The 55984-nt window shown below is 64.7% G+C and carries 50 protein-coding genes and 2 pseudogenes; 21 read left to right on the forward strand and 31 right to left on the reverse strand.

From position 1 onward, the window contains the following. Positions 1–190: 190 nt before the first annotated feature. The 8 genes from QCE88_RS13460 to rfbB form a co-directional block, all read right to left on the reverse strand. Entirely contained in the window at positions 191–1684 is a 1494-nt protein-coding gene (locus QCE88_RS13460) for a mannose-1-phosphate guanylyltransferase/mannose-6-phosphate isomerase (protein ID WP_309902599.1), read from the reverse strand. Between the two features lie 107 nt (positions 1685–1791). Then, on the reverse strand, positions 1792–5184 hold the full coding sequence (locus QCE88_RS13465) for a methyltransferase domain-containing protein (RefSeq protein WP_309902601.1): 3393 nt from the start codon (positions 5182–5184) through the stop codon (positions 1792–1794). Further along, complete coding sequence (locus QCE88_RS13470; protein WP_309902603.1) at positions 5181–6599, reverse strand: ABC transporter ATP-binding protein; 1419 nt, start codon at positions 6597–6599, stop codon at positions 5181–5183. Before QCE88_RS13470 ends, QCE88_RS13465 begins: the two co-directional genes overlap by 4 nt. Beyond that, positions 6589–7413 (reverse strand): ABC transporter permease, encoded by an 825-nt coding sequence (locus tag QCE88_RS13475; protein ID WP_309902606.1) that lies wholly within the window; start codon positions 7411–7413, stop codon positions 6589–6591. Before QCE88_RS13475 ends, QCE88_RS13470 begins: the two co-directional genes overlap by 11 nt. 14 nt (positions 7414–7427) lie before the next feature. Then, a complete protein-coding gene (gene rfbD / locus QCE88_RS13480) occupies positions 7428–8336 on the reverse strand; it encodes a dTDP-4-dehydrorhamnose reductase (protein ID WP_309902608.1) in 909 nt (302 codons plus the stop codon). Then, complete coding sequence (gene rfbC, locus QCE88_RS13485; RefSeq protein ID WP_309902610.1) at positions 8333–8884, reverse strand: dTDP-4-dehydrorhamnose 3,5-epimerase; 552 nt, start codon at positions 8882–8884, stop codon at positions 8333–8335. The genes rfbD and rfbC overlap by 4 nt, the downstream gene beginning before the upstream one ends. Next, positions 8869–9762: a glucose-1-phosphate thymidylyltransferase RfbA gene (gene rfbA, locus QCE88_RS13490; RefSeq protein WP_309902613.1), complete on the reverse strand. Its 894-nt coding sequence runs from the start codon at positions 9760–9762 to the stop codon at positions 8869–8871. Before rfbA ends, rfbC begins: the two co-directional genes overlap by 16 nt. Positions 9763–9772: 10 nt before the next feature. Continuing rightward, a complete protein-coding gene (gene rfbB, locus QCE88_RS13495) occupies positions 9773–10834 on the reverse strand; it encodes a dTDP-glucose 4,6-dehydratase (RefSeq protein WP_309902615.1) in 1062 nt (353 codons plus the stop codon). 357 nt (positions 10835–11191) lie between these two features. On the opposite strand from rfbB, the gene QCE88_RS13500 reads away from it, so the two are divergent. Then, positions 11192–12046: a symmetrical bis(5'-nucleosyl)-tetraphosphatase gene (locus QCE88_RS13500; RefSeq protein WP_309902617.1), complete on the forward strand. Its 855-nt coding sequence runs from the start codon at positions 11192–11194 to the stop codon at positions 12044–12046. Here QCE88_RS13500 and QCE88_RS13505 read toward each other — a convergent pair. Genes QCE88_RS13505 through QCE88_RS13530 form a run of 6 tightly spaced genes read right to left on the reverse strand, consistent with a single transcriptional unit; the run spans position 12015 to position 16703 of the window. Then, on the reverse strand, positions 12015–12821 hold the full coding sequence (locus tag QCE88_RS13505) for a lysophospholipid acyltransferase family protein (protein WP_309902619.1): 807 nt from the start codon (positions 12819–12821) through the stop codon (positions 12015–12017). The two genes, QCE88_RS13500 and QCE88_RS13505, sit on opposite strands and share 32 nt — an antisense overlap. A gap of 2 nt (positions 12822–12823) precedes the next feature. Beyond that, entirely contained in the window at positions 12824–14101 is a 1278-nt protein-coding gene (locus QCE88_RS13510) for a dihydroorotase (protein ID WP_309902621.1), read from the reverse strand. 9 nt (positions 14102–14110) lie between these two features. Beyond that, positions 14111–15136 carry an aspartate carbamoyltransferase catalytic subunit gene (locus tag QCE88_RS13515; RefSeq protein WP_309902624.1) on the reverse strand — a complete coding sequence of 342 codons (1026 nt, stop codon included), beginning with the start codon at positions 15134–15136 and terminating at the stop codon, positions 14111–14113. 43 nt (positions 15137–15179) lie between these two features. Next, complete coding sequence (pyrR, locus tag QCE88_RS13520) at positions 15180–15695, reverse strand: bifunctional pyr operon transcriptional regulator/uracil phosphoribosyltransferase PyrR (protein ID WP_309902626.1); 516 nt, start codon at positions 15693–15695, stop codon at positions 15180–15182. Next, positions 15682–16128 carry a Holliday junction resolvase RuvX gene (ruvX, locus tag QCE88_RS13525; RefSeq protein WP_309902628.1) on the reverse strand — a complete coding sequence of 149 codons (447 nt, stop codon included), beginning with the start codon at positions 16126–16128 and terminating at the stop codon, positions 15682–15684. The genes pyrR and ruvX overlap by 14 nt, the downstream gene beginning before the upstream one ends. Continuing rightward, a complete protein-coding gene (locus QCE88_RS13530) occupies positions 16125–16703 on the reverse strand; it encodes a YqgE/AlgH family protein (protein ID WP_309833122.1) in 579 nt (192 codons plus the stop codon). Before QCE88_RS13530 ends, ruvX begins: the two co-directional genes overlap by 4 nt. 30 nt (positions 16704–16733) lie before the next feature. Here QCE88_RS13530 and QCE88_RS13535 point away from each other — a divergent pair, with 30 nt between their 5' ends. Then, positions 16734–18230 carry a deoxyribodipyrimidine photo-lyase gene (locus tag QCE88_RS13535; protein WP_309902630.1) on the forward strand — a complete coding sequence of 499 codons (1497 nt, stop codon included), beginning with the start codon at positions 16734–16736 and terminating at the stop codon, positions 18228–18230. Here QCE88_RS13535 and QCE88_RS13540 read toward each other — a convergent pair. Then, positions 18227–19660 (reverse strand): hypothetical protein, encoded by a 1434-nt coding sequence (locus tag QCE88_RS13540; RefSeq protein ID WP_309902632.1) that lies wholly within the window; start codon positions 19658–19660, stop codon positions 18227–18229. The genes QCE88_RS13535 and QCE88_RS13540 overlap by 4 nt on opposite strands. Before the next feature lie 304 nt (positions 19661–19964). After that, positions 19965–20156 (reverse strand): rubredoxin, encoded by a 192-nt coding sequence (locus tag QCE88_RS13545; RefSeq protein ID WP_309809560.1) that lies wholly within the window; start codon positions 20154–20156, stop codon positions 19965–19967. A gap of 313 nt (positions 20157–20469) precedes the next feature. Between QCE88_RS13545 and QCE88_RS13550 the strand changes: the two genes are divergently transcribed. The 3 genes from QCE88_RS13550 to QCE88_RS13560 are packed head-to-tail and all read left to right on the forward strand — an operon-like array spanning position 20470 to position 22639. Next, complete coding sequence (locus QCE88_RS13550; protein ID WP_309903586.1) at positions 20470–21345, forward strand: hydroxymethylpyrimidine/phosphomethylpyrimidine kinase; 876 nt, start codon at positions 20470–20472, stop codon at positions 21343–21345. A 54-nt stretch (positions 21346–21399) separates the two neighbouring features. Beyond that, positions 21400–22179, forward strand: coding sequence for a DUF72 domain-containing protein (locus tag QCE88_RS13555; protein WP_309902635.1), 780 nt, complete (start codon positions 21400–21402; stop codon positions 22177–22179). A gap of 28 nt (positions 22180–22207) precedes the next feature. Then, positions 22208–22639 carry a hypothetical protein gene (locus QCE88_RS13560; protein ID WP_309902638.1) on the forward strand — a complete coding sequence of 144 codons (432 nt, stop codon included), beginning with the start codon at positions 22208–22210 and terminating at the stop codon, positions 22637–22639. Between the two features lie 118 nt (positions 22640–22757). Here QCE88_RS13560 and groL read toward each other — a convergent pair whose 3' ends face one another. Together groL and QCE88_RS13570 are read right to left on the reverse strand one after the other, a co-directional pair. Beyond that, the gene (gene groL / locus QCE88_RS13565; protein WP_309833129.1) at positions 22758–24398 is read right to left on the reverse strand and encodes a chaperonin GroEL; all 1641 of its coding nucleotides are present in this window, start codon (positions 24396–24398) and stop codon (positions 22758–22760) included. Positions 24399–24493: 95 nt separating this feature from the next. Beyond that, a complete protein-coding gene (locus QCE88_RS13570) occupies positions 24494–24784 on the reverse strand; it encodes a co-chaperone GroES (RefSeq protein WP_061168960.1) in 291 nt (96 codons plus the stop codon). Between the two features lie 464 nt (positions 24785–25248). On the opposite strand from QCE88_RS13570, the gene QCE88_RS13575 reads away from it, so the two are divergent. Continuing rightward, the gene (locus tag QCE88_RS13575) at positions 25249–25587 is read left to right on the forward strand and encodes a DUF4148 domain-containing protein (RefSeq protein WP_309902640.1); all 339 of its coding nucleotides are present in this window, start codon (positions 25249–25251) and stop codon (positions 25585–25587) included. Between the two features lie 203 nt (positions 25588–25790). Continuing rightward, positions 25791–26537 (forward strand): DUF2242 domain-containing protein, encoded by a 747-nt coding sequence (locus QCE88_RS13580; protein WP_309902642.1) that lies wholly within the window; start codon positions 25791–25793, stop codon positions 26535–26537. Here the strand turns inward: QCE88_RS13580 and QCE88_RS13585 are convergent. Next, on the reverse strand, positions 26521–28656 hold the full coding sequence (locus QCE88_RS13585) for a 3-hydroxybutyrate oligomer hydrolase family protein (protein WP_309902644.1): 2136 nt from the start codon (positions 28654–28656) through the stop codon (positions 26521–26523). The genes QCE88_RS13580 and QCE88_RS13585 overlap by 17 nt on opposite strands. A 246-nt stretch (positions 28657–28902) precedes the next feature. Further along, positions 28903–29256 carry a BON domain-containing protein gene (locus QCE88_RS13590; protein WP_309902646.1) on the reverse strand — a complete coding sequence of 118 codons (354 nt, stop codon included), beginning with the start codon at positions 29254–29256 and terminating at the stop codon, positions 28903–28905. Positions 29257–29922: 666 nt separating this feature from the next. Between QCE88_RS13590 and QCE88_RS13595 the strand changes: the two genes are divergently transcribed. The 4 genes from QCE88_RS13595 to QCE88_RS13610 all read left to right on the forward strand — a co-directional run bounded on the left by QCE88_RS13595 (position 29923) and on the right by QCE88_RS13610 (position 34488). Beyond that, entirely contained in the window at positions 29923–31431 is a 1509-nt protein-coding gene (locus QCE88_RS13595) for a TAXI family TRAP transporter solute-binding subunit (protein ID WP_309902648.1), read from the forward strand. A gap of 135 nt (positions 31432–31566) precedes the next feature. Then, positions 31567–32226 (forward strand): 2-hydroxychromene-2-carboxylate isomerase, encoded by a 660-nt coding sequence (locus QCE88_RS13600; RefSeq protein WP_309902650.1) that lies wholly within the window; start codon positions 31567–31569, stop codon positions 32224–32226. 239 nt (positions 32227–32465) lie between these two features. After that, positions 32466–33485: a LysR family transcriptional regulator gene (locus QCE88_RS13605; RefSeq protein ID WP_309902652.1), complete on the forward strand. Its 1020-nt coding sequence runs from the start codon at positions 32466–32468 to the stop codon at positions 33483–33485. 70 nt (positions 33486–33555) lie between these two features. Next, positions 33556–34488: an AraC family transcriptional regulator gene (locus QCE88_RS13610; RefSeq protein ID WP_309902654.1), complete on the forward strand. Its 933-nt coding sequence runs from the start codon at positions 33556–33558 to the stop codon at positions 34486–34488. A 49-nt stretch (positions 34489–34537) separates the two neighbouring features. On the opposite strand, the gene xdhC is transcribed toward QCE88_RS13610, so the two are convergent. Genes xdhC through xdhA form a run of 3 tightly spaced genes read right to left on the reverse strand, consistent with a single transcriptional unit; the run spans position 34538 to position 38943 of the window. After that, positions 34538–35044, reverse strand: coding sequence for a xanthine dehydrogenase accessory protein XdhC (xdhC, locus tag QCE88_RS13615; RefSeq protein WP_309809582.1), 507 nt, complete (start codon positions 35042–35044; stop codon positions 34538–34540). Next, entirely contained in the window at positions 35041–37404 is a 2364-nt protein-coding gene (gene xdhB, locus QCE88_RS13620; protein ID WP_309902656.1) for a xanthine dehydrogenase molybdopterin binding subunit, read from the reverse strand. The genes xdhC and xdhB overlap by 4 nt, the downstream gene beginning before the upstream one ends. Before the next feature lie 15 nt (positions 37405–37419). After that, on the reverse strand, positions 37420–38943 hold the full coding sequence (gene xdhA, locus QCE88_RS13625) for a xanthine dehydrogenase small subunit (protein WP_309902658.1): 1524 nt from the start codon (positions 38941–38943) through the stop codon (positions 37420–37422). A 334-nt stretch (positions 38944–39277) separates the two neighbouring features. On the opposite strand from xdhA, the gene QCE88_RS13630 reads away from it, so the two are divergent. Beyond that, positions 39278–40498, forward strand: a complete 1221-nt coding sequence (locus QCE88_RS13630) for an MFS transporter (RefSeq protein ID WP_309902660.1) — start codon at positions 39278–39280, stop codon at positions 40496–40498. Between the two features lie 39 nt (positions 40499–40537). On the opposite strand, the pseudogene QCE88_RS13635 reads toward QCE88_RS13630, so the two are convergent. Then, positions 40538–40817, reverse strand: a pseudogene (locus QCE88_RS13635) (addiction module antidote protein). Between the two features lie 169 nt (positions 40818–40986). Here QCE88_RS13635 and QCE88_RS13640 point away from each other — a divergent pair. The 3 genes from QCE88_RS13640 to QCE88_RS13650 all read left to right on the forward strand — a co-directional run bounded on the left by QCE88_RS13640 (position 40987) and on the right by QCE88_RS13650 (position 44678). Then, positions 40987–41733, forward strand: coding sequence for a GntR family transcriptional regulator (locus QCE88_RS13640; protein ID WP_309902663.1), 747 nt, complete (start codon positions 40987–40989; stop codon positions 41731–41733). A 7-nt stretch (positions 41734–41740) separates the two neighbouring features. Further along, on the forward strand, positions 41741–43174 hold the full coding sequence (gene mdtD, locus QCE88_RS13645; RefSeq protein WP_309902665.1) for a multidrug transporter subunit MdtD: 1434 nt from the start codon (positions 41741–41743) through the stop codon (positions 43172–43174). A 229-nt stretch (positions 43175–43403) separates the two neighbouring features. Then, a complete protein-coding gene (locus QCE88_RS13650; RefSeq protein WP_309902666.1) occupies positions 43404–44678 on the forward strand; it encodes an EAL domain-containing protein in 1275 nt (424 codons plus the stop codon). Positions 44679–44735: 57 nt separating this feature from the next. Here QCE88_RS13650 and QCE88_RS13655 read toward each other — a convergent pair whose 3' ends face one another. The 4 genes from QCE88_RS13655 to xseA all read right to left on the reverse strand — a co-directional run bounded on the left by QCE88_RS13655 (position 44736) and on the right by xseA (position 47578). Then, complete coding sequence (locus tag QCE88_RS13655; protein WP_309902668.1) at positions 44736–44888, reverse strand: hypothetical protein; 153 nt, start codon at positions 44886–44888, stop codon at positions 44736–44738. Between the two features lie 187 nt (positions 44889–45075). Further along, entirely contained in the window at positions 45076–45318 is a 243-nt protein-coding gene (locus QCE88_RS13660; protein WP_309902670.1) for a hypothetical protein, read from the reverse strand. A gap of 100 nt (positions 45319–45418) precedes the next feature. Next, a complete protein-coding gene (gene sodB / locus QCE88_RS13665) occupies positions 45419–46000 on the reverse strand; it encodes a superoxide dismutase [Fe] (protein WP_309902672.1) in 582 nt (193 codons plus the stop codon). A gap of 210 nt (positions 46001–46210) precedes the next feature. Then, positions 46211–47578 (reverse strand): exodeoxyribonuclease VII large subunit, encoded by a 1368-nt coding sequence (xseA, locus tag QCE88_RS13670; RefSeq protein WP_309902674.1) that lies wholly within the window; start codon positions 47576–47578, stop codon positions 46211–46213. 505 nt (positions 47579–48083) lie between these two features. On the opposite strand from xseA, the gene lpxK reads away from it, so the two are divergent. From lpxK to QCE88_RS13695, 5 genes are all read left to right on the forward strand, one after another. Next, complete coding sequence (gene lpxK, locus QCE88_RS13675) at positions 48084–49100, forward strand: tetraacyldisaccharide 4'-kinase (protein WP_309902677.1); 1017 nt, start codon at positions 48084–48086, stop codon at positions 49098–49100. Next, positions 49081–49296 carry a Trm112 family protein gene (locus tag QCE88_RS13680; RefSeq protein ID WP_309902678.1) on the forward strand — a complete coding sequence of 72 codons (216 nt, stop codon included), beginning with the start codon at positions 49081–49083 and terminating at the stop codon, positions 49294–49296. The genes lpxK and QCE88_RS13680 overlap by 20 nt, the downstream gene beginning before the upstream one ends. A 21-nt stretch (positions 49297–49317) precedes the next feature. Next, positions 49318–50109, forward strand: coding sequence for a 3-deoxy-manno-octulosonate cytidylyltransferase (kdsB, locus tag QCE88_RS13685; RefSeq protein WP_309902680.1), 792 nt, complete (start codon positions 49318–49320; stop codon positions 50107–50109). 294 nt (positions 50110–50403) lie between these two features. Continuing rightward, complete coding sequence (gene adk, locus QCE88_RS13690) at positions 50404–51069, forward strand: adenylate kinase (RefSeq protein WP_309902682.1); 666 nt, start codon at positions 50404–50406, stop codon at positions 51067–51069. Between the two features lie 180 nt (positions 51070–51249). Next, positions 51250–52008, forward strand: a complete 759-nt coding sequence (locus QCE88_RS13695) for a 3-hydroxyacyl-CoA dehydrogenase (protein WP_309902684.1) — start codon at positions 51250–51252, stop codon at positions 52006–52008. Between the two features lie 60 nt (positions 52009–52068). On the opposite strand, the gene QCE88_RS13700 is transcribed toward QCE88_RS13695, so the two are convergent. Together QCE88_RS13700 and murJ are read right to left on the reverse strand one after the other, a co-directional pair. Then, positions 52069–52914, reverse strand: coding sequence for a SirB1 family protein (locus QCE88_RS13700; protein WP_309902686.1), 846 nt, complete (start codon positions 52912–52914; stop codon positions 52069–52071). Continuing rightward, on the reverse strand, positions 52914–54464 hold the full coding sequence (gene murJ, locus QCE88_RS13705) for a murein biosynthesis integral membrane protein MurJ (RefSeq protein ID WP_309902688.1): 1551 nt from the start codon (positions 54462–54464) through the stop codon (positions 52914–52916). Before murJ ends, QCE88_RS13700 begins: the two co-directional genes overlap by 1 nt. A 422-nt stretch (positions 54465–54886) precedes the next feature. On the opposite strand from murJ, the gene rpsT reads away from it, so the two are divergent. Beyond that, positions 54887–55165, forward strand: a complete 279-nt coding sequence (rpsT, locus tag QCE88_RS13710; protein WP_309809616.1) for a 30S ribosomal protein S20 — start codon at positions 54887–54889, stop codon at positions 55163–55165. 234 nt (positions 55166–55399) lie between these two features. On the opposite strand, the pseudogene QCE88_RS13715 reads toward rpsT, so the two are convergent. Continuing rightward, positions 55400–55717, reverse strand: a pseudogene (locus tag QCE88_RS13715) (DUF3579 domain-containing protein); the annotation flags it as partial. Positions 55718–55984: the final 267 nt, after the last annotated feature.

The following is a 55984-nucleotide window of genomic DNA, read 5'->3' on the forward strand; positions in this document are numbered from 1 at the left end:
TGTGCGGAATCGCGGCAGCTTGCCTGGTTTGACCCATTTAATACGGTTGAAGCGGCGCCCTGGAAAAGTCGAAAGAGGAAGATGGAATTCGTGCCGGGTCAAACCCGTCACCATCCGATTTCCTGGAGTCCCCGGCGCGCAATCCATGAGCACATGCCGATCAAGACAGCGGAAGACGCGCCGCAACGGCTCAACGTGCAACAGCCGGCGCCTTGAGACGTCCGTACACATCCTCAAAACGAACGATGTCGTCCTCGCCCAGATATTCGCCGCATTGAACCTCGATCAAGATGAGATCGAGCACGCCGGGATTCGTCAGCCGATGCTTGCGGCCCGCCGGGATATAGGTCGACTCGTTCGGCTGCAACTGCACCTGCTGCTCGCCGCATACGACATCGGCGCATCCCTGCACCACGATCCAGTGTTCGCTTCGATGGTGATGCATCTGCAGCGACAGCGACGCGCCAGGCTTCACGACGATGCGCTTCATCTTGAACCGCTCGCCCTCTTCCAGCACCGTATAGGTTCCCCACGGACGATGCACCGTCCGGTGCAGCGCGCAGCTTTCGTGCTTCACCCTCGACAGTTGCGCGACGATCTCCTTCACCTCTTCCGTCCTGTTGCGATCCGCGACGAGCAGCGCGTCCGGCGTATCGACGATGATCAGATCGCGCAGGCCGATCGCACCGATCACGCGATCCTCGCCGCGAATGAAGCAATCCGCGACGTCGTGCAACGCGACCGTGCCTTCCACACGGTTGCCGTTCGAGTCCGGCTGGCTCAACTCGCTGATGGCCTTCCAGGAACCGATGTCGCTCCAGCCGATCGAGCACGCGACGACCGAGACGTTGTGCGATCGCTCCATCACCGCATAATCGATCGACGTGCTGTGCACGTCCCTGAACGCCACCGCGTCCAGCTCGACGCTGAAGCTGCCGTTCGATTCGCTCACGGACGCATCCTCCACGGCGCGCGACACCTGCGAGACGATGTCAGGTGCGTGAAGATCGAGTTCCGCGAGCATCGTCGCGGGCGCGAAGCAGAACATGCCGGCGTTCCACAGGTGCCGGCCGTCCGCGAGAAAGCGCTCGGCGACGTCCGCAACCGGCTTTTCGACGAATTGCTTCACCGGTGCGATGCTCAAGGAAGACTCCGCGCGCTCGTCGATCTCGATGTAGCCAAAACCCGTTTCGGCGCGCGTCGGCTGAATACCGAACACGACGATGCCGTTGTCCTTGGCCGTGCGTGCAGCCAGGTCGACGGCCTGAGAGAACGCCGCGACATCCTCGACCAGTTGGTCGGCCGGCATCACGAGCAGCACCGTGTCGTCACCGTAGCGCTCGCGCGCGATGCGCGTCGCCGCCGCGATCGCGGCCGCCGTGTTCCGTGCAACCGGCTCCAGCACGAATCCGAGCCGAACCCCGTCGACCTTCACTTCAGCGCAGTCGTCCTTGACCAGGAAATAGGTATCGCGATTCGTCACGATCATGACGTCCGCGACGTCCGGAAGCGAAGCGGCACGCAAGTAAGCCTTCTGCAGCAGGCTCTGGCCATCCGCCAGCCGCATGAACGGCTTCGGGAACGCCTGCCGCGACACCGGCCACAACCTCGTTCCTGAACCGCCGCAAATGATGATCGGTACCAGCCTGGGCGTTTTCGCGCCGGAAATATCGAGAGACTTCATGGATTACCTCTGACCTGCGCGGTGCCCGCCACCTTCCGGTGCAGCGGTCACCCTGTCAATGTGTCGTGCGGCATCTGCATGCCGCCTGCCGTACGGAAGAGTCCCGCTCATGCCGGCGAAGCTTCGTTGCGCGGCGCCACCGGTCGGCCCACGTCGATGTCCTGCTCCAGGCCGCGGCGCATCGCTTCACGCGAATAGTGCGCCGCCACGTAACGACGGCCTGCCGCCGACGCCCGCAGCCACGCGTCGTCATCGGTCAGATAGGTGTAGAGCGCATCGACGATGTCGTGCTCGTCTTCCTTCACGGCGACGATCTCATCCAGCCCCGGCAAACCCTGTGCGCCGACGGGCGTGGTCACGAGCGGCGTGCCGAAGTGCAGCGCCTCGACCACCTTGTTCTTCACGCCGGCGCCGAAACGCAGCGGAACGACAACGACGCGCGCCGACTCGTAAAGCGCTTCGAGCCGGGCGTCGGTCACGTAACCCGTCACGGTGACGTCGGGACCGGCGAGCGCCTTCACTTCATCGGTGGGATTCGACCCGACCAGACTGACATGCACGTCGGGCATCCGGCGCTTGAGCAACGGCAGGATGTCCATGACGAGCCAATTGGCGGCGTCGACGTTCGGCGGATGGCCGAAGCCCGCCACGAACAGCACCTGGCTGCGCCCGGTCAGGCTCGCCGGCGCGCCCGGTTCGCCACGCGGCTCGAAGAAATAGCCGGGCAAGGATCGGGAGACGACTTCCGGTGCGAGCCGCCTGACCGTGTCGGCTTCGGTCGCCGAGAGATAGTAGACCGCGTCCACGGAACGCCAGATCTTCATCTCCTGGGCCAGCTCTTCTTCCGAGCGGCGCTTGAGCGCCACGTCGCCGGTCACGTTGAATTCGCGCATCGAGCGTTCGAAGTGCAGATCATGGCCGTAATAGAGCAGCTTCGCGTTCGGTGCGTACTGGCGCAGCGGCGCAATGACCGGCTCGCTCACGTGCGGACGATTCAGCAACGCATAGTCGAACGACGCCCCGTTCTGCTTGATCCACTCGTCGAAGCCTTGGCGCGCCAGTTCGTTGCCGTAATAAACCTCCACGCCGAGCGCCTGGAGCGGCTTGACGTAAGCGGCGTCGTACCAGAGGTTCTGCGGCCAGAAATGCACGCTCAGACCCATGTCGATCAAGGTCCGGATGACGCAGAAGATCGACCGCGACCCCGCGTCGCGATCCGGCTGCGGCACGTAATGATCGACGATCAGGATCGACTTTTTCTTGCCGCTCCGGTCACGCGCCTCGCGAACATGGGTGCCGTTCTCGAAGTGTTCGGCGTCCAGAATCCGCGCATAGCGTTCGCGAATCTTCGCCTGATTCGTTACCTGATAGGCCTTGATGCCCGTGCCCGTGTCCGTGCCGTGCGAGATCCCTTCGTAGTGGATGATCATCGATTCCGGCTGGTAGTACATCTTCTTGCCGGATTCGCGGACCTTGAAGGCGAGATCGACGTCTTCGCAATAGGCCGGCACGAAATGCTCGTCGAAGCCGCCCAGTTGCTCGAAGAGCGCGCGTGGCAGCAGCAGCGACGCGCCGGAACAGTAGTCGACTTCCTTCAGATAGTTGTAGTCCGGCTTCGACGGATCATCGAGACGCCCGAAGTTCCAGCCTGAGGCGTCCTTCCACAGAATCCCGCCCGCTTCCTGCAAGCGGCCGTCCGGATAGACGAGCTTCGAGCCGACCATGCCGCAGTCGGGGCGCGTGTCGAATACGGCGAGCAGCGTGTCGAGCCAGCCCGGCGTCACTTCCGTGTCGTTGTTCAGGAAATAGACGTACTCGCCCTTGGCGAAGCTGGCCGCGCGATTGCACGAACGCACGAAGCCCAGATTCTGCGGATTTTCGATGAAGCGCAGCCCGGGCAACCCGCGCATGCGCAGGATTTCCTGATCGCCCGAGGCATCTTCCGCGACGATCACCTCGATCGACGCGTTCGGCATGTTTTCAGTGATCGAACGCACGCAGCCCAGCGTATGAGCGAGGTTGCCGTAGGTCGGGATGATCACCGAGACCTTCGGTTCGGACACGTCGGGCAAGCGCAGCGTGGAGAGCAAGGCCTCGAACTTGTCCGGCTCGATGGGCCCCTGCCCCAGCGTGTTTTCCAGCGGCTCACCCTGGCGCTTCCATGCTTCGTAGAACACGACCCCTTCGAAGAGCGGGCCCGCCACCTTGAACGCCAGATGCGCAAGCTGAGTCTTGTGCCGATGACTCAGCGGCAGGGATTGATAGGCCTTGCGGCCCCACTTGCGTGCGAACGGACGCAAGGGCTTCAGAAGCGGTCCGAACTCGCCGCGCGCGGCTCGCTTGACGACACGAATCGGCCGAGTGATTTTCCACGAGGTCGATGAGTACATCTCGGTCAGTTTGGCTTGCAGTTCACCGGCCTGCGAGCGCAGCGTGTCGCGTTCTTCCGTCACGCGAGCATGCAGACGCTCCATGCGGTCGAACTCCTTGGCCGCCATATCGGCGAACTCCGCCTTGATACGGACGTTATCGGCTTGCGCCTCCAGCAGATCTGCGATCCTCGCATCGAGACGCTGTTTGATCTGCGCGCGCTCGCTGGACATGTGCTCCTCGCGCGCATGCGCCACGTGGAGATCACTGTCGAGCGCGAGTGCCCAGTTCGTCCGGTCTTCGAACTCCTTCTGCAGACGACGGATCTCGTTGTCGCGCGCGGCGATTTCCTCGCTCTGGCGATTCGCCCAATCGATGATTTCGTAGCGCCGCGCGTACAGGTCGCTGCCTTCCTCGAAGAACACCGAGGCCGAGACGACAGGCGCGTCTTTCGCGGGATCCGTGCTGCATACCGCGAGGAAGTACATGATGGAGTCGAGTTCCGCCGTGCGTGCGTCGACGGCGTCCCCGTGCAGCGTATGCGCGCTGTAGAACGTGCCCGGCTCGCGTTGCGGAACGATCACCGAACTCGTCGCGAGGCGCTGTCCGTGATACTTGACGCGAGGAAAGTGCCGCTTGAGCAGCGCGTCGAGTTCCTCGAAGTACAACTCCTTGACGTGGTATTCGTTCTGGTAGTCGCGATCGTCCGAGTACACCTTCTTGTTCGGCGACGACAGAATCAGAAAGCCACCGGGCTTCAGGACGCGGCGGATCTCCGAGATCATCTCTTCCTGCTCATGCAGATGCTCGATCGTTTCGAAGGAAACCACTGCGTCGAACTTCGCGTCGGGAAGCGGCAACTGGCTCGCGCTGCCGGTCATGAACGACAGACTGGCGACGTCCTTGTAGACGGACTGTGCATGCGCAACCGCATCCGGCGCAATATCGACGCCCGTCACCGAACGCGCGCAACGCGACAGAATCGACGAACCGTAGCCCTCGCCGCAGGCCACGTCGAGCACGTCCAGGCCCGCGATGGCCTGGCTGGCCCATGCATAACGGTGCCAGTGTTCATAACGGATATCGCCTTCCTCGGTCGGCAGATATCGTTCGCCGGTAAATTCCATCATGCGACGGACCTCTCCTTTTCAACTTTGATTCGCAGCATCGGAATGCCTACCAGGCCATGACGCATCGTGCTGTCGACGGCGCGAAACTGCAGGGCGTCATGGATCCAGTGTTGCTGCGTGTGTTCCTCCTGCGTCCCGGACGCGACAGCGGCGTCCACGGAATAGGCGCCCGCGGGCAGGATCGGCATGCGGAACTGGAATTGCGCGCGAAACTCGTCGTCGACGGCGCCTTCGATCGCGTCTTCATACGTGAGATGCGTATTGTCGCCGAACAGCCGCTGACCCAGACGGTCCTTCAGGTAGAAGCCGAAGATGAGGTTCGTCAGCGGAACGCGAAGACCCACCCGGATCTCGAGCGTGACGAGCTCGCCGCCATGAAGGAGTTGCATCGCATGACCATCCTCGTCGGTCAGCGACACCTCGAGGATCGTCGCACCGCCCGCACCGAACGCATTGTGGTTCGCGTCGGCATCGAACTCGAAGACCTGAATCGAGTTCGCGCTCTTGAGCAGATCGATCCGCGGATCCACGACATCGAGCGCCTTCATCTGCGCGCGCGCACGTTCCTTCCTTGCTGTCGTGACCGCCACGCCCTGCGCCTTGCGATCCAGCACGTGCTGCTCGGCGAGGTAGGCCTCGACGACTTCCTTCGCCGGACCATCGTCCCGGACCGAGCCGTGATCGAGCCATACGGCGCGAGAACACAGGCTCGTGACGGCGCTCACGTCGTGGCTCACGAACAGCAGGGTGCCGTTCTTCTGGAACTCTCGGAGAAAACGCATGCACTTCTGCGTGAAGCGGACATCGCCGACGGACAATGCTTCATCGACCACGAGCACGTCTGCATCGACGTGCGCCGCGATGGCAAACGCAAGCCGCACATACATGCCGCTCGAATACGTCTTGACGGGCTGCCCGACGAACTCGCCGATCTCGGCGAAGGCGATGATCGAGTCATAGCGTTCCTTCAGTTGCTGCTCCGACAGGCCGTACAGCATGCCACTGAGGAAGACGTTCTCTTCGCCGGTGAACTCGGGGTTGAAGCCCGCGCCCAATTCGAGCAGCGCCGCGATGCGGCCGTTGCGCCTGACTTCGCCTTCGGAGGGAAACAGCGTCCCGCAGACCAATTGCAGGAAGGTTGACTTGCCTGAACCGTTCTGCCCGATGATCGCCACGGTTTCGCCGCGCGACACCGTCAGGTCGATGTTTCTCAGCGCCCAGAATTCACGGAAATACTCTTTCGGCTGGCGGCCGAACAAGCGCGCCAGCCGCGGCATCACCATTTGCTTCAGGCGATCTTGCGGCGCGTTATAGATTTCATAGCGCTTGCTGAGCCCTCTGACCTCCACGGCCGGCTGCGCCTGAGGGGACGCCGACACGTCGATGGGAGGCGCAATGACGCGATCAGAGGACATCGGCGAACCCCTTGCGTGTTTTCTGGAACCACATCAGGCCGAGCGTGGCAATGACGTAGGCGACGGCACAATAGATCAGCCAGCCCTTCCAGTCGACCTGACCGCCCCAGATGGCCACGGTGCGAAACTCGTCGATGACGAAGGTGAGCGGATTGAGCATGATGACGGGCCGCAATGGCGCCGGCACGGACGTCATCGGATAGAAAACGGGCGCGAGAAACATGAGCAGCGACGACACGATGCCCATCACTTGCCCGAGGTCGCGCATGAAGACGCCGAACGATGCCAGAAACCACACGAGACCCGCGATCAGCACGAGGTAAGGCAGCAGGATCAGCGGCACGAAAACGATGGTCCAGGGCACGTGGCCCTGCCACAGAAAGATGGCGACGAGCAGGATGACGCCTGCAACCAGCATGTGGAACAGCGCCGTGCCGACGGCGATCCAGGGCAGCGTTTCCAGCGGGAAAACCACCTTCTTCACGTAGTTGGGGTTGCCGACCACCAGCAGCGGCGCGCGCGTGAGGCACTCGGAGATCAGGTTGTGCGCGAGCACGCCGACGAACATGACGACGGCAAACTCGACGGGATCGGTGGAATTCGCCCGCCATTTCGACTTGAACACATAGCCGAATACGAACGTGTAGATGCCCAGCATGAGCAACGGGGTGATGAACGACCAGAAGAGCCCGAGAAAAGACCCCTTGTACCGGCCTGCCACTTCACGCTTGACGAATTGAACGATCAAGCTCCAGTTCTCGGTCAGCGAATACAGGACCGCGAGCGGATGCCGCAGTCGGTTCGAAGTTGCCATAGGTGTTCCAGTATTCAATTCAGGCTGCTCCCGCCAACCAGCAGATCGTCCATGACGAGAGCAAGCGCTTCGCGCCAGTCCATGCGATGCAAACGGAAGCGCTCGTCGAAGCGCGAGTTGTCCAGCACCGAGAAAGCGGGACGCGCCGCCGGCGTCGGAAATTCACGCGACGTGATCGGCTCGACGCTCGTTGTCTTGATCGGCAGACGGCCCGCTTCGCGCGCCGCGGAAATGATCGCGCTCGCGAAGCCGTGCCAGTCGGTCCGGCCGCTGGCCGTCATGTGAAAGAGCCCTGCTGTGAACACGCCGTCGGACCGCTCACGCTGCGCCCGGGAGATGACCTGGGCGGTAAGATCGGCGATCATGCGCGCGGACGTCGGCACGCCAATCTGATCCGCGACGACACGCAGCGTCTCCCGCTCGCATCCGAGTCGCAGCATGGTGCGCAAGAAGTTGCGGCCGCGCGTACCGTAGACCCACGTGGTGCGCAGTGTGAGCCAGTCGCCGCCAGCCGCTTCGATGGCCTGCTCGCCGGCCAGCTTCGTGCGGCCATAGGCGTTGAGCGGCGCGACCGAGTCATGTTCGCGATAGGGCTCGGTCGAGCTTCCGTCGAAGACGTAATCCGTGGAGTAATGCACGAGCAAGGCCTTCAGCTTGCGCGCCGCGCCGGCGAGTTCGCCAGCTGCATCGGCGTTGATCCGCCGGGCAAGCGCCTCTTCCTTCTCGGCATTGTCGACCGCGGTGTAAGCCGCTGCATTCACGATGACATCGGGCTGAACCGATGCCACCAGGGGCGCAATGGTCTCGGGCCGGGACAGGTCCGCACCTGTACGGTCGAATGCCACGACATCACCCAGAGGCGCCAGCGCGCGGTGCAGTTCCCATCCCACCTGCCCGTTGCGTCCAGTCAACAGAATTCTCACTCGAACACCTCGCAGTCCACCAGCAGACGGCCCGCGGCATCTTTTGCCGCGACCTGAGGCACACCGTCGATCGGCCAGTCGATACCGAGCGCGGGATCATTCCACAGCAGGCTGCGCTCGTGCTCGGGGAACCAATAATCCGTGGTCTTGTAGAGAAACTCGGCGCTCTCGGACGTCACGTAGAAACCATGTGCGAAGCCGGGCGGCACCCAGAGTTGCCGCTTGTTGTCGGCGGACAGACGCACGCCCACCCACTTGCCGAAGTTCGGCGAGCGCTTGCGGATGTCCACGGCGACATCGAACACCTCGCCTTCGACCACGCGCACGAGCTTGCCCTGCGCATGCTGGATCTGATAGTGCAGCCCGCGCAGCACGCCCTTGGCCGAGCGCGAGTGATTGTCCTGCACGAAGTCGACGCCCGCCTCGACGTGCTCCGCAAACTCGCGCGCGTTGAAGCTCTCATAGAAGAAGCCACGTGCGTCACCGAAGACTTTCGGCTCGATGATCTTGACTTCCGGCAGTGCGGTAGCGGTTACCTGGATGGCCATGCGACTTGGTCCTCAGGAAGGTTGAGCAGGTATTGACCGTAGGCGTTCTTCGACAGCGGTTTCGCGAGCGCGAGCAGTTGCTCGTCGTCGATCCAGCGCTTGCGATACGCGATTTCCTCGGGACACGCCACCACGAGGCCCTGACGTTTCTGCAAGGTAGCGATGAAGGTTGCCGCTTCGATCAGCGAATCATGGGTGCCCGTGTCGAGCCACGCATAGCCGCGCCCCAGGATCTCGACATCGAGCGCCTTCTGCGAGAGATAGCGCGAGTTGACATCGGTGATTTCGAGCTCGCCCCGTGCCGACGGTTTGATGTCCGCAGCGATGTCGCAGACCTGCTTGTCGTAGAAGTACAGCCCCGTGACCGCGTAGTTCGAACGCGGTTTCGCGGGCTTCTCTTCAATCGACAGCGCGCGGAATTGCCGGTCGAATTCGACCACGCCATAGCGCTCCGGATCATGCACGTGATATGCGAACACCGTCGCGCCTTCGGTACGGGTGTCGGCGCCTTCGAGTTGCTTGGCGAGATCGTGCCCGTAGAAGATGTTGTCGCCGAGAATGAGCGCCGAAGGATCGTTGCCCACGAACTCGCGCCCGATGATGAAGGCCTGCGCGAGCCCGTCCGGCGACGGCTGCACCGCGTACTGGATGTTCATGCCCCACTGGCTGCCGTCGCCGAGCATCGACTCGAAGCGTGGCGTGTCCTGCGGCGTCGAGATGACGAGGACGTCCCGGATGCCCGCGATCATCAGCGTGGACAGCGGGTAGTAGATCATCGGCTTATCGTAGACAGGCAGCAGCTGCTTCGACACCGCATGCGTGATCGGATAAAGCCGCGTGCCGGAACCGCCGGCGAGAATGATGCCCTTGCGCGCCATGATCAGCCCCTTACGCGCGCTGCGCGTAGTTTGTCTCGACCCATTTCCGGTACTCGCCCGACGCCACTTCGTCCGACCACGCCTGATTGTCCAGATACCACTGGACCGTCTTCGCCAGACCCGTCTCGAAGGTTTCCGCAGGCGCCCAGCCGAGTTCGCGCTTGAGCTTGGACGCGTCGATTGCGTAGCGGCGGTCGTGGCCAGGGCGGTCCTTCACATAGGTGATCTGGTCGCGATAGGAGCCGCTCGACTTCGGCTTTTGCTGGTCGAGCAGGTCGCACAGCGTATGCACGACGTCGATGTTCTTCTTTTCGTTCCAGCCACCGACGTTATAGGTTTCGCCCGGCACGCCGCGCGCCAGCACTTCCCGGATCGCGGAGCAATGATCGCCAACGTACAACCAGTCCCGCACGTTCTGGCCATCGCCATAGACCGGAAGCGGCTTGCCGCCGAGCGCATTGGCGATCGTCAGCGGAATCAGCTTCTCGGGAAACTGGTAGGGACCGTAGTTGTTCGAGCAATTGGTCGTCAGAACAGGCAGGCCGTAGGTGTGGTGATACGCGCGCACCAGGTGATCGGAACCGGCTTTGGTCGCGGAGTACGGGCTGTTCGGCGCGTACGGCGTGGTCTCGGAGAATTGCGGATCGGTGGCGGAAAGCGAGCCGTACACCTCGTCGGTCGACACGTGCAGGAAGCGAAACGCCTGCTTCTCGTCTTCCGGCAGCGTGCTCCAGTAACTCCGCGCGGCTTCAAGCAGCGTGAAGGTGCCGACGACGTTCGTCTGCACGAAATCAGCCGGGCCGTGGATCGAGCGATCGACATGGCTCTCGGCGGCGAAATGCAATATCGCGCGTGGCTTGTACTTCGTCAGCAGCGCGTCCATCGCGGCGCGGTCGCAGATATCCGCGCGCTCGAAGAGATGGCGAGCATCGTCCTTGAGCGACTTGAGCGTTCCCAAATTGCCTGCGTACGTCAGCTTGTCGACGTTAAGAACGGGTTCATCCGAACCTTTGAGCCAATCCAGAACAAAATTCGCGCCGATAAAACCGGCGCCGCCCGTCACGAAAATCATACCTGGCCCCTTCAGTGCTTCCGATCTGCAATTTGCTCAAGAGCGATGCCTGGCAAGCAGTGTCAGCTCGACTATGCGAAAAATGTGCAGTTGCGGCGGATCTTCAAGCTAACCGGAATCCATTACCGATTCGCTGAATTCGACCCTGTTTGATCAACCGTGCATTATAAGGCCACGCCCTCCGAAAACGACACGGCTAACAACTTGATACAGCTAGGGAATCATGGTTGCATCGGGTTGCATTGTGTAACCTTTCGGCCGCTTGCTTCTTCATATGAACAGACGCTGAACGCCCTCTGCTTCATGATCTTCGACCCGACAAATCATGACAGGCGCCCAGCCAAAACCCGCTACTCAATGACCGACGCCCAGACCTCCCGCACCGACGCTGCTCCCGCTCCCCTCGTCTTCGGCGACCTGCAAGGCTGCTGCGAACCCTTCGAGCGCCTGCTCAAGAAAGCGGCCGTCGCCGAAGACGTACCGCTCTGGTTCGCGGGCGACTTGATCAATCGCGGGCCGCAGTCCTTGCAAACCTTGCGCGAGGTGATCGCGCTCGGCTCGCGCGCCACGGTCGTGCTCGGCAATCACGACCTGAACCTGCTGTCGGTCGCGGCCGGCCTGCGCAAGCCGAAGAAAGGCGACACGCTCGACGAGATCCTCGCCGCGCCCGATGCGGCTGACCTCATCGAATGGGTGCGGCACAAGCCCGTCGCGCACTTCGAGCACGGCATGCTGATGGTGCACGCGGGCGTGCTGCCGCAATGGGACGCCGCGCTGACGATGACGCTCGCGCATGAACTCGAATCCGCATTGCGCGCGCCGGATTGGAAAGAGACGCTGGCGGGCCTGTACGGCAACGAGCCGGATCGCTGGGATGACACACTGACGGGCCTGGACCGCCTGCGCGTGATTTACAACGCGCTGACGCGCATCCGCTTCTGTACGGCCGAAGGCGCGATGGAATTCGCCAACAACGGCGGCCCCGATGCCGCGCCGCCCGGCTATCTGCCGTGGTTCGACGTACCCGGACGCCGCACGCAGGACGTGACGGTGGTGTTCGGCCACTGGGCCGCGCTCGGCCTGATGATCCGCGACAACGTGCTGTGCCTGGACTCGGGCTGCGTGTGGGGCAACAAGCTGTCGGCGGTGCGGCTCACGGCCGATCCGGCGCAGCGCGTCGTCACGCAGGTGAGTTGTTCGATGAAGAAGTGACGACCGGTTCGACGAACAGCGGCTCGCTGACGACAGCCGGCGCGCCGCGCATCCGGTCCAGCGCCGCGCTCACCGCGGCCTGCGCCTCGCTCGCGAGCAGCCGCCGGTCTGCGCCCGGCGCGAGCGGATTGCACACGTAGAGATGCGCGGTGAGCTCGCCGGCGCGCAACAGCGCATCGAGCGAATCGTTGAGCGACATGTCGCCGATATACGCCGGCGCGACCGATTGCCGGCCCTGCGCGTCCTCGTACATCAGGCAGATCGGCTGCACCGGCACGGATGCCGACACGGCCGCCTGGAACAGATTGGCGTGAAACGGCAGCAGCGCACGGCCATCGGTCGTGGTGCCTTCGGGAAACACGCACATCTTCTCGCCCGCCATCAGCCGTTGCGCGAGTTCGTGCATGATGCGCTTCGCGTCGCTGCGCTTCTCGCGCTGCACGAACACCGTGTCCAGCTGCTGCGCGAGCCAGCCGACCACCGGCCACTTGCGGATCTCCGCCTTCGAAACGAACGGCGTCGGACGCCACGCGTTGATCACATAGATGTCGATCCACGACACGTGATTGCCGACCACCAGCACGCCGGCATCGAGCCGCGCTTCGTCGTTGTGTACGACGAGCTTCATGCCCGCGAGCCGCAGCATCTCGATCGACCAGACGCGGTTCATCTCGCTGCGCTCGCTCGCGGAGGCGCGCGGAAAACGCGATGCAACGATCCCCATGCCAATCAGCAAGTGGACGAGGAGCCTCAGTTTGCGCAGCGTCAGCCGCATGTTCAGCGACTCTCGTAGGCGAGATGGCCGCCGACAACCGTCGCACGGACGCGCGCCGGCAGTTCGTAGCCCAGGAACGGCGTGTTGCGACCCTGGCTCCTGAGCTTGCGCGGATCGACGCGCCAGTCGGCGTTGGCATCGAACACGCAGACATCGGCGAGCGCGCCCGTCACGATGCGTCCCGCAGGCAGCTTCAACGCGTCCGCCGGTGCCGACGTGATGCGCGAGAGCGCCTTGGCAAGCGGCACGTCCGCCTCGCGCGCCCACTTCACCGTCAGCGACAGCAGCAGTTCGAGGCCGGTCGCGCCCGGCGTCGCCTCGGCGAATGGCAACAGCTTCTCGTCTTCGTCGAGCGGCGTGTGATCGGAGCAGATTGCGTCGATGGTCCCGTCCACCAGACCCGCGCGAATCGCCTCGCGGTCGCGTTGCGCGCGCAACGGCGGATCCAGGCGGAACTGCGAATCGAAATAGCCGATGTCCACGTCCACCAGATGCACGTGATTGATGGTCACGTCAGCGGACACGGCGAGCCCTTCGGCCTTCGCCGCGCGCACCAGCGCGACGCCCGCCGCCGACGACAGATGCGACAGATGCACGCGCGCGCCCGTCACGCGCATCAGTTCGAACAAGGTATGCAGCGCGATGGTTTCCGCCGACACCGGCACGCCGGACAACCCGAGCCGCGACGCCACCGGACCGCTTGCCGCAACGCCGCCCTTCGACATGTACGCGTCCTGCGGACGCAGCCACACGGTATAGCCGTAGGTGGTCGCGTATTGCAGCGCGCGTTGCAGCGTGCGCGTATCGACGATCGGGTTATCCGCCTGCGAGAAGCCGATGCAGCCGGCCTCGGTCAGCTCGACCATCTCGGTGATGGTTTCGCCCTTCAGTCCCACCGTCAGCGCGCCGAGCGGATACACGTGCGCCTGATGCAGCTTCTGCGCGCGGAACTTGAGCATCTCGACGAGACCGGGTTCGTCGAGCGTCGGGTCGGTGTCGGGCGGACACACGAGACTCGTCACGCCGCCCGCCATGGCCGCCGCCATTTCGGATTCGAGTGTTGCCTTGTGCTCGAAGCCCGGTTCGCGCAGCCGCGCCGACAAATCGACGAAGCCCGGCGCCACGTAGAGCCCATTGGCGTCGATCACCTTCGCGGCGCTGAAGTCTGCCGGCGCAGCGCCCACGCCGACGATCCTGCCCGCTGCGATGAACACGTCCTGGCGTGTTTCGGTGCCCGCGGCCGGATCGATGATCGTGCCGCCTTGAATCTGGATCTTCATGTCGCGTTCTTAGTCACTGTTGCCGGCCACGATGCCCATGACCGCCATGCGCACGGCGATACCGAAGGTCACCTGGTTGAGGATCACCGACTGCGGGCCATCGGCCACCTGCGAGTCGATTTCGACGCCGCGGTTCATCGGTCCCGGATGCATTACGATGGCATCGGGCGCGGCGAGCGCGAGACGCTCGGGCGTGAGACCCCAGCTCTTGAAGTATTCCTGCGCCGAAGGCAGCAGCGCGCCGCTCATGCGCTCGTTCTGCAGGCGCAGCATGATGATGACGTCGACGCCCTTCAGGCCTTCGTCGAGATTGTGATAGACGTGTACGCCCATCTGCTCGAGATTGCCGGGCAACAGTGTGCGCGGACCGATGGCGCGCACTTCGGGCACGCCGAGCGTGGTAAGCGCATGAATGTCCGAACGCGCGACGCGCGAATGCAGGATGTCGCCGACGATCGCCACGCGCAGCTTCGTGAAGTCGCGCTTGTAGTGGCGGATCGTGTACATGTCGAGCAGACCCTGGGTCGGGTGCGCGTGACGGCCGTCGCCTGCGTTGATGACGTGCACGTGCGGCGCGCAATGCTCGGCGATCAGATACGGCGCGCCGCTCGATGCGTGACGCACGACGAACATGTCGGCATGCATCGCCGAAAGGTTGTTGATCGTGTCGAGCAGCGATTCGCCCTTGCTCGTCGACGACGCGTTGATGTTGAGGTTCAGCACGTCCGCCGACAAGCGCTTGGCCGCGATCTCGAAGGTCGTGCGCGTGCGTGTCGAGTTCTCGAAGAACAGGTTGAACACCGACTTGCCGCGCAACAGCGGCACCTTCTTCACTTCGCGGTCGGTCACGCTCACGAACTGCTCGGCGGTGTCGAGGATGTGCGTGACGATCGAACGCGGCAAGCCCTCGATGGTCAGCAAATGCTTGAGTTCGCCGTTCTTCGTGAGCTGCGGATTGCCCTTGAGGAAGCCGTAGCGGAAGGGTTCAGCCGGGGGATTCGCCGCGCTGTCCGCGCCCTGGGTTGCCGTATTCATGATGATCCCGGGTGTTTCTCTGGAGAAAGCTCGAAGCCGCGCGTCACTGCGCGCGCGGTTCCGTCGTGAAAGTGAACGCGTTGCTTGCGTTGCGCGCCAGCACGAGGGTGTCGCCCGCCGGCACGTCGACCATGCCGCCGGTGAAGCGCGCCGCGATCGGCATCTCGCGTCCGCCGCGATCCGCGAGCACCGCGAGGTCGATCGACGCGGGCCGGCCATAGTCGTAAAGCTCGTTGATTGCCGCGCGCACGGTGCGGCCGGTGGACAGCACGTCGTCGATCAGGATGATGTGGCGGCCGTTCACGTCGAATGGCAATTCAGTGGGGCGCGCCTGGCTGTGCAGGCCCTTCTTCGCGTAGTCGTCGCGATGCAGCGCCACGTTCACCACGCCGATGTGCGGCGCCTTCAGATCCTGTGCAAGCCGCTCGGCCAGCCACACGCCGCCGCTGTAGATGCCGGCGAGCACGGCGCCGTCGGGCGCGTCGAGCGAGGGACCCAAGGCACTGCGAATCTGCTCGACGAGCGCGCGGTACAGCGCCTCGGCGTCAATGGAACTCATGATCGTCGGCTAGTTCGTCAAGATATTGTTGAAGGATGATGCGGGCGGCTTCGGCATCGATCTCGTCGAAGCGGCCGCGCGCGTTGGTGCGCACGCCGCGTTCACGCAGGTCGGCTTTGGCATCGACGGAGGAATAGCGTTCGTCCACCCATTGCACGGGCACGTTGAAACGCCCGTTCACCTGATTGCCGAAGCGTTTGGCCAGTCCGCTCATCTTGTGCGGCGTGCCGTCGGGATGCATCGGCATGCCGACCACCACGGCGTTCGGCTTCCAATCGTTCAGCAGCTTGCCGATTTCGAGGAAGCGATAGTCCTGATTGCGGTTTTCCAGCGTGAGAAGTGCGCGTGCTTGACGGGTGAGCGTATTGCCGACGGCGACACCGATACGTTTTTCGCCGTAGTCGAATGCCAGCAGCGTGGCTTCGCGGCTCATGCGTGCCCTGCTTCGCCGGACAACATGGAACGCGACACGCCGAGCAGCGAGAGCGCGGCTTCCAGACGGTCCTCGGCGGGCACGTCGAAGATGATGCGCGGATCGGCTTCCACGGTGAGCCAGCCGTTCTTCGAGATTTCTTCCTCGAGCTGGCCCGCGCCCCAGCCTGCATGACCCAAGGTAAGCAGAAAACGTTCGGGACCGGTGCCGCTGGCGACGGCTTCGAGCACGTCCTTCGACGTGGTCATGGCGAGGCCGCCGGGCACGCTCATCGATGAACTGTAGGGCTCGCCTTCGCCGGCTTCGTGCAGCACGAAGCCGCGCTCGGTTTGCACGGGACCGCCGAAGTACACAGGCAAGTGAACCAGCGGCTCGATTTCGAGCTTGAGATCGATGCGGTTGAAGAGGGACTGCAGATCGATGTCGGTCGGCCGGTTGATGACGAGACCCAGCGCGCCCTTCTCGGTGTGATCGCAAAGATAGACCACGGTTCCTGAGAACGTCGGATCGGCCATGCTTGGCATGGCGATCAGGAACTGATTCGTCAAATTGATGCGATCGGAAGTCTTGGACATAATTCAGGATTTTTACAAAGGCGCTGCGAGATGGCCGACTTCGATGTGGGATTGGTCTGGTTTCGGCGGGACCTGCGCGCGGCAGACAATGCTGCACTCTATCACGCGCTTACACGCTGCCGCCGCGTGCTGTGCGCGTTCGTTTTCGATCGCGAAATCCTCGCGCCGCTGGCCAGACAGGACCGCCGCGTGCCGTTCATTCATGCCAGTTGCGTCGAACTCAATCGCACCTTGCACGATGCTGGCGGCGCGCTGATCGTGCGGCATGGCGTGCCGCTGCACGAGATTCCCGCGCTGGCGCGCGCGCGCGGCGCGAATGCGGTCTTCGCCAACCGCGACTACGAGCCGTCCGCGAAGGCGCGCGACGAAGCCGTGGCGCAGCGGCTCGCCAGCGACGACATCGCGTTCTTCACCTTCAAGGATCAGGCCGTCTTCGATCACGACGACGTGCTGACCGGCGCCAACAAGCCCTATACCGTGTTCACGCCGTACAAGCGCAAGTGGCTTGCAACGCTGACGCCCGATGCGCTGAAACCGTATGCGTCGGAGGATCATCTGCAGGCGCTGGCGAAGCCGCCTGCGGACGTGAAGCACGCGATGCCCTCGCTCGCGCAACTCGGCTTCGCGGAGGCGGGTGGCCCGGCGTTTCCCGCCGGTACGAGCGGCGCGTATGAACTCTTCGACGACTTCCGCGAGCGCATGACCGATTACGGCCGCACGCGCGACTTTCCCGCGCAGAAGGGCCCAAGCTATCTCGGCGTGCATTTGCGGCACGGCACCGTGTCCGCTCGCGCGCTCGCTCGCAGCGCGCACGATGCGCAACGGCACGGCGACAAGGGTGCCGAAACCTGGCTCGGCGAGCTGATCTGGCGGGAGTTCTACTTCTCCGTGCTGCACCATTTCCCGCATGTCGGCGTGCCGGGGGATCATCGTGCGTTCAAGCCGGAGTACGACCGGATCCAATGGGAAACCGGCGACGCCGCCGAGGCCGACTTCGCCGCGTGGTGCGCCGGTCAGACGGGCTATCCGCTCGTCGATGCAGCCATGCGGCAGATCAACACATCGGGCTATATGCACAACCGTCTGCGCATGGTGGTGGCGAGCTTTCTCACCAAGGATCTCGGCATCGACTGGCGGCGCGGCGAAGCGTATTTCGAAGCGCTGCTGAACGACTTCGAACTGTCGAACAACAACGGCGGATGGCAGTGGGCCGCGTCGAGCGGTTGCGATGCGCAGCCGTATTTCCGCATCTTCAACCCGGTCACGCAGTCACAGAAGTTCGATGCGGCCGGCAAGTTCATCCGCCATTACGTGCCGGAGATCGCCGGGCTGTCGGATCGCGACATCCACGCGCCGTGGCGGGCGAAACCGGACGCGCTGAAGGCCGCGAAGATCGCGCTTGGCGGGGATTATCCGCAGCCCGTGGTTGATCACGATGCGGCGCGAAAACGTACGCTCGTGCGCTATGACGTGGTGCGCGGGCCGGGCAAGCGGCCAGCCGAGCCCCGTTCCGGCGATGACGACTAACGCGTAACGGGCATCGGCTTCTCGATCATCGCGGTGAGCGCGACGATCGAGCCGCGCCCTTCCGACGGCGCAATGCCCGCCGCCGCCTGATGCAGCATCGAACGCAGCATGTGCGCGGCACGTTCGGGCACGGTGGCGTCGAGACCGCGAGTCGCGCCTTCCGGTGCTGTGGGTGCTGTAGGCGCTATAGGCGCTGCTCCGCGGGCCTCGCCGTGATACGCGACGCGCCGCCACGCGAGACCGAGCGTATCGGCGAGCAGCGCGACGTGGCCCAGCCCGAGCGCGCACGCCGCCGCGCCGAGCCGGTGCGAAGCATTCGCCGCCGCAAGCGCCGCCGCCTCATCCACCGTGCCGGTTTCGCTCGCCTGCGCACCCCGCTCGACCAGCGCCTCGATCGACGTCTCCGCGCTCTGCAGGAAATCTTCGTAGGCGGATGCGTTCACGCGCAGCACGCCGAGATCGCGCGTGGCGGCGTCGCGGGCCAGTTCGCCGGCCTGCGCCGCGCCCTCTTCCCACGCGGCCTCCGAGGCCGGCGTGGCCGCAACGTGCCACGCGACCGTCAGACCGTAGTCGCGCAGCACATCGACGTGCTCCGCCTCCTCCGGCGCCGCGCCGTACAGCGCGAAATCGCGCCACAGCAGTGCGAGGGTCGCGCGCACCAGCGAGCGCGGCGCGTAGGTCAGCGCGTGCGCCTGATCGGCCAGCACGAGGTTGAAGCGCGCGTAGAGACGACGCGCGTCGGCGTCATGAGCGTTTTGTCGGGCGCTATCGTCGGGACCGGCACGCTCGGCCCGCGCGCGCAACGACGTGACGCACGACGACGCCAGGCGCCAGAAATCGTAAGGATCGGGGCCGCGCAGATCGGCCAGGCACGCATCCAGGCGGGCGTAGGCAGCGGTGGATTCTTCGGCGGGGCCGCGCAATAGCCTGAGTAGCGCTTCCTCGTAATGCGCCCGCACGCGCGCGAGCCGCTCGGGCGCGAAGCCACGCAGCGTCGCCGGCGCGATCGCGCGGCCGGCGAGCGCCAGGTCGTCGTACGAAACGGGCGCCACCCGTGTATGCGCCGCGAGCAGCGCATGCAGCCCGCGATAGTGATCGAAAAGCGCCGTCGAGCAGGCCAGTTCGCGCAAATTGTGACGTTCCACGGCGGCGCCGAAAACGGCGATCGCGTCCGCAATGCGCGCTCGATTGGCGTCGGATTCATCGCCGAGCGGCGCGACCAGCGCAAGCGCTTCCGCGAAACGCTGCGCCGGCAGCCAGCCGGCCGAGTGCAGCGCGGCAATCGCCCGTTTCAGCGCTGCGCCAGTTTCGCCCTGGCGCTGGAACGCGTGCTGGGCATCGGTGAGAGCCATCTCGGCGAGCCGCACCGATCCGCCGCGCGGATTGGGCAAGGCTTCGAACGGAACGTGCAGATCGGGACGTGATGTCATGTCGGGCGCTCACAAGCCGTTGCGTGGGCGCGTGGCTCGGTCGGGCCGCCGCACGCGGTTGAACTGCGTCACTGCGTCTTCGGTGGATGCGACGCCGGCGCGGAGGTCCGGCCGCCGCGCATGCTGCATCTCTGCTGCGCGCCTGCCGTGAAAGTGGCTGACGCCTCGCGCGTCGCGCCACACGACGCAGACCCGGGCGCTTAGCCTGCCTTCGCCCGGCCGCGATGCGCTTCGCTTCAGCCGGCGCCGCGCCAAAAAACGCGCGCCGCATGACGGAGGTCATGCGGCGCGTCAAAACATGAAGTCAGATCTGGACCATCTCGAAGTCTTCCTTGCGGGCTCCGCATTCGGGACAGGTCCAGTTGATCGGGACGTCCTCCCAGCGGGTTCCCGGCGGGATGCCCTCTTCGGGCAGGCCCGCTGCTTCGTCATAGATCCAGCCACAGATCAGGCACATCCAGCTGCGCGGTTCGTGTTGAGATTCGCTCTGTTCCATACTCAGGCCGGGTCGATTGGTCGGTTGAAATTAGGACAAGATGGTACCGTGTTGCTGTAGTGATGCCTAGCAAGCGTCCCGCCCGCACGCCGGGTTGTAATCTTGTCGCTCCCATGGCCGCTTCATGCGAAGGCTAGCGCGTCGGAAAAAAGTGCGCAAAGAGAACAGTCGGACGGCGTTAGGCCGCATAATCGGAGCGTGTCTGAGCGGGCAATGCTTCACGCGAACAGTTAACACGAACACCCGCGGGCGGACCCGCTTCGAGCCGCCAAGTCCATCCAAGCAATCCAATACCACAATGTCCGCTTTTGCCATGACCGGCGACTCCCCACCGATCGTACTCACCTTCGGCCTTTCGGATCCCACCGGCGGCTCGGGCCTGCAGGCCGACCTGCTGACGCTCGCGAGCATGGGCTGTCACGGCGTCACGGTACTCACCGGTTACGCGGTGCGCGACTCTGCGACCTGCGACGAAGTGACCGGCCTCGATCCGGATACCGTCGCAACCCAGGCGCGCATGTTGCTGGAGGACATGCCGGTGGCCGCGTTCAAGATCGGCGCGGCGACCCGGGCCGAAGTCGTGTCGGCGATTGCCGAGGTGGTCTCCGACTACGACGACGTCCCGCTGATCCTCGCCCCCGACTTCACCCTCGACGACGAGCACGTGCTCGCCGCGGATGAGTTGCGCGAGTCGCTGGCCGATCTGCTCGTGCCGCAAACCACCATGCTGATCGCCGATCACGCCACGCTGCTGCAACTTGCGCAACCGGACAGCGACGCGGACTCGCCCACGCTGGATACTGCGATTTCGCACCTTTTGTCGCAGGGCTGCGAGTATGTGCTGGCCCTGGAAGCGGGCACGCACCGGCACGTGATCACGCTGTACAGCGAAGAGGGACAAGTGCGCCAGGACACGTGGGACCGCGCCGTGCATCGCGTCGTGGGCCTGACGGATACCATGGGCTCGGCCATTGCCGCGTTGCTCGCGAATGGCCAGGAGCCCGCGGAAGCCGCGCGCGAGGCGCAGGAATATGTGTTTCAGGCGGCGCGCGCCGCCTTTCGTCCGGGCATGGGCGCCTATTTGCCGGACCGCTTTTTCTGGGCGCGCTCGAATGACGCGGACGAGGAAGGCGACGCATCCTCGCTGTCCGACGATTCCACCGGCCTGCCGGGAGAAGCGCGGCACTGAGTTCTTGCAGTGAACCACTTGCAGTGAACCCCAAGAGGGAGGCTTCGCGAACGCATGCCGTACCGACTGCCCCACCTGCACAAGCCCGGCCCACAAGGCGCGATCCGCATCGGCTGCGCGGGCTGGGGTCTGTCGAGCGCCGTTGCAAGCAGCTTCCCCGGCGAAGGCTCGCATCTCGAACGCTACGCGCACACGCTGACGTGCGTCGAAATCAACACGAGTTTTTACAAGCCGCATCGGCCGGAAACCTACGCACACTGGGCGGAGAGCGTGCCCGACTCGTTTCGCTTTTCGGTCAAGCTGCCCAAGGCCATCACGCACGAAGCGCGGCTGGTCAATAGCGAAGCGCTGCTCGACGAATTCCTGCACGCCGCCGGCAAACTCGGCGACCGGCTTGGCTGCTGGCTCGTGCAACTGCCGCCCAGCCTGCCGTTCGATCACGACATCGCCGAGACTTTTTTCAAGACGCTGCGTGCGCGCACTGACCTGCCGATTGCCTGTGAGGCGCGCGAGCATGGCTGGTTCACGACGCACGCGGCTGCGTTGCTGAAGGCGCATCACATCGCTTATGTCGACGCCGATCCCATTCCCGATGACTGCGAGATCCGGCATCGGGCGGACGGTTCGCTGGTGTATGTGCGGCTGCATGGTTCGCCGGAGCTCTACAAGTCTTCCTACAACTACACCTATCTCGACGATCTGGCGCGCACGCTGCACGCTCGCGCCAAAAAGACGGCCGAGGTCTGGTGCATCTTCGACAACACAGCCGAAGGCCATGCCCAGCCCAATGCGCTGCATCTGATGGAGCGCTTGCGGATTCATCACAAAGTCTGAAGCGTTGCACACGACGGAGGTTCATCCGATGCACAAGCCGGCAGGCCGACTCACCCGTTTCCTGGACGCCGCGCTGCTGGCCGGTCTGATCGGCCTCTGCATTCCCGCACAGGCCCAGAACGCCGCACCGCCGCCCGCCGCTACGCCCGCAGGCGACGGCACCTTTCTGCTGACGATCTTCCTGAAGCACGATGAATCAAAGACGCTGCCGCAGATCAATCAGCAACTGAAGGAGCAGGGTTACTTCAAGCAGTTCCCGCCGCCGGGCGTGGAAGTGGTGTCGTGGTACGTGATGATGGGCATCGGTCAGGTGGTGACGCTGCGCGTGCCGGCTGACCGGCTGCGCGAGGTAAATCGCGCGATAGAAAGCACCGCGTGGGGCGGATATCGCACGGAGTTCTATCCGACGTACGACTACAAGGCCGCGGCGCAGAAGCTGCGCGAGGATATGAACAAGTAGCCTTGTCGTGTCAGGAAACCGTGGACGAAAAAAAACCTGCATCGCTGCAGGTTTTTTTTCTGGCATGACGCGAGCCTCTTTCGAGACTCGCGCCGATGTAATCCGGCGCGAAGCCAGCTTACATGTCCATGCCCATGCCGCCCATGCCGCCGGGCATGCCGCCAGCCATCGGAGCATCTTCCTTCGGCAGTTCAGCAACAGCTGCGTCCGTCGTCAGCAGCAGGCCTGCCACCGATGCCGCGTTTTGCAGCGCCGTACGCGTGACCTTCGTCGGGTCCACGACGCCGGCTTCCACCAGGTCGCCGTACTCGCCCGTTGCCGCGTTGTAGCCGTAGTTGCCCGAACCTTGAGCAACCGCTGCCACCACGACCGACGCTTCTTCGCCGCCGTTCGTCACGATCTGGCGCAGCGGTTCTTCCATTGCACGCAGAACGATCTTGATACCGGCGTCCTGGTCGGCGTTCGCGCCCTTCAGGCCGTCGATCGCACGACGTGCGCGGATCAGCGCCACGCCGCCGCCTGCCACGATGCCTTCTTCCACAGCCGCACGGGTTGCGTGCAGTGCGTCTTCGACACGTGCCTTCTTTTCCTTCATTTCGACTTCGGTCGCAGCACCGACCTTGATCACTGCAACGCCGCCGGCCAGCTTGGCCACGCGCTCTTGCAGCTTTTCACGGTCGTAGTCCGACGTCGCTTCTTCGATCTGCTTGCGCACTTGCTTCACGCGCGCTTCGATGTTCACGGCTTCGCCAGCGCCGTCGATGATCGTCGTGTTTTCCTTGCCCACTTCGATGCGCTTCGCCTGGCCCAGTTCAGCCAGCGTTGCCTTTTCGAGCGTGAGGCCGGTTTCTTCCGCGACGACTTGACCGCCGGTCAGGATCGCGATGTCTTCCAGCATGGCCTTGCGACGGTCGCCGAAGCCCGGAGCCTTGACAGCAACGGTCTTCAGGATGCCGCGAATGTTGTTGACGACCAGCGTAGCCAGCGCTTCGCCTTCGACGTCTTCAGCGATGATCAGCAGCGGACGGCCAGCCTTCGCGACTTGTTCCAGTACCGGGAGCAGGTCACGGATGTTCGAAACCTTCTTGTCGTGCAGCAGCACGAACGGGTTTTCGAGGACGGCGACTTGCTTGTCCGGGTTGTTGATGAAGTACGGCGACAGGTAGCCGCGGTCGAACTGCATGCCTTCCACGACGTCGAGTTCGTCTTCCAGCGACTTGCCGTCTTCGACGGTGATGACGCCTTCCTTGCCGACCTTGTCCATGGCTTCAGCGATACGGTCGCCAATGGAGGTGTCGCTGTTCGCCGAGATCGAGCCGACTTGCGCGATTTCCTTGTTGGTCGTGCAGGGCTTGCTGATCTTGCGCAGTTCTTCGATGGCGGCAGCAACGGCCTTGTCGATACCGCGCTTCAGATCCATCGGGTTCATGCCCGAGGCAACGTACTTCATGCCTTCACGGACGATGGATTGCGCCAGGACCGTTGCGGTCGTGGTGCCGTCGCCGGCGTTGTCGCTGGTCTTGGAAGCCACTTCCTTGACCATTTGCGCGCCCATGTTCTGGAGCTTGTCCTTCAGCTCGATTTCCTTCGCGACCGAGACACCGTCCTTGGTGACCGTCGGGCCGCCGAACGAACGCTCGAGCACGACATTGCGACCCTTCGGGCCCAGCGTGACCTTGACCGCGTTGGCCAGGATGTTCACACCTTCGACCATCTTGGCGCGTGCGGAATCGCCAAAAATAACTTCTTTAGCTGCCATATCCAGACTCCTTGATTCGATTCAGATTTCCGGCTTCGCCACGCGCGCCCGGAGGGCTGCGGCCAGGAGCGAAACCGGATGTGCGGGAAGGATGCTTACTTGACCAGGACGGCCATGATGTCTTCTTCGCGCATGACGAGCAGTTCCTGCCCGTCGACCTTGACGGTCTGGCCAGCGTACTTGCCGAACAGGATGCGGTCGCCGACCTTCACGTCGAGGGCGATTTGCGCGCCCTTGTCATCGCGCTTGCCCGGGCCGATGGCCAGGACTTCGCCTTGATCCGGCTTTTCTGCCGCGGCTTCCGGGATCACGATGCCCGATGCGGTCTTGGTTTCCTGATCCAGACGCTTGACGATGACGCGATCGTGCAAAGGACGAAGGTTCATACACACTCCTCTCTTGATTGAGACTGAAAACGCTGGAAAACCCGTCTCGCGAGGAAGATCTCGTGGGACGGCAAACTTGTTAGCACTCGCGTGCGGTGAGTGCCAATTATATGGACCGGATTTGACAATTTCAAGGATGGGGACGAGCGGGGAATCCCGTAGCGGCAAAATTTCCTTGAAACGGCCGGCCAACTGGCTAGCGCCGCACGGATTCGTCTTGACCGGGGCAGCCGCGAAAAGGTTCACCGACCGTCGCATTTCCTCCAGGAACTCCAGGACACCATCTATGAGTCAGCTAGCACCGATTGAAGCGATTAATGTCGATTCGAGAATTGTGATTTATCCGAATCAGGGTTTTTACCTAGATCGCCGCGAACTAGACTGCCTTCAACGACGAAGCAACAGCAAGCAACAACAGCTACTTACTGCCGCATCGTTTCCCCAATCAAGATTCGGAGGTCGTCATGTTGAAGTCCATCGTTCCCGCCCTTGCCCTCGCCGCCGTGCTGGCCGCTCCCGGTTTTGCCCAGGCCCGCGAAGACGGTCCCGTCACCCGTGCCCAGGTGCGTGCCGAACTAGTCCAGCTCGAGCGTGCCGGCTATAACCCGGTCGGCGATCAAACCACCTATCCGGCCGACATCCAGGCTGCTGAAGCCCGGGTCGGTGCAAGCCAGGCCAACGCCGACGCGTACGGCGGCGCCCCCGAAGGCGCTTCTTCGGCGGGTCATTCGCATCGGCTGAACTTCCTGGATCGCGTCGTGCGTCCCGAAGCCGCCAATCCGGTCGATTTCAATCGTCCGTAATCCTTCTGGCGAAGGCAGCAGCAACCAACCCGGCCCCGCGCCGGGTTTTGCGCTTTCACCCACGATGATGCCCGCGCACGCCGGTTCATCACGCTGTCAGTCACGGATCGGACGATGTTTGCAGACCGCGTTTTTTCATCGTCCCGTCCGACGGCACTACAATTTGGCTCTGCCGTTGACTCACACTCCGGATCCGCCGCTTTATGTCCATGCCGTCGTTGCGCTCCAGTCTCGTTCTCCTTGGTTTGATTGCCCTCACCGCTTGTGGAGGTCGTTCGGCCACCACACCCAGTTATCAGCAGGAGCTGTTCAGCACCGGTGCGAGCCCGTTCGCGCGCAACTACGACGCCACCGTCAACGAAACCTGCGAGGCCGCGCGCCGTGCGCTGCTGTCGCAAGGCTTCCTGACGACCATGGGTCAGCCCGACACTGTCGACGCCACCAAGAATTTCCAGCCGACCACCGAAACGCACGTCGTGGTGTCGTTCCATGTCGTCTGCACGCCGGGGGAAAACGCGACCAACCAGAGCATCGCGTACGTGAACGCCGTCCAGGACGGCTATGCGCTCAAGAAAAGCGATACGTCGGCGAGCGTGGGACTGAGCGTGCTCGGTTCGCTGTCGCTGCCGATCCGCTCGAACAGCGACGCGATGGTCAAGATCTCGAGCGAGACCGTGCCCGCCGGCAAGTTCTACGACCGCTTCTTCAACCTGATGAGCCACTACCTGAACACGGTGCCGCGCAGCGCGCCCGTGGCGGCCGACGAGGTGAAGAGCAAGCCGCTCGCGCCTTCGCTGATCGTGAACTCGCCGGAGCTCACGCCCACGCCGATCGTCGTGCAGACGCCCGCCGCCGCCACCGCTATCCCGACTTCGGAAGCCGTCGCGGCGGGGGCGTCGCAGGCGTCGTCCGCAGCGGCGTCGGCGGCGCCCGTCAGTTCGGCACGCTGACCGCGCCGCCAGCCACGCTGATCGCATTGCCGCCAGGATCGGCGGCGATCGCCGGCAGGTTCGCCGTCGTGAGCGCGGGCGCCGAGCCCGCCGTGCCGCCCCGCGCGACCGTCCGCACCACTTGCGAAGGTGGCAGCGTCGCGTTGTTCTTCAGATGATTCCACATCAGGTTCAGCGCCTGAATGTTGTAGTAGTGGACCGGAATGAAGCGCGTATCGAAGCCGGCGACGCTCAGGAATGCGTCGAAATGCTGTCCGTTGGTGATCTCGTACAGCGACAGCTGGCTCTTGTTGCCCTCCGCCACGCGGTTCGCGCCGAGATACGGCCGCCCGGCATGATTGATCGGCACCAGCGCATCCGCGCGCCCCTGCACGATGATCGCGGGCTTGCCGCGCAGGTTCGCATTCACGCGGATCGCATTCACGCTGCCCGCCATCGTCGCGTTGCCGTTGATCCACAGCGAGCGCAGGCACGCCGCGCCCGCGTAGCTGGCATCGGCCGTGGCAAACCGATGATCCGCCGCGCCGCCCGTCCCGAGGTTGTAGACCAGGTTGATGCCATTGGTCGGCGGCACGCCGTTGCCGTTGCCGAAAACGGTAAGCATCGGCGACACCAGCGGCGCCAAGCCCGCCGCGCCGCTCACCGCGTTGGTCGTGCCGAAGCTGAAGTTGCACAGGTTGTCGAGCACGCTCGCCTTCATGTAGGCGTCAGCATACGTGACCGCGACAGCCGGCACGGCCTGCGAATCCCACATCGGCGCCTGCAAGGTGTCGGAGTCGGTTTCGTAGCCGGCCTGATGCAGCTGGTCCAGCGCACTGTTGGCCTGCGCGATCGTCGTGGCGCCCGAAATCAGCCCGCCCGCCGCCAGCGACGCGCAGCGCGCGGTGCGGATCGCCGTGGTCGTCGCGAGCGGAACCGTCGTCAGATACGGCGCGCCGGCTGCGGCGGGCGCGAGCGCGGCACACGGCTGCAGCAGGTTGGCGAGCGTCATGTAGTCGGCGAGCGGGCGGCCGAACGAGCCGACCGGCAGGCCGCCCTGCCGCACCGACACCTGCGACGGCAGATTCAGATTGATCTGCGGTTCGCCGACGACGACCGCGGTGATCCAGCCATCGGTATCCTGTTCGGCCGCCGCGAGCGCCGCACCGCCGCCGTTGCTCACCGACGCGGCAATGGTCGTGATGCTGCCCTTGCCATACCGCACCTGATGATTCGAGCCGCTCAGAACCCCGAACATGTCGTTGAGCGCCCAGTAGGCGAACTGGATCGCCTGCAGGGTATTTGCGCCCCAGTCCTTCTCGGGATTCTGCTGTGAATGCGCGTGCTTGTAGCCGTAGCGGTTCGGGAAGGCCGAGTTGAACGACGCAATGGCGGACGCGCTCGCGTTCGCCTTGAAGATTGCGCTGGTGCCGGCGAAATCGGCATTGACGAGCGTGCCGTCGATGCGCGTGACGAGGTTGCTCGCCAGCTCGTGCGCGCCGTTGCCGCTGCCCTTGTCGGTATAGGCGACCGCGCAGCCGCGCTTCAGGCCCCACTCGCCCGCCGCCGAGATCGCGCCATACACGCCGCGCGATCCCGACGACGTCGCCGTGACGATGCACGGTTGATCGGGATTGAAGCTCGCCGGGACCTGGACCAGCAACGAGACATTCTGCGTGCCGCTGCCGTCGTCGGCGAACGCGAGATATTCCTTGCCCGCGATCTTCCCTTCGCCGAGCGTGTCGTTGCCGTTCAGGTCGACATTCGGCCCCCAGAAGCGCCCGTAGCCGCCGTTCGCCGACATGTCGACGAGCGCGCGGTAGTTCGACCAGATGGCGAGGCGCCGCAGCTCGGCAGCGCTCGGCGACGCCGGGTTGCCGATCGACGGCGCGGTAGCCGAAGCGAGCCCGGTCTTGCCGAGACCGGCGGTCAGCAGATCGTCGGACTGGCCGTCGTAGGTTTGTGACTTGATCGCGCCGGAGACGAATTTCGGCACGCTGTTGGTGGCCGGGCCGCCGCTGTTGTCGTCATCGCCGCCGTGACAGGCGGCGAGCGTCGCGGCCGTCAGCAGCGCGATCACCCCGAACGCCGCCGCGCGCGGCCTGATTTTCAAGCACTGAAAACGTGCGAATCGCTTCATTTCGTCTCCCGTATTGTTTTGCTTCAAGGCACACGCTGCGGATCGGTCTGGAAGCGCCAGTATCACGCGGACGCTGAAATCAGTCGCTGCTGAATTTCCCTGTCTGCAACGCGACGGACGGAAGACACGCGCACCGCGTAAACGACAACGGGCTCCGGCGATCAAGCCGGAGCCCGTTGCATGGCGATGGCACGAGACCCGGGCGGCGGTGCGACGCCAGCCGAGGTCCGGCGCCTGCGCCCCGGATCAGCCTCCGCCGCCCTGCACGCCGAGGGTGATCTTGTTGCTCACCGATGTGACGCCCTGGACGCCCTTCGCCACTTCTTCCGCCTGGGCGATCTGGCCGCCTTCCGGCACCGTGCCGGTCAGCGTCACCGCGCCGCCGCGCGCGCGGACGAAGACGTTGGAAACGTCGAAGCCTTGCGCTTTGCCCAGCGCGCGGCGCACCGCGTAGCCGAGTTTGCGGTCTTCCTTCTTGACCGTGGATTTCTGCGCCTTGGTCGGCGCCGCCGACGTGTCGCTCGATTGGGCGTAGGCGCTCGAGGCAATGGTCACGCACAGCACCACGCCCAGCGCCTTCAAGAGATCAACTGCTTTCATGGTTTCTCCTTTTGTTTCGCTTGTTGACTTCGCACAGTTTGCTACTTCGCTCGTTTTGCACTTCAAATCCGGGCCGCGCTTGCTGGCGGCTGGCTACGACATCGAGCGGTTGCCCCGTGACCACGCGCATCGCCCGGAGCGGTGAACGGCTCGAGGGCATGGCGGAGGCAAGCCGGCGGATGCGGCTCACGGTGCTGCGAGAGGCTGGCGAACGAAACAATCAGTGGCCGGTTGATCGGGTGGCATGCCCGTCGGCTCGAATATGTCCTGACGCATGGCGCGTAACTGCGTTGCGCGGCCTCGATTCACGCGTCGTTCAGGCTTCGTGACACGTGGCGCGCGGCTCGAGCCCAAACTGCGGGCAGCGGCGCGCGCGAGGCTTCTGACATGCGGCGGCGATCGTCAATTTAGCCCAGCGCGGCCATTAGCGCAAAACATTTAACGACGCGGCCCGCGCGAGCAACATCGGCGGCGGCGGAGACACATCGATGTCACAGTCGGCGTTCACAAGGCACGGGACGGAGCGTCGCTCGTTTCCGGGCATCCACGACGTCAGGCGGGCGCTTTCGGAACCCGCGTACGAGTGAGGCCACGGCAGAGACCCCGGCGAAGCCGCGACGCGATCGGGTAAGCTCATCTGCACGAAGTTTCACGATCACTTACGAAATGACTCAATCCACAGGCCCCGATCCGCACGGAAATCCTGGCGGCGAACCGGACGCTCCCCGGCGGCGCCGGCCGCAGCCGAAAATCGTCGCTCGCTTCGTGGCGATCTCCTGGCGCGACCTGGCGCTCACCTTCGGGCCGATCCTGCTGGTCTGCGCCGCCGCGCTGTATCTGGCCGTAAGGCTGATCCAGCCCGCGCCGCCGAGCACGCTGACGCTCGCGGCCGGCCCGAAAGGCAGTTCCTTCTGGAACGCCGCGCAGAAGTACAAGACGATTCTCGCGCGCAACCGCATCACGCTGAACGTGCTGGAAACCCAGGGCTCGCTCGATAACCTGACGCGCCTGGAAGCCCCGGATTCGAAGGTCGATGTCGGCTTCGTGCAGGGGGGCCTGACCAAGCCGGGCGCGACGCACGACAACCTGGAATCGCTCGGCAGCGTGTCGTATGTGCCGCTCGCGGTGTTCTACCGCAGCCCGACAGTCGTGAACCGGCTGTCCGAACTGAAGGGCAAGCGCCTGGCGATCGGCGCGGAAGGCAGCGGCTCGCGCGTGCTGGCGCTCACGCTGCTGAAGGCGAACGGCATCGAACCGGGCGGCGACACGGAACTGCTGCCGCTCGCCGGCGACGAAGCCGCGCAGGCGCTCGAAGCCGGGCGCGTCGACGCCGTCTTCCTCGCGGGCGATTCCGCCCAGCCGCCGACAATGGCCAAGCTCCTGCGCACGCCCGGCATCCGCTTCATGGATTTCGCCCAGGCCGACGCCTATGCGCGCCGCTTCCCGTATCTCACCGAGATCCAGTTGCCGATGGGCGCGTTCGACTTCGCCCGCAACCTGCCGCCGCGCCCGGTGCACATGATCGCGCCGACGGCCGAACTGATCGCGCAGGACAGCCTGCATCCGGCGTTGTCGGACTTGCTGATCGAGGCGGCGCGCGAAGTGCACGGCCGCGCCAATCTGATGCAGCGCGCGAACGAGTTTCCGGCGCCGCTGGTCCATGAATTCCGCATCAGCGACAACGCCGAGCGCTATTACAAATCGGGCAAGAGTTTCCTGTACCGCACACTGCCGTTCTGGCTCGCGAGTCTCGCGGATCGCGTGCTGGTGGTGCTGCTGCCGCTGATCGTGGTCCTGATTCCCGGGCTGCGGCTGGTGCCGGGGCTGTACCGGTGGCGGGTGAAATCGCGCATCTACCGCTGGTATGGCGCGCTCATTGCGATAGAGCGGGAAGCGATCAACGGACCCGACCTCACGCAGCGGGATGCCTTGCTCGACCGTATCGACGCGATCGAAACCGCCGTGAACCGGATGAAGATGCCGCTCGCCTTCGCGGATCAGTTCTATGTGCTGCGCGAGCACATCGGCTTCGTGCGCGAGCGGCTGGCCAACACACCAGCGGCGCCCGGCAGGGAGGCGGAAGGCGCGACGGACGACAGCCCGGAAGCGGACACGCCGGACACCGACGCCCCGGTCATCGCAACGCAGGCAGACACCGGGGCGCGCAGCACATAATATCGATAGCAGCGACGTTGCAAAGCGCGCCGTTCCGCTCTCGCCAGCCGGGCCGGGCGGCGCGCACGACGAATAACAGATGAAGCCCGGGAGTCCGCCGCGCGGGACCGCCAGGGAAAATCAGGGAGAGGCAACATGAGTGCCCCGCATTCGAGCAATTCCGGTCAGCCGTACTTTTTCTTCGATTTCATTTCGCCGTTTTCGTACCTGCTGCTCGAGCAGCACGAGAAATGGCCCGACATGCCGTTCGAACTCGTGCCCGTCCAGTTGATGACGCTGCTTGAACGCTGGGGCCAGCCGCACGCCGCGACGATTCCCTCCAAGCGCGTCTTCACCTACCGCCATGCGCTGTTCCGGGCGGAACAACTGGGCATTCCGTTCAAGATGCCGCCCGCCCATCCGTTCGACCCGAGCAAGGCGCTGCGGCTCGCGGTGCTGGCAAACGGCGAGATCAACTGCGTGCGCGAAATCTTCCGCTACATCTGGCGCCAGGGGCGCGATCCCGCCACCAAGGACGGCTTTCGCGGATTGTGCGAGCACGTCGGCATGCCGGACGCAGTAGAGCGCGTGGAAGACGAGGACATCAAGGCGAAGCTGCGCGACAACAACGACCGAGCGGTCCAGATGGGCGTGTTCGGGGTGCCGACTTTCCTCGTCAACGAGCAGATTTTCTGGGGCGAGGACACGCTTCCGATGGTGCTGTACGTCGCGCGTTCGCCGAACTGGCTGGACGGCAAGGAGGTGAAGCGCATCAGCGCATTGCCGACCGCGCCGCGCGACGCCGATTTCGCCTGACGCGTCGACGGGCAGCGAAGGCGCCTCGGTGCCATGAACAGCGCCGGCGCCTATCTCACAAATAGCGCTCCCGCTATGGCGTCAAAAAGGGATAAGCGGTTAACTTCGGAACAGGCTGCGTGACATATCGGTGACCTGGGCGTTTGCGGACGTCCAGGCGACGTCGCGCGCGGCGTGCGCACGCTGACGAACACCAGCGGACGCGCGTTGTCGGCCTGACCGAACCCAATCGCCCGATCATGAACGAACCCGCCGACTCCCTCGATATCTGGCTCATCCGCGTGCTGCGCACCTTGTTGCAGGAGCGCAGCGTCACGCAGACCGCGCAGCGGCTGAACCAGACCCAGCCGGCGATCAGCACGGCGTTGCGCCGTCTGCGCGAGATCCTGAACGATCCGATCCTGGTGCGCGGCAAGCAGGGCATGGTGCCGACCGAATACGGCGAGTCGCTGCTGGCGCCGGCCCAGCGCGCGCTGCGCGAAGTGGAGTTCGTCGCGACCCCGCACGGCGATTTTGATCCCGCCAGTTCGCGCCGCACCTTCCGGCTCGCCGCCCCCGACTACCTGAACGATTTCTTCATGCCGACGCTCGTCGCCGCCTTTCGCGACGCGGCGCCGCACGCCCGGCTGGAGATCGAGTCACTGAATCCGATGCGCGATCACGAGGGCATGCTCGACCACGGCGAGATCGACGTGATGGTCGCCAACTGGACCAAGCCCGAGCCGCGCTTCGAACGCCGCGACCTGTTCTCGGACGTTTTCGTCTGCCTCATGCGCGCGAATCATCCGCTCGCGCGCGAGCCGCTCACCATGGACCGCTATGCACGCGCCGCGCACCTCGCGCCCACGCCGTACAGCGGCGGACGGCGCCATCCGATCGACATCGGACTGGCGCGCGCGGGCATCGAGCGGCGCATTGTCACGACGATTCCCTACTTCGGACTGGTGCCGCAGGTGCTGCTGCAGTCGGACCTGATCTTCACGGCGCCGCGCCGCTTCGCGCAGCATTATGCGTCGATGCTGCCGCTCGCCGTGCTCGAATCCCCGGTGCCGTTTCCGCGCATCAAGTGCTACCAGCTTTCGCTGCCGCAGCCCGATCAGCCCACCGACGTCGCGTGGCTGCGCACCCTGATTTCGACGGTGTCCGCCTTCCTCACCGGCAAGAAAGGCGCGGCGACGGCGGCCAGCGCGCCCGACGCACCCGACGCATCCGGCACGGACGACAGCGCCGAACTCGGCGAAGTCGAACTGCCGAAGTGAGCGTGCAGGCGGCGCGGCGGCACGACTTTCGGTAGTATCCGAAGCGAACTGCCCGACCCCGACCGTTCCCATGGATGCTCTCGACAAACTGATCCAGCTGGCGAATCTGTCCGGCGCGCTCGATCTGCGCTGCCTGCTGAGCGGACCGCTCGAACTCGATCACGCGCTCGCGCCGGTAGGCGAAGCGGTGTATCACGTCGTGCTGGACGGCGCTTGCACGGTCTTGCGCCCAGGTCATGCACCGCTCGAACTCGCCGCCGGCGATATCTTCGTCCTGCCGCGCGGCGACGCGCACGTGCTGAGCGTCGAGGCGCGCAATGCCAGCGCTGTTCGGGTTGAAGCTCAGGCAGAAGTGGAGAAGCGCCACAACGGCGCGGTGATCGTGAAGAGCAATTGCAGCGAGCGCGATCCGGTGGTCGACCTGCTGTGCGGCCGCTTCCTGTACGCGCCGCGGGCCTTGCTCGTCGATGTCCTGCCGGACGTCGTGCACGTGTCGTTCTCGCGCACGTCGGCGCCCTATCTCGATCCGCTCGTGCAGACCATGCGGCGCGAAGCCGAGGATGCGCAACTGGGCGCGCCGTCGATCGTCACGGCACTCTCCACCGCCCTCTTCACGATGGTGCTGCGCGCGTGGCTGGCCAGTCAGCCGTCGCTTGCGGGGGTGCTCGGACTGCTCGCGAACCGGCGGCTGGGCGCGTCGATCATCGCGATGCTGGAGCGCCCCGCCGAGCCGTGGACCCTCGAAATGCTGGCCAGGGAAGCGGCGATGTCGCGCGCCACTTTCATGCGCGCCTTCTCCGCGCATTCGGACAGTTCGCCGCTGGCGCTGCTGAGCCACGTGCGCATGCAGCTCGCCAGCACGATGCTGACGCGCACGCGCAAGAGCATCGCCGACGTGGCGGCGGATGTCGGGTATCAGTCGGAGGCGGCCTTCAGCAAACGCTTCAAGGAGCTATACGGCGTGGCGCCGGGACGGTTCCGGCAGGCCAACGCCATTACCTGAACGCACCTGAGCGCACTTGAGCGCACCTGAACGCACCTGAGCGCGCGCGTCACGCGGTGGCGCGAACGGTCTTCCACGCATCGGCGCCGTAGCGCGCGGTCATCTCGCGCACGCGCAGCAGCTGCGCCGTGACCGCCAGCGCGATCGAGCCGGGCGCCTTGTCGACGATGCCTTCCACGCCGATCGGACAGGTGATCTCCGCCAGCCGGTCCGCCGCGACGCCCCGCTCCAGCAGACGGCGTTCGAACTTCACGCGCTTGGTCTTCGAACCGATCAGCCCGAAATACGCGAAGTCGTCGCGCCGCATGATGCGTTGCGTGAGCGAGAAATCGAGCGCGTGATCGTGCGTCATCACGATGAAGTAAGCGCCGGCGGGCGCTTCGTCGACGATGGCATCGGGCAGGTCGGTGGCTTCGACCTGCACGTTGGCCGGGACTTCGTCGGGGAACAGTTCGTCGCGCGCATCCACCCATTGCACGACGCACGGCAAGGTGCCGAGCACCTTCACGAGCGCATGACCGACATGGCCCGCGCCAAACAGGACGACGTGCATCATGAGCGTGCGCTCCGCACGGCGTTGACCGCCTTGAGAATCTCCTCGGCCGTCGCGGGCGCGTTGAGCGGCGGATTCACCGTGTGATCGCCGACCGCCGAGACGGCGTCGCGGATCGCGAAGAACACCGAGAACGGCAGCAGCAGCGGCGGCTCGCCGACCGCCTTCGAACGGTGGATGCTGTCCTCGACGTTGCGGTTGTTGAACAGCTCGACGCGGAAGTCCGGCGGCATGTCGTTGGTGGTCGGGATCTTGTAGGTGGACGGCGCGTGGGTCATCAGCTTGCCCTGGTCGTTCCACCACAGTTCTTCCGTGGTCAGCCAGCCCATGCCCTGCACGAACGCGCCTTCCACCTGGCCCTTGTCGAGCGCGGGATTGAGCGAGGCGCCCACGTCGTGCAGCGCATCCGCGCGCAGCACGCGCATCTCGCCCGTGAGCGTGTCGATCACCACTTCCGATACCGCCGCGCCATACGAGTAATAGAAGAACGGCCGGCCCTGCATGGTCGCCTGATCCCAGTAGAGCTTGGGCGTGGCGTAGAAGCCGTCGGACCAGAGCTGGACGCGCGCGAGATACGCCTTCTGCACGACTTCGCCGAACGGAATCGCATCGCCGCCGACGATCACGCGATCGTTCGCGAAGCGCACTTCGTCCGCCGTCACCGTGCCGCCGCCGAACTTCTCGGCCGCGAACTTCGCGAGCCGCTCGCGCAACTGGCGCGCGGCGTCCTGCGCGGCCTTGCCGTTCAGGTCGGTGCCGGTGGACGCCGCCGTCGCCGACGTATTGGCCACCTTGCTCGTGTCCGTCGCCGTGACGCGCACGCGTTCGAAGTTCACGCCGAGCTCGTGCGCGACCACCTGCGCAACCTTCGTGTTCAAGCCCTGGCCCATTTCCGTGCCGCCGTGATTCACGAGCATGGAGCCGTCGGTATAGATGTGAACCAGTGCCCCGGCCTGGTTGAAGTGCGTCACGTTGAACGCGATGCCGAACTTCACCGGCGTCAGCGCCATCCCCTTCTTCAGGATCTCGTTGCTGGCGTTGAAGGCATCGATGGCTTCGCGGCGGCGGCGATAGTCGCTCGTCTCTTCCAGCTCGGCAATCAGTTCGTGGATGACGTTGTCTTCCACCGTCTGCCCGTACGGCGTCTGGTTGTTGTCGGTCTTGCCGTAGAAATTCGCGCGGCGCACGTCGAGCGAATCGCGCCCGACCGCACGCGCAATGTTGTCCATGATGTATTCGATCGCGAACGCGCCCTGCGGGCCGCCGAAGCCGCGGAACGCGGTGTTCGACTGCGTGTTGGTCTTGCCGCAATAACCTTCGATCTTCACGTCCGACAGCCAGTAGGCGTTGTCGAAGTGGCACACGGCGCGCGTCATCACCGGGCCGGACAGGTCGGCGGAAAAGCCGCAGCGCGACGTCATGTCGAGCGCCACGCCTTCGATCTTGCCGTCGTCGTCATAACCGACTTCGAAGTCATAGATGAAGTCGTGGCGCTTGCCGGTGATCATCATGTCGTCGTCGCGGTCCGGGCGCAGCTTCACCGGGCACAGCAGCTTCCACGCGGCCAGCGCCGCGCAGCACGCGAAGATGCCCGACTGCGATTCCTTGCCGCCGAAACCGCCGCCCATGCGCCGGCATTCGACCAGCACGTTGTGCGAGTGCACGTTCAGCACGTGGGCGACGAGATGCTGCATTTCCGTCGGATGCTGCGTCGAGCAGTAGACGTGCATGCCGTCATCGTCCTTCGGCACGGCGTAGGCAATCTGGCCTTCCAGATAGAACTGTTCCTGGCCGCCCAGCTTCATCGCGCCGCGTTCGTGGTGCGCAGCCGTCGCCATACGGCCGGCGGCGTCGCCACGAGAGAGCTTCAGCGGGTTCAGCACATAGGACTCAGCCTTGCGCGCGTCAGCTGGCGTGAGCACCGGCACCAGATCCTCGAACTCGACCTTCGCGCGGCGCGCGGCCAGACGCGCCGTGTCGTGCGACGTGGCGACGACGATGAACATCGGCTGGCCGACGAACTGCACGATGCCCTGCGCGAGCACCGGATCGTCGTGGATGATCGGGCCGCAGTCGTTGACGCCCGGAATGTCGTCGGCGGTAAAGACGGCGACGACGCCCGGCGTCGCGCGCACTGCGTCGAAGTTCATCGACACGATCTTCGCGTGCGCCTTCGGGCTCGTGCCGAGCGCCGCGTGCAGCGTGCCCGCGACGATCGGAATGTCGTCGGTGTAGCTGGCGCGCCCGCTCACGTGCAGATGCGCCGACTCATGCGGACGCGACACGTGGACTTGCTTGAAATCGTCGGCTTCGTTCGCGAGCGACTTGGCTTCGGCGAGGAAAGCTTCTGCTTGCTGATTCATGTTCGTCTCCCCTTCTTACTTCGCTTCGACCAGTTCGATGGCGCGCACATCCAGCTTCGACTTGTCCAGCGGATCGTTCGGACGCGTCTCCAGCCAGAAGCGATACAGCAGGCTCTTGGCCGTGTCGAGACGGTAGTCGCTGCTCGCGCGCATGTCGGTGAGCGGCTGGTAGTCCTTGCTCAAGGCGATCATCGCGGCCTGGACGGTGGCTTCGTGCCATTGGGCATCGGCGAGAATGGCTTCGGCGTGCGCGGCGCGCTTCGGCGTCGCAGCCATGCCGCCATAGGCCAGACGCGGCTCGCGGATGAATTCGCCATCGGCGATGAACGAGAACGCGGCGTAGACGGCGGAGATGTCGGAGTCGAAGCGCTTCGACAGCTTGTAGGCGCGGAACTGGCGTTTCGCATGCTGGCCCGTGCGGGTCGGCACACGGACGGCCGCGACGAACTCGTTCGCCGCCATGTCCTTCTTCTGATACGCGATGTAGAGATCTTCGAGCGCCATCTCGCGCGTGCCGTTCACGCTCTGCAACACGACGCGCGCGTCCAGCGCGATGAGACCGGGCATCGAATCGCCGATCGGCGAGCCGTTGGCGACGTTGCCGCCGAGCGTTCCCGCGTTGCGGATCGGCAGCGACGCGAAGCGCAATTGCGTTTCCTCGAGTTCCGGATACGTCTTGACGAGTTCGGCGTAGGCGCGCTCCAGCGACACGCCCGCGCCGATCTCGATCCACTCGCCGGTCGTCTCCACGTGCTTGAGCGCGTCGATCTGCCCGACATAGGCGATGTCGCCGAGATCGCGCAACTGCTTCGTCACCCACAGTCCAACGTCCGTGCTGCCCGCGAGAATCCGCACGTTCGGATTGCTGTCCTTGAGCGTAGCGAGCGCCTCGACAGTGCGCGGCGCGTCGAAACGGCGGCCCGCCTGTTCGTAGTGGAAGGTGTCGGTGCGACGGATGCTGTCGAGCGAACGCGCAAGGGCCGGCACGTTGACGGGCGCGAGCGGCGCGTGATCGAACATCTGCTCGGCGGCGTCGATGATCGGCCGGTAGCCCGTGCAGCGGCACAGATTGCCGGTGAGCGCGTCGCTGATTTCCTGGCGCGAAGGCTTCGATTTCTCGCAGGCGCCCGCGCAGCCGGTGGTCGCATGACCGTGCTTTTCATAAAGCGCGAACATCGACATCGCGAATCCCGGTGTGCAGAAACCGCACTGCGAGCCGTGGCAGTCGACCAGCGCGCGCTGTACCGGATGCAGCGTGCCATCAGGCTGGCGCAGGTCTTCGACGGTGAAGAGCGCGCGGCCGTCGAGCGTCGGCAGGAACTGCACGCACGAATTGACGGCCTTGAACGCGACGCCGCCCTGCCCGTCCGGCTCGCCGATGACGACGGTGCAGGCTCCGCAGTCGCCTTCCGCGCAACCTTCCTTGGTGCCGGTGCAGCGCGCGTCTTCGCGCAGGTATTGCAGGACGGTGCGCGTCGTCGCTGCGTCGCTGACTTCCTGGATCGCGTTGCGGTGATAGAAGCGGATCGGCTGGCTCATGGGGATGTGGGCTCTTCGATGCTGTTCTGCTGGTTGCGCGGGGTGCGCAGCCGGTGGCATGCGCGACAGGGAGGGCTGGCTGGGCCGGTCCTGTCGCTTCGATGGTTCAAAAGCTATCACTGCCAAAATCCGCAACCCATAGGTGACATTGCATGGTGGGCATACTCCTGTCCCGATATGCCGCCCGAGCCTTGTCCGACATGGCTTCGCGCGCTGCCGTCCGATCGTTCGAACAGGCGATTTGTCCCACCTGGTTACAAAACCGGTGCGACGCTGCGACGCAACATATGTGACAATCACGTCTTCGCGCCAAATACAAGCCCGCAATTTCCCTATGTCCACCGAGTCCCGCTCCGGCGCCGCGTCGCAAGGCGACTTCGCCGTCACGCTGCGCATCCTGCCGGTCGTGCTGTACACCTTCCTGTGCTACCTGACCATCGGCATCCCGCTGGCGGTGCTGCCGGGCTTCGTGCATACGGATCTCGGCTACGGCTCGGTGATGGCCGGCGCGGCGATCAGCGTGCAGTATCTCGCGACCCTGATGTCGCGGCCGCTCGCGGGCCGCACCGCCGACACCCTCGGCCCGAAAAAGACCGTGCTGTACGGACTCGCGGCCTGCGCCGTGAGCGGCGTGCTGCTGCTCGGCTCGGCGCTCGCGGCGCAATGGCATGTGGCAAGCCTGGTGCTGCTGGTGATCGCGCGGCTCGTGCTCGGCTTCGGCGAAAGCTGGGTGGGCACCGGCTCGATCACATGGGGCATCGGCCGCGTGGGCGTGGCGAACAACGCAAAGGTGATCTCGTGGAACGGCATTGCCACGTACGGCGCGCTGGCCATCGGCGCGCCGCTGGGCGTGGCGATCGATCATGCGCTGGGGTTCGCGGTGCTCGGGGTGATCGTGATCGCGCTGGGCGGCCTCGGCTACTGGCTCGCGACGCGCATGGCCAGCGTGCCGATCGTGCATGGCGAGCGCATGTCGTATCGCAGCGTGTTCTTCCGCGTGCTGCCGCACGGCCTCGGCCTGGCGCTGGGTTCGGCGGGCTTCGGTTCGATCGCCACCTTCATCACGCTGTACTACGCGGCTCACAACTGGCCGAACGCGGCGCTGTCGCTGACCGTGTTCGGCACGATGTTCATCGGCGCGCGCCTGCTGTTCGCCAACACGATCAAGGCCTACGGCGGCTTTCGCGTGGCCATCGTCTCGTTCGCGTTCGAATGCGCCGGCCTGCTGATGCTGTGGCTCGCCGCGGAACCGACCTTCGCGCTCGCGGGTGCAGCGCTGACGGGCTTCGGCTTTGCGCTCGTGTTCCCGGCGCTCGGCGTGGAAGCGGTCGGACTCGTGCCGCCGGCCAGCCGGGGGGCGGCATTGTCGGCTTATTCGGTGTTCCTGGATTTGTCGCTCGGGCTGACCGGGCCGCTCGCGGGTTATGTCGCGGGGGAATTCGGTTACGGCTCGGTGTTCCTGTTCGCCGCGCTGGCAGCGGCAGCGGCGGTCGCGCTTTCCGTGGCGCTGTATGTGCGCGCGGGACGCGGCGTGGGCGGGCCGGCGACGGCTTGATGGCTTGATGGCTTGCAGGATCGGCGACAAGCCTTGCGGTCAGCCGATCCTGGAAACATGAAGCTGCGATCCAAGCGCTCTGATCACCTTCACGATGGTTACGAAGCTAGCATTACCGTCTGCCGACAACGCCTTGTAGAGACTTTTGCGAGCGATGGCGATCGCGGGCCCGGGCAACGACGCCCCGCACATGAGCGATGAACGTGGGATCGTCACCGCTGTCCTGAAGGCACGCCTCGACGTATCCGGCGATGTCCTGTTCGGTACGCAAATGTCCGGCCGAATCCCACGGTCTTGTCTTGATCCGGATTGGCGTCATGACTTGCTCCGGTGAACCGAAAGGCGTGTCGAAAGCCGCTCCGGTCCGCGCTTCAAAAGCCGAACCCGCCAGTCCGAAACCACCTGATCGCAGACAGGATAAGAATCCGCGCGACCTTCGTCTTCAAGGTTTGTCTTAAAATCGCCGCTTGGCCCCTCTGCGTCCGCTTATGAACTCGACCTCGGAAGACCGTTGGCGCGACTTGCGCCCGGACCCGGACAGCGACACCCCGCTCTACCTCCAGCTCGCCCGCAAGCTCGCCAGCGCCATCCACGACAATCGCTGGAACGCAGGCGAGGCACTGCCCTCCGAACGCGTCCTGTCCGATGCGCTCGGCGTCTCGAGGATCACCTCCCGCAAGGCCATCGCGCTGCTCGTCGAGCAAGGGCTGATACGGCGCGAACAAGGCGCGGGCAGTTTCATCACGCCGCGCTATGAAGATCCGCTCTCGCGCCTGTCGAGCTTTTCGGAGATGCTCAGGCGGCGCGGCTTCACCCCCAGTTCCAAGTGGCTGTCCCGCAGCATCGAGCCCGCCAATCGCGAAGAGGTCATCCAGCTCGGCCTCTCGCCCGCCGCCGCGGTGACGCGCCTGAAGCGCCTGCGTCTCGCCGACGACATCGTGATGGCCGTCGAGAATTCCACCTTTCCGGCCGCCTGCATTCCCGAGCCGCAGGCCATCGGCGATTCGCTCTACAGCTATCTCGACTCGCGCGGACTCTCGATCGTGCGCGCGCTCCAGCACTTTCGCGCGGTGAACGCGAGCCACGAGATCGCCGCGCAGATGGGCATCGCGCCGCACGACGCGCTGCTGCTCATCACGCGCGTGGGCTATACGGCGGACCAGCGCGCCATCGAACTCACCGACACCTACTGTCGCAACGACTACTACGACTTCGTCGCGGAACTCCGCAAATAAGCGCCCCATGACCGATATCGCAACACGCACGCCGACCGACCGCTCGCTCTCCGTCATGCTGTGGATCGTCGCGACGGGCTTCTTCATGCAGACGCTGGACTCGACGATCGTCAACACCGCGCTCCCCGCGATGGCCCGCAGCCTCGGCGAAGCGCCGCTGCGCATGCAGGGCGTGGTGATCGGCTATTCGCTCACGATGGCAATGATGATCCCCGTCTCCGGCTGGCTCGCGGACAAGCTCGGCACGCGGCGCGTGTTCTTCAGCGCGATCCTCGTGTTCACCATCGGCTCCCTGCTTTGCGCCAAGGCCCAGTCGCTGCAGGCGCTGGTGGCCTTTCGCGTCGTGCAGGGCATCGGCGGCGCGATGCTGCTGCCGGTCGGACGGCTCGCGGTGCTGCGCGTGTTTCCTGCCGAACGTTATCTGTCGGCGCTGGCCTTCGTCGCGATTCCGGGGCTGATCGGCCCGCTCATCGGTCCGACGCTCGGCGGCTGGCTCGTGCAGATCGCCTCGTGGCACTGGATTTTCCTGATCAACGTGCCGGTGGGCATCGTCGGCTGCATCGCCACGAACATGTATATGCCGGACAGCCGCAATCCGGCCACCCCGCCGTTCGATCTCGCGGGCTACCTGCTGCTGGCCATCGGCATGGTGTCGCTCACGATCTCGCTCGACGGCCTCGCCGACCTCGGCCTGCAGCACGCGATCGTCATCGTGCTGCTGGTGCTGTCGTTCGGCTGCTTCGTCGCCTACGGCCTGCACGCGACGCGCGCCGCCCAGCCGATCTTCTCGCTCGATCTGTTCAAGATCCATACTTTCAGCGTCGGGCTGCTCGGCAATCTGTTCGCGCGGATCGGCAGCGGCGCAATGCCGTATCTGATCCCGCTGCTGCTGCAGGTGAGTCTCGGCTACACGGCGTTCCAGGCCGGCATGATGATGCTGCCGGTCGCGGCCGCCGGCATGCTGTCCAAGCGCCTGGTGACGCGGCTGATCGAGCGGCGCGGCTACCGGCGCGTGCTGGTGGTGAACACCGTGCTCGTCGGGCTGATGATGGCGAGCTTCTCGCTGGCCAGCGCGCACCAGCCGCTGTGGCTGCGGCTCGTGCAGCTGGCGGTGTTCGGCGCCGTCAACTCGGTGCAGTTCACGGCGATGAACACGCTCACGCTGAAGGATCTCGGCACGGGCGGCGCGAGCAGCGGCAACAGCCTGTTCTCGCTCGTGCAGATGCTCTCGATGAGCCTGGGCGTGACCGTCGCCGGCGCGATCCTCGCGACCTTCACCAACCTCCTGCCGCAGGTGACCGCATCGAATTCACTGCCGGCCTTTCACGCGACCTTCCTGTGCGTCGGCGTCATCACGGCGGCGACGGCATGGATCTTCGGCCAGCTGGCGCCCGAAGTGCGGGCGGCGCCGCGCAAGCCCGATCCGTCGGAAGCCAACTAGCCCGCGTATCCGCGCACCGCGCCGGTGCCCGCGCGCACAGCGGCGCGGCGCGCGTTCCCGGCTGTGCGGCATGATCCGCGTATCCGCACACGAATTGTCGCGGGCGTGCCGCCGCAAGCCTTCTGCGAGCCGCTTGCCGCTTGAATTTGCACGCTTTTTGCTCGAACGGAGGTAAGCCGTTCCTGTAAACTAGCGCTGTTCAGTTTCCCTGCCCCGATGCCTCGACACCATGAGCATGGTTGATCTCGACCCTCCCCGCTTTCAGCCGCCGCGCCCCGTCGCCGGCGACGACGGCTCGCGACGCACCGTGCTGTACGGCGAATTCACCGTCTTCAGCGTGTTCCAGCCGGTGTTCTCGGTGTCGCACCGGCGCGCGATCGGTTATCACGCTTCGCTGCGCGCCCGCGACGACTCGCATCGTCATGTGCCGTCGCACGAAGTCTTCACCCAGGCCGCCCGGCGCGGCGATCTGCTCGAACTCGGACGGCTCGCCGAATCCCTTCATCTGGGCAATTTCAACGCGTTCGACAGCCATGACGAATGGCTCTTCCTGAGCCTGCATCCCGCTGCGCTGATGGACATGAGCTACGGCGACGCCCTGGTCGCGGCGCTGAAGGACATCGGCCTGTCGCCGCAGCGCGTGGTGCTCGAGGTGCCCGAGCAGGCCGGCGGGGAGACGACGCGCTTTACCGAGATCATCGATTCGTTGCGCAAGTCGGGCTTTCTGATCGCACTGGACGGTTTCGGCGTCAAGCATTCGAACATCGACCGCGTGTGGCAGTTGCGGCCCGACATCGTGACGCTCGACCGCTGCATCCTGCAGCAGGCCACCGAGCATTCGCACATCGAGCGCGTGCTGCCGCGGCTCGTGTCGCTGCTGCACGAGTCCGGCCAGCTCGTGCTGATGGGCGGTCTCTCCACCGAACGCGACGCGTTGATCGCGCTGGAGTGCAATGTGGATTTCGTGCAGGGCGCGTATTTCGCGCAACCCAGCGTCGATGCCGTGCATCCGCAGGTTGCCGCGAGCGTGATGGATGCGTTGACGGCGGCATCGCGCGAGCGCATCGGCGCGCGCGACCGGGCCCAGGCCACGCGTCTCGAACCGTATGTGAGCGGGCTCGAACGGGCGGCGGTGAAGTTGATGGAGGGCGAGACGCTCGTTGCTGCCACGAGCGAGCTGCTGCAACTCGCCGATACCGCCCGCTGCTTCCTGCTCGATCAGGCCGGACGGCAGATCGGCGATAACGTCGTGCCCATCGTGCGCACGTCGCAGCGCGCGAAACGCTTCAGCCCGCTGCTGCATTCGGAGGGCGCCAGCTGGGAGCGACGCCCGTATTTCATCGAAGCGCTGCGTGCGCCGGGACGAGTTCAGTTGACGGCGCCGTATCTGTCGATCAACGAGGCGCATCTGTGCGTGACGGCATCGATTGCGGCGCAGACGCCTTATGGGTTGCAAGTGCTGTGCGTCGACATCAACTGGGAAGCGGTGCCGCGACGGCGGTAGCGGATTGCGGGTTGCGCTTGATCGACGAAGCGGGAGCCTTCTTTTTTGATTGCGGGATCAGGCATGGTGGTCGGGTTCGGGACGGACGAGATCGAAGCCCGCCAGCATGACCACGCCGGACAGCACGATCAGCGCGACGGAATGACGTCCGAAATACAGTAGCGCGGCAGCGGACCAGGCTGCTAGGCATAGGCCTGCGAGGCGTTTCATGACGGTAGTGCGGAGATCCAAAGCGCTATTTTAGGGTTTTGGGATTTGTCGCGCTCGGATGGGGCGGTGGGGTCGGCTAACATTCGTTAAAACTACGTGGAGCGGGTGAGAAAAGCGTAGCGCCGCCTGGGAAACCGGGTCCCACCTGGAATGGGTGTTTCACCTCACGGTGAACAGAGAGTCCCGCCTACAACGGCTGCCCTTCGGCAGCCGTTGGTCTTTTCAGGCTCAGGATCGAGAGGCTCAGGATCGAGAGGTTCAGGACCGAGAGGTTCAGGACCGAGAGGTTCACGATCGAGAGGTTCACGATCGAATCATCCGGCCTTCCATCGCCGCTTTCAGCATCGTCTTCAATCTGACCTTCTTCGCTCTTGAGTGATGAAAGCGCCCGTAGCTTATCGCCCCCTCCCCGCCCCGCCATAAGTGACATTGTCCGAATTCCAGAAACAAAAAAGCCGCACCGAACTCAATCGATGCGGCTCTCGCCGAAGCGGCCCGAAGACCGCCACAGCCTTCAGTCAAACCGAAACTTACGCGCCGAAATTCTTCGCGGCGAAATCCCAGTTCGCGATGTTCCAGTAAGCCTCGATGAACTTCGGACGTGCATTGCGATAATCGATGTAATACGCGTGTTCCCAGACGTCGATGGTCAGCAGCGCCTTGGCGTCCGTCGTGAGCGGCGTGGCGGCGTTGCTCGTCGACACGATGTCGAGGCTGCCGTCAGTCTTCTTCACGAGCCAGGTCCAGCCCGAACCGAACGTGCCGGTGGCAACCTTGGCAAACTCTTCCTTGAACTTGTCGAACGAGCCGTACTTCGCGTTGATCGCGTCAGCCAGCGCGCCGGTGGGAGCGCCGCCGCCCTTCGGCGACAGGCTGTTCCAGAAGAACGTGTGGTTCCAGACTTGAGCGGAGTTGTTGAACACGCCGCCCGACGACTTCTTGACGATTTCTTCGAGCGACAGGTTCTCGAATTCGGTACCCGGGATCAGCTTGTTCAGATTGGTCACATAGGTCTGGTGATGCTTGCCATAGTGATACTCGAGCGTTTCTTCCGACATGTGCGGAGCGAGCGCGTTCTTTTCGAACGGCAGCGGCGGGAGCGTATGTTCCATGATGCGAGCCTTCCTTTCTATGTGGAATGTGTGTTTGCGGGGGAGTGAGGCAGTAGAGCAATGGATTGTAGGCGAGTTGGGATAACCCAGCAAACCGTATGCCCTTTATGAGTAAGATCGATTTCCAATCGCCTTCGACGGCGTAAAAAGTGCTTCGACCGGCGACACGGCGTCCTTCAATGTACGCCTGAACACGCCAGATTTCAGGCGTCAGAATTCATCCGACAGACGCGGCTGGACATCGGCGAGCAACACATCCGCCGATCCTTCCGCCAGATGCACCGTCAGCGGACGCTTCGGTTTCAATGCGTTCGGCGCACGCAGCGCGCGTCCCGTCTGTGCATCGATCAAGGCCGCATAACCGCGTTCCAGCGTGCGCTGCGGACTGAGCACCTGCAAGCGCGCCGCCAGTTCCGACACACGCGCGCGCTCGCGCTCCGCACGGCGTTCGCTGGCGCGTTGCAGCCGCTGCGCGAGCCTCGACACATGCTCGCGCGCCGCGGCCACGTCCGGCCGCTTCCGCTGCCAGCGGTAATGAACCAGCGCGAAATGCGCACGCGCATCGCGCACGGGCCGCGCGCCAGCCGACACCAGACGCCCGGACAGTTGCTGAAGATGCTCACGCTGCCGCGCCAGCCGCTCGGCGGGGCTGACGAGCCGGCGCGCGAGCCAGTCGAGCTGCTGGGCGCGGCGCTCCATCCCGCGGCCGAAACCGCGCGCGAGCGCCGCATGACGCTGATCGAGTTCGCGCAACAGCAGCACGCGTTGCGGACTCACGAGCTCGGCGGCGGCCGTGGGCGTCGGGGCGCGGACATCGGCGGCGAAATCGGCAATGGTGAAATCCGTCTCGTGTCCGACGCCGCTCACCACCGGCAGCGCGCTCTCCGCGATCGCACGCGCCAGCACTTCCTCGTTGAAGGCCCACAGATCCTCGATCGACCCGCCGCCGCGGCACACGATCAGCACATCCACCTCGCGCCGCGCATTGGCGGCTTCGACCATCGCGGCGAGCTTCGCGCTCACACCCGCGCCCTGCACCGGCGCCGGATAGACCACGACCGGCACGTGCGGCGCGCGCCGCGCGAGCGTCGTGAGCACGTCGCGCAGCGCCGCCGCCTGCAAGGACGTCACGATGCCGATGCCGCGCGGATGCGACGGCAGCGCGCGCTTGCGCTCGGCCGCGAACAGTCCTTCACTTTCGAGCTGCGCCTTGAGCCGCAGGAACGCTTCATAGAGTCGCCCCTGTCCGGTCCGGCGCACCGCCTCGACATTCAGTTGCAGTTCGCCGCGCGGCTCGTACATCGTAACGAGGGCGCGCACCTCGATGCGGTCGCCTTCGCGCGGCGTGAACTCGGCGTATTGCGCGCGGCCGCGGAACATCACGCAGCGCATCTGCGCGCCCGCATCCTTGATCGAGAAGTACCAGTGGCCGCTCGCCGCGCGCGTGAAATTCGACACCTCGCCCGACACCCAGACAAGCGGAAAAGTCCGCTCGAGCATCGAACTGATCGCGCGATTGAGCGCGGAAACGGGAATGACGGCTTCGCCGCCTGGCTGCGGCAGGGAATCGGGAGTCATGGCTGAACCGGAAAGAGACGCGCCGCTACGGCTGATTGGCCCAATGGACAGGAACCGCTCGGCGAGGTACGGCAGTGTAGCAAGTGTCCACACAGAAAGACTTACCGGCCGCGGCGGCGCACTCGCTCCAAGGCTTTAGGATTCATCCTAAGTCGTTGATTTTGCAAAAATAGATTGATATGAACACTGTCTTCGCCGAAGCAACTCTTTCCTGACGCGGCATCCGGCTCCCGGCTTCGGAAGTTCTTCACAGAGTTATCCACAGGCGTGCGGTGTGGCGGCCCCCAGCGCGAGCGCGATGGGCGACTGGCGCGCACGGCCTGCGCGCGCTAGAGTGCCGGGTTCCAGCACCGGCCGGGCACGCATGCGCAAACGAGGCGCGCCGCCGCCGTCGCCGGTCGATCCGTTCAACGCCAACCGACACTCGAGGAGCTGCCGTTGCACGCCACGCCTTATCCGCGCTATCCCGCTTTTGCCCCGCCCGTGTTCCGCGCAAAGGCGGTCCATGTCTGACTTCAAGCCGCCCGTCGAAAACTTCCTCGCCCGCGAGTGGCGCCGCCGCGGTCCGGTCGCCTGGGCGCTGACGCCCTTCGCCTGCGTGTTCGGTGCGATCGCCGCGATGCGCCGCGCCTGCTTCGAACTCGGCTGGCTCAAGCGGATCGACGTGGGTGTGCCGGTCGTCGTCGTCGGCAATGTGACGGTGGGCGGCACGGGCAAGACGCCGACCGTCATCGCGCTGGTCGAGGCGTTGCGCGCAGCCGGCTTCCAGCCGGGCGTGGTCTCGCGCGGCTACGGCGCGAAAGTGCCGAAGCCGGTCAGCGTGACGCCGGCGAGCGAAGCCGCGCAGGTCGGCGACGAACCGCTGTTGATCGCGCGCCGCACCCACGCGCCCGTGTTCGTCTGCCCGGACCGCGTGGCCGCCGCACGAGCGCTGCTCGCGGCGCATCCGAATATCGACGTCCTCGTCTCCGACGACGGCCTGCAGCACTACCGGCTGGCGCGCGCGTTCGAACTCGTCGTCTTCGACGACCGTCTGGGCGGCAACGGCTTCCTGCTGCCGGCGGGCCCGTTGCGCGAGCCGATGTCGCGCCGCCGCGATGCGACGCTCATCAACAGTCCCTACGAGCGCACCTTGCCGCCGTGGCCGGACACCTTCTCGCTCGACCTCGAAACCGGCGACGCCTGGCTGCTCGACGATCCCTCGGTACGCCGTCCGCTCGGCGAGTTCGCCGGCGAGAAGGTGGTGGCGGCGGCGGGCATCGGTTCGCCCGAACGCTTTTTCGCGACGCTGCGCGCGGCGGGCATTGCGCCGGCGACGCGCGCGTTTCCGGATCACTACGCCTACCGCGAGAATCCGTTCGCCGGCGTGGAGGCCGATGCGATCCTGATTACCGAAAAGGATGCAGTAAAATTGGGCGCCTGGCGCGACGCACGCATCTGGGTCGTTCCCGTTCAAGCCGTGCTCAGACCGCGCCTCATCGCTCTTGTTGTGGAGAAACTCCGTGGACGCACGTCTGCTTGAAATCCTCGTTTGTCCGATCTGCAAAGGCCCGCTCAGCTATGACCGCGCCGCGCAGGAACTCATTTGCAGCGCGGACAAGCTCGCCTATCCGATCCGCGACGGCATTCCCGTGATGCTCGTCGACGAAGCGCGCCAGACCGTCGAGGGCACGCCCGTCGAACCGATCCAGCCGCTCAAGCCGGCCGGCGACGCCTGATTCAGCCTGAACATGCCTGACATGTCCGTTTCGTTCATCGCCGTCGTTCCCGCGCGTCTCGCGTCCACCCGTCTGCCCGACAAGCCGCTCGCCGATATCGGCGGCAAGCCGATGGTCGTGCGCGTCGCCGAGCGCGCGCGCGAATCGGGCGCGCGCCAGGTGATCGTCGCGACCGACTCGGACCGCGTGGTCGAGGCCGCGCGCGATCACGGCATCGAAGTGATGTTGACGCGTTCGGATCATCCGACCGGCACCGACCGCCTCGCCGAAGTCGCGACCCGGCTCGGCTGGGCCGACGACACCATCGTCGTCAACGTGCAGGGCGACGAACCGCTGATCGATCCGCAACTCGTCCGCGACGTGGCGTCGCACCTTGCAGCGTTTCCCGCCTGCGCGATCGCGACCGCCGCACATCCGATCCACGATCCCGCCGACGTCTTCAATCCGAACGTGGTGAAGGTCGTGCTCGATGCGAAGAGCGTCGCGCTGTACTTCTCGCGCGCGCCGATTCCCTGGACGCGCGACCTCTGGCAGCCGCACTGGCCGGACGTCGCCGCGCTCGGACAACTGCCGGCCGTGCCGGACAACGTGTTGCGCCACATCGGCCTCTACGCCTATCGCGCGAAGTTCCTGCGCGAGTTTCCGAACCTCGCGCAGGCGCCGATCGAAGCCGCCGAAGCGCTCGAACAACTGCGCGCGCTGTGGCATGGCGAACGCATCGCGGTGCGCGTGACGCAGGATGCACCGCCGCCCGGCGTCGATACACCCGCCGATCTCGCCCGCGTACAAGCGCTCTTCCCCGCGTCCAAGTGAAGATCTGAAAGCTGGAAGCAACCCGTGTAAACCCCGCCGGAACGCCCGGCCGGCGCGGTTCTCGGGGTTTCCTATGCGCGTTATTACGGTCGCGGCCGTAAAGAGCCGTGGCATAATCGAACGATTGCGCGAGCCGTCCGGTCAGCGCCACGCTCAACGTTGCGCCGCTGTCCGCAGGTGCCCGCCGTCTCCATCGGCCGCGCGCCCTGTCGTCGACGCCGCACGAGCCAGCCCACCGGATGTCACTGAGCCTCGCGGCTTGAAGCGGTTTCTAGACGATTCGGAGATATCACCATGCGTTTGATCCTGTTGGGGGCACCCGGTGCGGGCAAGGGCACCCAGGCAAACTTCATCAAGGAAAAATTCGGCATTCCGCAGATTTCCACCGGCGACATGCTGCGCGCCGCCGTCAAGGCAGGTTCGCCGCTCGGCGTCGAGGCGAAGGGCTTCATGGACGCGGGCGAACTGGTACCGGACTCGCTCATCATCAACCTCGTGAAAGAACGCCTGCAGGCCGACGACTGCAAGAACGGCTATCTGTTCGACGGTTTTCCGCGCACGCTGCCGCAAGCCGAAGCCATGAAGGACGCCGGCGTTGCAATCGACTACGTGCTCGAGATCGACGTTCCCTTCGACGAAATCATCACCCGCATGAGCGGCCGTCGGGTTCACGCAGCCTCGGGCCGTACGTACCACGTCAAGTTCAATCCGCCGAAAGTGGCCATGACCGACGACGTCACCGGCGAACCGCTGATCCAGCGCGACGACGACAAGGAAGAGACCGTGAAGAAGCGGCTCGACGTGTATGTCGCGCAGACCAAGCCGCTGATTTCGTACTACAACGACTGGGCGAAGCACGGCACCGCACCGAACGGCCTGAAGGCGCCGGCGTATCGCGCGATTTCGGGTCTCGGCACCGTCGATGAAATCCGCACGCGCGTGTTCGACGCGCTGAAGTAAGCGCGCTTCGCTTCGCGTTCATGAAACCCGCTTCCCACGAGCGGGTTTTTTTACGCCTGCCGGATCGCAGGCGCGGCGAGCGGCTTCGCTACAATCGACGCGGTCCCACAAGGACGTCCCTATCAGCGAGCGGCATCCACCCCGCCCTCGCCTGCACGAATCACACAAAGGAGAAGAGACATGGAGATACAGGGCAACGTGTTCGTCATCACCGGCGGCGCATCGGGCCTGGGCGCCGCGACGGCGCGCCTCGTCGCGTCGCTCGGCGGCAAGGTCGTGCTCGCCGACATGAACGAGGCCGCGGGCGAGGCGCTCGCGAAGGAATTGTCGGGCGCATTCGTCAAGTGCGACGTGAGCCAGGAGAGCGACGGGCAACGCGCCATCGACGCGGCTTTGTCGCTCGGCACGCTGCGCGGCTTGGTGAACTGCGCGGGCATCGCTCCGGCAGCGAAGACCGTGGGCCGCGACGGCCCGCATGCGCTCGATCTGTTCTCGAAGGTGATCGCGGTCAATCTCATCGGCAGCTTCAACATGATCCGGCTCGCGGCCAGCGTGATGTCGAAGAACGAGCCCAACGGCGCGGGCGAACGCGGCGTGATCGTGAATACGGCCTCGGTAGCCGCGTATGACGGACAGATGGGTCAGGCGGCCTACGCGGCCTCGAAGAGCGGTGTGGCAGGCATGACGCTGCCTATCGCGCGCGACCTGAGCAGGAGCGGCATTCGCGTGATGACCATCGCGCCGGGCCTGTTCGAGACACCGATGCTGCTCGGCATGCCTCAGGACGTGCAGGACGCGCTCGGCGCGATGGTGCCGTTCCCGCCGCGTCTTGGCAAACCGGACGAATATGCGATGCTCGTCAAACAGATCTTCGACAACCCGATGCTCAATGGCGAAGTGATCCGTCTCGATGGCGCGATCCGCATGCAGCCGAAATGACGTTGCTCCAAGTTCAGATGTGAAAACGGCGGGCTTCTTTCGAAGTCCGCCGTTTTTCATTCAGTCGCCGTTTTGCTGGGTGCGTTGCCGCAGCTCGTGCAGCTCGGTCTCGACGACCGTCGCGTCCTCCGCGTCAGGCCGATGTTCGATGTAGCGCTGCAAGTCCTCCAGCGCCGGACGCAGGTAATCGAGCCGCGCGTAGGCGAAGCCACGGTCTCGCACTTCCTCGATGCTGAGCGGCAACGCGATCACCAGCCGCTCCTGCACCGCGAGCAGGCGCTGCCAGCGCTCCGTCTGCAAATAAATGGACTTGAGATTGCGCAGCATGCGCGCGACGATCTCGCGCCGCGTCGCGGGCTGCAACAACACGCGCAACGCGCTGCCGATCGATTCGCCGGCGCGCTGCACGTATGGCTCCAGCATCTCGACCATCTGCGCTTCGGACAGCGTCTGGCCGGTGGTCGGATCGAGCATCAGATCTTCGGCGGGCAACGCGACGCGCAGCAGGAAATGCCCCGGGAACGAGACGCCGCGCACCGGCAGGCCAAGCTGGTCGGCCATTTCCAGATAGATCACCGCGAGCGAGATCGGAATGCCGCGCCGGCGCCGCAGCACGACATTCAGATGGCTGTTGTCGGGATCGTAGTAATCGTTGAGATTGCTGGAGAAACCCAGCTCGCGGAAAAAGTAACGGTTGAGCGCTTCGACGCGCGTCCTGACGTCCGCGTCGTCGGGCAGGCGGCGGCGCGCGCGCACCACGAGCTCGTCGATCTCGGCAAGCACGGCCTGCATGTCGAGATCCGGATATGCGTCCTGGGCCAGCGACAAGGCCGCTTCCGTGAGCGGAAGCGTGTCGTCGTCCGCCATCAGTGACGAGAAGTAGTCGAGGATACGCGTTGTCGTCATCAAAGCGTGCGTCTCTTGAAGTAGGCGTATTTGAAGCCCATCGCGGAAAGAATACCGAAATATAGCGCCGCGAACACGACCAGGCTCGCGCCCAGCAGCGCGATGCGCAGCATCGGCGTCGCGCGCATGCCGATCCAGTCGAAATTGACTGCCACCCAGTGCATCACGCCCGCAAGAATCAGGCACGCGCCGAGCAGTTGCACGATGAAGCGCAGCCAGCCCGCGGACGGCCGGTAGATCTGCCGGCGGCGCAGGCCGACGAACAACAGCGACGCATTGGCGAGCGCGCCGAGGCCGATCGACAGCGTCAGGCCCGCGTGGGAAAAGATCGGCACGAACAGGTAATTGCTCACCTGGGTCATGACCAGCACGAAGATCGCGATCTTCACCGGCGTCTTGATGTCCTGCTTTGCGTAGAAGCCCGGCGCCAGGATCTTGATGAGGATCAGGCCGATCAGCCCGATGCCGTACGCCGACAGCGCGCGGGCGACCATCACCACCGAATGACTGTCGAACTTGCCGTAGTGGAAGAGCGTCGCGGTGAGCGGCTCGGCGAAGAAGAACAGCGCAGCCGCGCTCGGCGCGGCCAGCAGGAAGGTGATGCGCAAGCCCCAGTCGAGCAGCGCGGAGTATTCGTCGTTGTTGGCGTCGACGTGCGCTTTCGAGAGGCTCGGCAGCAGGATCGTGCCGAGCGCCGCGCCGAGCAGCGCGGTGGGGAATTCCATCAGACGGTCGGCGTAGTTGATCCACGACACGGCGCCCGGCCCGATGTTCGACGCAATGTTCGTGTTGATGATGAGGCTCAGCTGCCCGACCGAGACGGCGAAGGTCGCGGGCACCATCTTGAGGAGCACGCGCTTCACGCCCGGATGCGCGAGCGCGCGCCGGAAATTGAAGCCGATGCGCGGCATCATGTCGATCTTCTTGAGGCCCGGCAGCTGCACGAGCAACTGCAGGATGCCCCCGGCGATCACCGCATAGGCAAGCGCATATACCGGCACCTTCAGGTGCGGCGCGACGAACACCGCCGCAAAGATGAACGCCACGTTGAGCAGCACCGGGGCGAACGCGGGCAACGAGAACTGCTTGTAGGTGTTGAGCACGCCGGACGCGAGCGTCGTCATCGAGATAAAGACGATGTACGGAAACATGATGCGCGTCATCTCGACCGCAAGACCGTATGCGGCACCTTCGTGCGCGAGCCCCGAGGCGACCGCGAACACGACCCAGCTTGCGCCCGCCATGCCGGCCAGCGACAACACGACGAGACCCCAGGTCAGCACGGTCGACATGGCATTGACGAGCGCCTTGGTCGGATCGTGGCCCTGGCTGTTCTTGAACTCGGCGAGGATCGGCACGAATGCCTGCGCGAACGCACCCTCGGCGGACAGACGCCGCAGCAGGTTGGGGATACGGAACGCGACGTAGAACGCGTCGGTATAGAGACTGGCGCCGAAGGCTCGGGCGATCAGCGTTTCGCGGATCAGGCCGGTCACGCGGGACAGCAGCGTGAAGCCGCTGACCGTCAGGAGGGCTCGGAATAGATTCATGGGGCGCTTATTATACGGGCCGCGTGCGGCGCCACTGCGACACGCCGCCGCTGGCTGGCGGCAAAGCCCGCAACATTGACCGATCGTGCCAATCTTGCGCGTCATCGCACGGATGACGCGGCGCTTGTCACGATTCCGGTTCCGTTGCTATAATCGCGGGTTTCGAAGCTCCGAAAACGCCCGGCTCAACCCAAGTGTGGACCGGATCCGTGTAGCTTCGTGTCTCTCCCGGCTCTGGCCGGCGAAGTATCAGAGGTTCTCGGGCCATCGCCACGCTGCAACGCTGCATGCGTTCCCGGGATTTCAAGCAAGACAAACAGGACAAGGCAGCACGCTCGAACCACCGGCTCAGGCCAGTTCAAGGCCCTCTCCGGCCCGCGCGCTCCAGACAAGTAACAGCAGAAACAGGACAAGGAACCGTCATGGCAAATACCGCACAAGCTCGCAAGCGCGCCCGTCAGGCCGCCAAAGCCAACTCGCACAACTCGGCGCTGCGCTCGAAGTTCCGCACGGCCATCAAGGCAGTTCGCAAGGCTATCGACGCCGGCGACCAGGCCAAGGCTGCCGAAGTGTACAAGTCGTCGGTCAAGACGATCGACATCATCTCGGACAAGAAGATCGTCCACAAGAACAAGGCCGCTCGTCACAAGAGCCGCCTGGCTGCAGCCATCAAGGGCCTGCAAGCCCCGGCTGCCCAGTAATTCCGGCCCGCTTCGCGCGGGCGTCGCACGCTTTCCGCGTGCCGGCGTTCGTCGAAGCAGCTTCCTGTTTCCGCTGCGCAGTAACGAAAAAGCCCGCTTCGGCGGGCTTTTTTGCGTCTGCTCGGCCTGATTCCAGCCGTCTTACGGCTGGGCCTGCGGACTTCCGGCATTCGGCACTTCAGGCTCCTGCTGGGTCTGCTCCTGCGTCTGCGGGGTCGGCGTGGAAGGCGCGCCCTGCGTGCCATGATGCGGCGGCAATTCACACGCCTCGGTCACGAGCAGGTCATTGTCTTTCGCAAAGTTCAGCACGAAGTCGAACGCCATCGGCTCGATGTCGCGCAGGCGGGAATCGACGATCACCACCTTGATGTCGCCGATCATCGTCGGACGCACGTAGATGGAATATTGCAGCCGCGCGTTCGGCCCTCTCGCCTTCGGACCGAATCCCGACATCACACCGCACAGGCGCTCCGACCAGTCGCTCGGCCGAAACTTCCTCCCGTTCTTGGTGATGCCTTGTATGAAATATTCGGTAGGGGATGATTCAGCCATGTAGCAATACCTGTTGACGGCCGGTGACGCGCACCGGCGAACGCACATCCGCACGACGGAAACCGCAGGAGCCAGCGCAGCAAAAGGCGCCGGGCGGTTGTTCGCGAACTGCTCTCCGTTGAAGGGGAACATCCGCGTCCGCGAGAGGATGGCAGACTCGACAGCACTGGGTCATTCACCGCGATCCGTATGCACAAAACACGCACAAAAACACGCCTGCGGGACGCTTGCGAGCCCCTTCGCACATGCGAGTGAAACGGTGCTTGA

Source organism: Caballeronia sp. LZ035 (genome assembly GCF_031451175.1).
Lineage (GTDB): Bacteria > Pseudomonadota > Gammaproteobacteria > Burkholderiales > Burkholderiaceae > Caballeronia.

Bases quoted from the DNA above. Each gene is read 5' to 3' on its own strand.
- rpsT (WP_309809616.1), top strand. From the start codon at position 54,887: ATGGCAAATACCGCACAAGCTCGCAAGCGCGCCCGTCAGGCCGCCAAA.
- kdsB (WP_309902680.1), top strand. From the start codon at position 49,318: ATGTCCGTTTCGTTCATCGCCGTCGTTCCCGCGCGTCTCGCGTCCACC.
- xdhB (WP_309902656.1), bottom strand. From the start codon at position 37,404: ATGAATCAGCAAGCAGAAGCTTTCCTCGCCGAAGCCAAGTCGCTCGCG.
- QCE88_RS13545 (WP_309809560.1), bottom strand. From the start codon at position 20,156: ATGGAACAGAGCGAATCTCAACACGAACCGCGCAGCTGGATGTGCCTG.
- QCE88_RS13505 (WP_309902619.1), bottom strand. From the start codon at position 12,821: ATGCGGCTGACGCTGCGCAAACTGAGGCTCCTCGTCCACTTGCTGATT.
- rfbB (WP_309902615.1), bottom strand. From the start codon at position 10,834: ATGATTTTCGTGACGGGCGGCGCCGGTTTTATCGGCGCGAATTTTGTT.
- QCE88_RS13595 (WP_309902648.1), top strand. From the start codon at position 29,923: ATGACTCAATCCACAGGCCCCGATCCGCACGGAAATCCTGGCGGCGAA.
- rfbA (WP_309902613.1), bottom strand. From the start codon at position 9,762: ATGGCGCGCAAGGGCATCATTCTCGCCGGCGGTTCCGGCACGCGGCTT.
- QCE88_RS13660 (WP_309902670.1), bottom strand. From the start codon at position 45,318: ATGTCACTTATGGCGGGGCGGGGAGGGGGCGATAAGCTACGGGCGCTT.
- xdhA (WP_309902658.1), bottom strand. From the start codon at position 38,943: ATGAGCCAGCCGATCCGCTTCTATCACCGCAACGCGATCCAGGAAGTC.
- QCE88_RS13655 (WP_309902668.1), bottom strand. From the start codon at position 44,888: ATGAAACGCCTCGCAGGCCTATGCCTAGCAGCCTGGTCCGCTGCCGCG.
- QCE88_RS13535 (WP_309902630.1), top strand. From the start codon at position 16,734: ATGGCCGACTTCGATGTGGGATTGGTCTGGTTTCGGCGGGACCTGCGC.
- QCE88_RS13555 (WP_309902635.1), top strand. From the start codon at position 21,400: ATGCCGTACCGACTGCCCCACCTGCACAAGCCCGGCCCACAAGGCGCG.
- QCE88_RS13470 (WP_309902603.1), bottom strand. From the start codon at position 6,599: ATGTCCTCTGATCGCGTCATTGCGCCTCCCATCGACGTGTCGGCGTCC.
- xdhC (WP_309809582.1), bottom strand. From the start codon at position 35,044: ATGATGCACGTCGTCCTGTTTGGCGCGGGCCATGTCGGTCATGCGCTC.
- QCE88_RS13515 (WP_309902624.1), bottom strand. From the start codon at position 15,136: ATGAATACGGCAACCCAGGGCGCGGACAGCGCGGCGAATCCCCCGGCT.
- QCE88_RS13640 (WP_309902663.1), top strand. From the start codon at position 40,987: ATGAACTCGACCTCGGAAGACCGTTGGCGCGACTTGCGCCCGGACCCG.
- QCE88_RS13590 (WP_309902646.1), bottom strand. From the start codon at position 29,256: ATGAAAGCAGTTGATCTCTTGAAGGCGCTGGGCGTGGTGCTGTGCGTG.
- ruvX (WP_309902628.1), bottom strand. From the start codon at position 16,128: ATGAGCCGCGAAGCCACGCTGCTGGCATTCGACTACGGCGAAAAACGT.
- sodB (WP_309902672.1), bottom strand. From the start codon at position 46,000: ATGGAACATACGCTCCCGCCGCTGCCGTTCGAAAAGAACGCGCTCGCT.
- QCE88_RS13530 (WP_309833122.1), bottom strand. From the start codon at position 16,703: ATGTCCAAGACTTCCGATCGCATCAATTTGACGAATCAGTTCCTGATC.
- QCE88_RS13500 (WP_309902617.1), top strand. From the start codon at position 11,192: ATGACCGACGCCCAGACCTCCCGCACCGACGCTGCTCCCGCTCCCCTC.
- QCE88_RS13650 (WP_309902666.1), top strand. From the start codon at position 43,404: ATGAGCATGGTTGATCTCGACCCTCCCCGCTTTCAGCCGCCGCGCCCC.
- QCE88_RS13540 (WP_309902632.1), bottom strand. From the start codon at position 19,660: ATGACATCACGTCCCGATCTGCACGTTCCGTTCGAAGCCTTGCCCAAT.
- lpxK (WP_309902677.1), top strand. From the start codon at position 48,084: ATGTCTGACTTCAAGCCGCCCGTCGAAAACTTCCTCGCCCGCGAGTGG.
- groL (WP_309833129.1), bottom strand. From the start codon at position 24,398: ATGGCAGCTAAAGAAGTTATTTTTGGCGATTCCGCACGCGCCAAGATG.
- QCE88_RS13700 (WP_309902686.1), bottom strand. From the start codon at position 52,914: ATGACGACAACGCGTATCCTCGACTACTTCTCGTCACTGATGGCGGAC.
- QCE88_RS13510 (WP_309902621.1), bottom strand. From the start codon at position 14,101: ATGAAGATCCAGATTCAAGGCGGCACGATCATCGATCCGGCCGCGGGC.
- pyrR (WP_309902626.1), bottom strand. From the start codon at position 15,695: ATGAGTTCCATTGACGCCGAGGCGCTGTACCGCGCGCTCGTCGAGCAG.
- QCE88_RS13550 (WP_309903586.1), top strand. From the start codon at position 20,470: ATGACCGGCGACTCCCCACCGATCGTACTCACCTTCGGCCTTTCGGAT.
- QCE88_RS13630 (WP_309902660.1), top strand. From the start codon at position 39,278: ATGTCCACCGAGTCCCGCTCCGGCGCCGCGTCGCAAGGCGACTTCGCC.
- QCE88_RS13605 (WP_309902652.1), top strand. From the start codon at position 32,466: ATGAACGAACCCGCCGACTCCCTCGATATCTGGCTCATCCGCGTGCTG.
- mdtD (WP_309902665.1), top strand. From the start codon at position 41,741: ATGACCGATATCGCAACACGCACGCCGACCGACCGCTCGCTCTCCGTC.
- QCE88_RS13600 (WP_309902650.1), top strand. From the start codon at position 31,567: ATGAGTGCCCCGCATTCGAGCAATTCCGGTCAGCCGTACTTTTTCTTC.
- QCE88_RS13585 (WP_309902644.1), bottom strand. From the start codon at position 28,656: ATGAAGCGATTCGCACGTTTTCAGTGCTTGAAAATCAGGCCGCGCGCG.
- QCE88_RS13610 (WP_309902654.1), top strand. From the start codon at position 33,556: ATGGATGCTCTCGACAAACTGATCCAGCTGGCGAATCTGTCCGGCGCG.
- QCE88_RS13460 (WP_309902599.1), bottom strand. From the start codon at position 1,684: ATGAAGTCTCTCGATATTTCCGGCGCGAAAACGCCCAGGCTGGTACCG.
- QCE88_RS13580 (WP_309902642.1), top strand. From the start codon at position 25,791: ATGTCCATGCCGTCGTTGCGCTCCAGTCTCGTTCTCCTTGGTTTGATT.
- QCE88_RS13475 (WP_309902606.1), bottom strand. From the start codon at position 7,413: ATGGCAACTTCGAACCGACTGCGGCATCCGCTCGCGGTCCTGTATTCG.
- QCE88_RS13560 (WP_309902638.1), top strand. From the start codon at position 22,208: ATGCACAAGCCGGCAGGCCGACTCACCCGTTTCCTGGACGCCGCGCTG.
- QCE88_RS13575 (WP_309902640.1), top strand. From the start codon at position 25,249: ATGTTGAAGTCCATCGTTCCCGCCCTTGCCCTCGCCGCCGTGCTGGCC.
- xseA (WP_309902674.1), bottom strand. From the start codon at position 47,578: ATGACTCCCGATTCCCTGCCGCAGCCAGGCGGCGAAGCCGTCATTCCC.
- murJ (WP_309902688.1), bottom strand. From the start codon at position 54,464: ATGAATCTATTCCGAGCCCTCCTGACGGTCAGCGGCTTCACGCTGCTG.
- QCE88_RS13570 (WP_061168960.1), bottom strand. From the start codon at position 24,784: ATGAACCTTCGTCCTTTGCACGATCGCGTCATCGTCAAGCGTCTGGAT.
- rfbC (WP_309902610.1), bottom strand. From the start codon at position 8,884: ATGGCCATCCAGGTAACCGCTACCGCACTGCCGGAAGTCAAGATCATC.
- QCE88_RS13695 (WP_309902684.1), top strand. From the start codon at position 51,250: ATGGAGATACAGGGCAACGTGTTCGTCATCACCGGCGGCGCATCGGGC.
- QCE88_RS13465 (WP_309902601.1), bottom strand. From the start codon at position 5,184: ATGATGGAATTTACCGGCGAACGATATCTGCCGACCGAGGAAGGCGAT.
- adk (WP_309902682.1), top strand. From the start codon at position 50,404: ATGCGTTTGATCCTGTTGGGGGCACCCGGTGCGGGCAAGGGCACCCAG.